The sequence below is a fragment of the Paenibacillus sp. GYB003 genome, assembly GCF_036577625.1.
In the GTDB taxonomy this organism is placed as follows: domain Bacteria; phylum Bacillota; class Bacilli; order Paenibacillales; family NBRC-103111; genus Paenibacillus_AB.
The window spans coordinates 57672-115342 of sequence record NZ_JARBDC010000088.1; the positions used below are offsets into that span (position 1 = coordinate 57672).

General features: G+C 60.8%; 46 protein-coding genes (2 of these 46 cut by a window edge). 12 read left to right on the top strand and 34 right to left on the bottom strand.

What is annotated here, in order from left to right; genetic code table 11:
* Positions 1–1706, top strand: the 3' portion of a protein-coding gene (locus PV407_RS27890) for a methyl-accepting chemotaxis protein (protein WP_332093280.1). The gene continues 43 nt to the left of window position 1, outside the view; the window shows 1706 of its 1749 coding nt (coding positions 44–1749); the start codon falls outside the window, past its left edge; the stop codon is at positions 1704–1706.
* 81 nt (positions 1707–1787) lie between these two features.
* Here the strand turns inward: PV407_RS27890 and PV407_RS27895 are convergent, their stop codons facing one another.
* Together PV407_RS27895 and PV407_RS27900 are read right to left on the bottom strand one after the other, a co-directional pair.
* On the bottom strand, positions 1788–2618 hold the full coding sequence (locus tag PV407_RS27895; protein ID WP_332093281.1) for an AraC family transcriptional regulator: 831 nt from the start codon (positions 2616–2618) through the stop codon (positions 1788–1790).
* Between the two features lie 246 nt (positions 2619–2864).
* Positions 2865–4208, bottom strand: coding sequence for an ABC transporter substrate-binding protein (locus tag PV407_RS27900; RefSeq protein ID WP_332093282.1), 1344 nt, complete (start codon positions 4206–4208; stop codon positions 2865–2867).
* Between the two features lie 284 nt (positions 4209–4492).
* On the opposite strand from PV407_RS27900, the gene PV407_RS27905 reads away from it, so the two are divergent.
* On the top strand, positions 4493–5389 hold the full coding sequence (locus PV407_RS27905; RefSeq protein WP_332093283.1) for a helix-turn-helix transcriptional regulator: 897 nt from the start codon (positions 4493–4495) through the stop codon (positions 5387–5389).
* Between the two features lie 15 nt (positions 5390–5404).
* On the opposite strand, the gene PV407_RS27910 is transcribed toward PV407_RS27905, so the two are convergent.
* On the bottom strand, positions 5405–8170 hold the full coding sequence (locus PV407_RS27910) for a glycoside hydrolase family 2 protein (RefSeq protein WP_332093284.1): 2766 nt from the start codon (positions 8168–8170) through the stop codon (positions 5405–5407).
* Between the two features lie 175 nt (positions 8171–8345).
* Between PV407_RS27910 and PV407_RS27915 the strand changes: the two genes are divergently transcribed.
* Both PV407_RS27915 and PV407_RS27920 read left to right on the top strand, forming a co-directional pair.
* Positions 8346–9278 carry an ArsR/SmtB family transcription factor gene (locus PV407_RS27915; RefSeq protein ID WP_332093285.1) on the top strand — a complete coding sequence of 311 codons (933 nt, stop codon included), beginning with the start codon at positions 8346–8348 and terminating at the stop codon, positions 9276–9278.
* Positions 9279–9556: 278 nt separating this feature from the next.
* Entirely contained in the window at positions 9557–9721 is a 165-nt protein-coding gene (locus tag PV407_RS27920) for a hypothetical protein (RefSeq protein WP_332093286.1), read from the top strand.
* Between the two features lie 192 nt (positions 9722–9913).
* Here PV407_RS27920 and PV407_RS27925 read toward each other — a convergent pair whose 3' ends face one another.
* The 10 genes from PV407_RS27925 to PV407_RS27970 form a co-directional block, all read right to left on the bottom strand.
* Positions 9914–11011, bottom strand: coding sequence for a hypothetical protein (locus PV407_RS27925; RefSeq protein ID WP_332093287.1), 1098 nt, complete (start codon positions 11009–11011; stop codon positions 9914–9916).
* Positions 11012–11124: 113 nt separating this feature from the next.
* The gene (locus PV407_RS27930) at positions 11125–12150 is read right to left on the bottom strand and encodes an alpha/beta hydrolase family protein (RefSeq protein ID WP_332093288.1); all 1026 of its coding nucleotides are present in this window, start codon (positions 12148–12150) and stop codon (positions 11125–11127) included.
* 380 nt (positions 12151–12530) lie between these two features.
* Positions 12531–13436, bottom strand: coding sequence for a Gfo/Idh/MocA family protein (locus tag PV407_RS27935; protein ID WP_332093289.1), 906 nt, complete (start codon positions 13434–13436; stop codon positions 12531–12533).
* A 161-nt stretch (positions 13437–13597) separates the two neighbouring features.
* Entirely contained in the window at positions 13598–14944 is a 1347-nt protein-coding gene (locus tag PV407_RS27940) for a hypothetical protein (RefSeq protein ID WP_332093290.1), read from the bottom strand.
* A gap of 91 nt (positions 14945–15035) precedes the next feature.
* A complete protein-coding gene (locus tag PV407_RS27945; RefSeq protein ID WP_332093291.1) occupies positions 15036–16223 on the bottom strand; it encodes a M20 metallopeptidase family protein in 1188 nt (395 codons plus the stop codon).
* 155 nt (positions 16224–16378) lie between these two features.
* Complete coding sequence (sdaAA, locus tag PV407_RS27950; protein ID WP_332093292.1) at positions 16379–17326, bottom strand: L-serine ammonia-lyase, iron-sulfur-dependent, subunit alpha; 948 nt, start codon at positions 17324–17326, stop codon at positions 16379–16381.
* Positions 17323–18012: an L-serine ammonia-lyase, iron-sulfur-dependent subunit beta gene (sdaAB, locus tag PV407_RS27955; protein ID WP_332093293.1), complete on the bottom strand. Its 690-nt coding sequence runs from the start codon at positions 18010–18012 to the stop codon at positions 17323–17325. Before sdaAB ends, sdaAA begins: the two co-directional genes overlap by 4 nt.
* 164 nt (positions 18013–18176) lie before the next feature.
* Positions 18177–19244, bottom strand: a complete 1068-nt coding sequence (locus PV407_RS27960) for a dihydrodipicolinate synthase family protein (RefSeq protein WP_332093294.1) — start codon at positions 19242–19244, stop codon at positions 18177–18179.
* Between the two features lie 3 nt (positions 19245–19247).
* The gene (locus PV407_RS27965) at positions 19248–20264 is read right to left on the bottom strand and encodes an NAD-dependent epimerase/dehydratase family protein (protein WP_332093295.1); all 1017 of its coding nucleotides are present in this window, start codon (positions 20262–20264) and stop codon (positions 19248–19250) included.
* 230 nt (positions 20265–20494) lie between these two features.
* The gene (locus PV407_RS27970; protein WP_332093296.1) at positions 20495–21085 is read right to left on the bottom strand and encodes a TetR/AcrR family transcriptional regulator; all 591 of its coding nucleotides are present in this window, start codon (positions 21083–21085) and stop codon (positions 20495–20497) included.
* 93 nt (positions 21086–21178) lie between these two features.
* Here PV407_RS27970 and PV407_RS27975 point away from each other — a divergent pair, with 93 nt between their 5' ends.
* On the top strand, positions 21179–21736 hold the full coding sequence (locus PV407_RS27975) for a hypothetical protein (RefSeq protein WP_332093297.1): 558 nt from the start codon (positions 21179–21181) through the stop codon (positions 21734–21736).
* Between the two features lie 60 nt (positions 21737–21796).
* Here PV407_RS27975 and PV407_RS27980 read toward each other — a convergent pair whose 3' ends face one another.
* Both PV407_RS27980 and PV407_RS27985 read right to left on the bottom strand, forming a co-directional pair.
* Positions 21797–22219: a MarR family transcriptional regulator gene (locus PV407_RS27980; RefSeq protein WP_332093298.1), complete on the bottom strand. Its 423-nt coding sequence runs from the start codon at positions 22217–22219 to the stop codon at positions 21797–21799.
* Between the two features lie 39 nt (positions 22220–22258).
* Complete coding sequence (locus PV407_RS27985) at positions 22259–23047, bottom strand: alpha/beta hydrolase family protein (protein ID WP_332093443.1); 789 nt, start codon at positions 23045–23047, stop codon at positions 22259–22261.
* A 122-nt stretch (positions 23048–23169) separates the two neighbouring features.
* Between PV407_RS27985 and PV407_RS27990 the strand changes: the two genes are divergently transcribed.
* Entirely contained in the window at positions 23170–23442 is a 273-nt protein-coding gene (locus tag PV407_RS27990) for a YusU family protein (RefSeq protein ID WP_332093299.1), read from the top strand.
* 92 nt (positions 23443–23534) lie between these two features.
* The gene (locus PV407_RS27995) at positions 23535–23708 is read left to right on the top strand and encodes a hypothetical protein (RefSeq protein ID WP_332093300.1); all 174 of its coding nucleotides are present in this window, start codon (positions 23535–23537) and stop codon (positions 23706–23708) included.
* Here PV407_RS27995 and PV407_RS28000 read toward each other — a convergent pair.
* The 3 genes from PV407_RS28000 to PV407_RS28010 all read right to left on the bottom strand — a co-directional run bounded on the left by PV407_RS28000 (position 23695) and on the right by PV407_RS28010 (position 25858).
* Positions 23695–24474: an SDR family NAD(P)-dependent oxidoreductase gene (locus tag PV407_RS28000; protein ID WP_332093301.1), complete on the bottom strand. Its 780-nt coding sequence runs from the start codon at positions 24472–24474 to the stop codon at positions 23695–23697. The two genes, PV407_RS27995 and PV407_RS28000, sit on opposite strands and share 14 nt — an antisense overlap.
* A gap of 95 nt (positions 24475–24569) precedes the next feature.
* Positions 24570–25028: a chemotaxis protein CheX gene (locus PV407_RS28005; protein WP_332093302.1), complete on the bottom strand. Its 459-nt coding sequence runs from the start codon at positions 25026–25028 to the stop codon at positions 24570–24572.
* A gap of 224 nt (positions 25029–25252) precedes the next feature.
* On the bottom strand, positions 25253–25858 hold the full coding sequence (locus tag PV407_RS28010) for a YitT family protein (RefSeq protein ID WP_332093303.1): 606 nt from the start codon (positions 25856–25858) through the stop codon (positions 25253–25255).
* Positions 25859–26034: 176 nt separating this feature from the next.
* Between PV407_RS28010 and PV407_RS28015 the strand changes: the two genes are divergently transcribed.
* Positions 26035–26730, top strand: a complete 696-nt coding sequence (locus PV407_RS28015) for a response regulator transcription factor (protein WP_332093304.1) — start codon at positions 26035–26037, stop codon at positions 26728–26730.
* The gene (locus PV407_RS28020; RefSeq protein ID WP_332093305.1) at positions 26720–28264 is read left to right on the top strand and encodes a sensor histidine kinase; all 1545 of its coding nucleotides are present in this window, start codon (positions 26720–26722) and stop codon (positions 28262–28264) included. Before PV407_RS28015 ends, PV407_RS28020 begins: the two co-directional genes overlap by 11 nt.
* 382 nt (positions 28265–28646) lie before the next feature.
* Here PV407_RS28020 and PV407_RS28025 read toward each other — a convergent pair whose 3' ends face one another.
* The 3 genes from PV407_RS28025 to PV407_RS28035 form a co-directional block, all read right to left on the bottom strand.
* On the bottom strand, positions 28647–30653 hold the full coding sequence (locus tag PV407_RS28025) for a methyl-accepting chemotaxis protein (RefSeq protein WP_332093306.1): 2007 nt from the start codon (positions 30651–30653) through the stop codon (positions 28647–28649).
* Positions 30654–30788: 135 nt separating this feature from the next.
* The gene (locus PV407_RS28030) at positions 30789–31403 is read right to left on the bottom strand and encodes a PadR family transcriptional regulator (RefSeq protein WP_332093307.1); all 615 of its coding nucleotides are present in this window, start codon (positions 31401–31403) and stop codon (positions 30789–30791) included.
* A gap of 79 nt (positions 31404–31482) precedes the next feature.
* Entirely contained in the window at positions 31483–33009 is a 1527-nt protein-coding gene (locus tag PV407_RS28035) for an MDR family MFS transporter (RefSeq protein ID WP_332093308.1), read from the bottom strand.
* 195 nt (positions 33010–33204) lie between these two features.
* Between PV407_RS28035 and PV407_RS28040 the strand changes: the two genes are divergently transcribed.
* From PV407_RS28040 to PV407_RS28050, 3 genes are all read left to right on the top strand, one after another.
* Complete coding sequence (locus PV407_RS28040; RefSeq protein ID WP_332093309.1) at positions 33205–33591, top strand: VOC family protein; 387 nt, start codon at positions 33205–33207, stop codon at positions 33589–33591.
* Positions 33592–33639: 48 nt separating this feature from the next.
* Complete coding sequence (locus PV407_RS28045) at positions 33640–34542, top strand: LysR family transcriptional regulator (protein ID WP_332093310.1); 903 nt, start codon at positions 33640–33642, stop codon at positions 34540–34542.
* A gap of 236 nt (positions 34543–34778) precedes the next feature.
* Entirely contained in the window at positions 34779–35585 is an 807-nt protein-coding gene (locus PV407_RS28050; protein ID WP_332093311.1) for a histidinol-phosphatase, read from the top strand.
* A gap of 135 nt (positions 35586–35720) precedes the next feature.
* Here the strand turns inward: PV407_RS28050 and PV407_RS28055 are convergent, their stop codons facing one another.
* The 13 genes from PV407_RS28055 to PV407_RS28115 all read right to left on the bottom strand — a co-directional run.
* Positions 35721–36812: an NTTRR-F1 domain gene (locus PV407_RS28055; protein ID WP_332093312.1), complete on the bottom strand. Its 1092-nt coding sequence runs from the start codon at positions 36810–36812 to the stop codon at positions 35721–35723.
* Positions 36813–37219: 407 nt separating this feature from the next.
* Complete coding sequence (locus tag PV407_RS28060) at positions 37220–38479, bottom strand: DegT/DnrJ/EryC1/StrS family aminotransferase (protein WP_332093313.1); 1260 nt, start codon at positions 38477–38479, stop codon at positions 37220–37222.
* Positions 38480–38836: 357 nt separating this feature from the next.
* Positions 38837–39970, bottom strand: a complete 1134-nt coding sequence (locus PV407_RS28065) for an ROK family transcriptional regulator (RefSeq protein WP_332093314.1) — start codon at positions 39968–39970, stop codon at positions 38837–38839.
* Between the two features lie 127 nt (positions 39971–40097).
* Positions 40098–43298: an alpha-amylase family protein gene (locus tag PV407_RS28070; RefSeq protein WP_332093315.1), complete on the bottom strand. Its 3201-nt coding sequence runs from the start codon at positions 43296–43298 to the stop codon at positions 40098–40100.
* A gap of 116 nt (positions 43299–43414) precedes the next feature.
* On the bottom strand, positions 43415–44923 hold the full coding sequence (locus PV407_RS28075) for a sulfatase-like hydrolase/transferase (protein WP_332093316.1): 1509 nt from the start codon (positions 44921–44923) through the stop codon (positions 43415–43417).
* Positions 44924–45338: 415 nt separating this feature from the next.
* Entirely contained in the window at positions 45339–45473 is a 135-nt protein-coding gene (locus PV407_RS28080; protein WP_332093317.1) for a hypothetical protein, read from the bottom strand.
* A gap of 59 nt (positions 45474–45532) precedes the next feature.
* Positions 45533–46807, bottom strand: coding sequence for a glycoside hydrolase family 125 protein (locus PV407_RS28085; RefSeq protein ID WP_332093318.1), 1275 nt, complete (start codon positions 46805–46807; stop codon positions 45533–45535).
* A gap of 597 nt (positions 46808–47404) precedes the next feature.
* A complete protein-coding gene (locus PV407_RS28090; protein ID WP_332093319.1) occupies positions 47405–50191 on the bottom strand; it encodes an alpha-mannosidase in 2787 nt (928 codons plus the stop codon).
* Between the two features lie 87 nt (positions 50192–50278).
* Positions 50279–51595 (bottom strand): sulfatase family protein, encoded by a 1317-nt coding sequence (locus tag PV407_RS28095; RefSeq protein WP_332093320.1) that lies wholly within the window; start codon positions 51593–51595, stop codon positions 50279–50281.
* Positions 51596–51615: 20 nt separating this feature from the next.
* Positions 51616–53211, bottom strand: a complete 1596-nt coding sequence (locus tag PV407_RS28100; protein WP_332093321.1) for an extracellular solute-binding protein — start codon at positions 53209–53211, stop codon at positions 51616–51618.
* 69 nt (positions 53212–53280) lie between these two features.
* Positions 53281–54174, bottom strand: a complete 894-nt coding sequence (locus PV407_RS28105) for a carbohydrate ABC transporter permease (protein ID WP_332093322.1) — start codon at positions 54172–54174, stop codon at positions 53281–53283.
* Positions 54175–54190: 16 nt separating this feature from the next.
* Positions 54191–55147 (bottom strand): ABC transporter permease, encoded by a 957-nt coding sequence (locus tag PV407_RS28110; protein ID WP_332093323.1) that lies wholly within the window; start codon positions 55145–55147, stop codon positions 54191–54193.
* 358 nt (positions 55148–55505) lie between these two features.
* A protein-coding gene (locus PV407_RS28115) for a helix-turn-helix domain-containing protein (RefSeq protein WP_332093324.1) crosses the window boundary here: on the bottom strand, positions 55506–57671 show its 3' portion. 93 nt of this gene lie beyond the right edge of the window; 2166 of the gene's 2259 nt are visible here — the last part of the coding sequence; its start codon lies beyond the right edge, outside the window; the stop codon is at positions 55506–55508.

Here is a 57671-nt window from a genome sequence, read left to right on the forward strand (position 1 = left end):
TCGTATCCGGCTGCATGGCGCTCCTGTGCGCCGCCATCATCGCGTTCGCGTCGAACGCGCAGCAAAACCAATATTTCGAGGAATTGAAGGAACTGGGGAAAATCGTAAACGATTCGCTTTCCGCCGATCCGGCTCTCATCGCCCGGGCGAAGGAGCAGATCAAGTCGCAGCCTGCGGCCTATCAATCGGCTCCCGAAGCGAAAGCGCTTCAGCAAAGGCTCGACGGCTTTATCGGCTCCGGAAAGCTGTCCAACGCTTATTTGTTTTATCCGGATTCGAAAACGGCCGACGGCAAAACGTACCTGGTCATGATGCTGGCGAACAAGAAGCTGTACGACGGCGGTCTGAAGCCGATGACCGATTACGAGCTGACGCCGGAATTCATGGAAGCTTACGACGAGGCGCTTCGATCCGGCGTCGGGATCACGGACGCCTACCGGGATCAAACCGGAACCTGGGTGAGCGTGCTTTTTCCGGTAGCGGGCGAAGGAAACGGGACGATCGCCTACGCGGGCGTCGATTTCGAATACGGAAGCGTTCAGGCCGAGCTGAGGCGGGAAATTTGGATCAACATATCGATCGGCCTCGTTCTCGGCGCGCTGTTCATCGCGATCGTCGGACTCGCGATCCGGTTCATGCTGAAGCCGGTCCGGCAGCTGACGCAATTGTCGCAGCAGGCGGCCAAAGGGGATTTGACCGTATCGATCCCGGTTCGGCAGCGGGACGAAATCGGTCAGCTGGCCGACCACTTCAACGCGATGATCGCCGGCATCCGCGAGTTGATCGGCGGCGTTCGGGAGCTCGGCGTTCAGGTCGGCCAATCGGCGGAAACGCTTCAGGCGAACGCGGACCAAACCGCAAAAGCGGCGGAGCAAGCGGCCGCCGCCGTTCAGGAGGTAGCCGCCGGGGCGGAGCAGCAAATGCAGAGCGCCGGGGAAAGCTCGCGGGCGATGGCGGAAATGGCCGCCGGCATTCAGCGGATCGCGGAATCGGCCGGAGAAGCCGCCGAAGCGTCGTCGCAGGCGTACAAGCAGGCGGAGCAAGGAAACGAGGAAATTCGCGCCAATGCGTCGCGGATGGATTCGATCCGGCAAACGGTCGAACGGTCTTCGGCCGCGATCGCGGAGCTCGGCGAGCTGTCCCGGCAAATCGGGCACATTACGGAGGCGATCGCGGATATCGCCGGACAAACCCATCTGCTCGCGCTGAACGCCGCCATCGAGGCGGCCCGGGCCGGGGAGCACGGACGCGGCTTCTCCGTCGTCTCCGACTCGATCCGCAAGCTGGCCGAGCAGTCGAGGCAGTCTTCCGAGCAGATCGGCGGACTCGTGCGGACGATTCGCGAGCAGACGGAGCGGGCGGCCCTGGATATGCGGGACGGCACCCGGGAAGTGCAGGGGCTGGCCGTAATCGTCGAGCGGATCGGGGACACTTTCGGACAAATCGTCCGCTCCGTCGAATCGGTCAACCGCCAAATGCACGAGGTGTCCGCATCCACGGAGCAAATGTCGGCCGGCAGCGAGCAGGTGACGGCGTCCATCGCGGAGCTTTCCGCCATATCGCAGCGGTCAGCGGCGGCTTCCCAGAGCGTGGCCGCCCAATCGGAGGAGCAGCTCGCTTCGATGGAGGAAATTACGGCTTCGGCGGCTTCCATGCGGGAGCTGGCCGGCCGGCTGCGGCAAACGGTCGAGCGCTTCAGGCTGTAGGCTCGCTCCCGCTGCCAAAAAGCGCCCCGGTCCGGACGGACGGGGCGCTCTTTCGCATTCGCGGACTTGGACGGCGGACGGCTATTCCAGCTGCGCCGGCTTGTTCAGCTCGCGGTACGATTTCGGCGACAGCTTGGCCACCGCTTTGAACGAACGGTAAAACGTCGACACGGAGTCGTAGCCGACCTCGAAGCAGATCGAAATAATGTCTTTGCCCGTCTCGGCGAGCAGCTTCTGGGCGAGCCGGATCCGCACCTCGGTCAAATATTGCATCGGCGTCAGCTCGTACCGTTCCTTGAAAATGGTGTTGACGTGCCTCGTGCTGATGCCCAGCTTGGAGGCGATGTCGACCGCGGTCAGCGGCTCGAAATAATGCGAGTCGATGTAGCCGCGAATTTTTTCCGCCCGCAGCCGGTTCGAGTCGCTTCCCGCCGTTCGGGATTGCGTCGAGCGGGCGAGCGTCAGCAGCAGCTGCGACAAGTGGATTTTGAGCGACAGGCGGCCGAGCATCGACGCGTCCTTGGACTGCTCGAACAGCATTTTGCGCAGCAGCTGGCGCAGCTCGCTGCCGACGAACAAGTTCGGCTTCATCAGCACGGAAGCCGGGAATCGGCCGCGCAGCAGCAGCTCGGCCATCTCCGGGTCGAGCGCCGACTCGTCGAACGCGAGGACGAGCAGCGTCAGCCGCGAATCGGACATGACGGCATGGACGGAGTACGGGACGATCAGCGCGGTGTCGTTGGCCTCGAGCCGGCTTGTGTCTCCGTCCAGCCTGATCGTGCCTTCGCCTTCGAGCACGAACAGCAGCTGGTAGCTCTGATGGTGGTGCTCGGCGACGAGATGGCCGCCCATATGCTTTTGCTCGTATATATCGATCGGATTCCGGGACAAGTCGATCCATTTGATCGTCATGGCGTGGCGAAGCCTCCGTTGCGTATGCCGAAGCGTTGCATTCAATGCCATTTTATCGCGACGGGCCCGTCGTTACAACACCGTTCTCGAAACGGGGGCTCTGTGGTAAGATGGGGGGTGACGCCCTCCGTGCGGCCGATTTTGCCGCGGCACAAACAAAACAAACATGCGCCCGCTCCAAAATGAAAGCGGATGCATGTTTGCCGTTGCCAACGGTCTAGCCGCGCGGCCGATGCGGTTCGCCGCCTATTTTCGTTTTTGCAGCTGCTCCTGGATATGCTTGTTCAGCTCTTCGTCCGCGGTGCGGAGCGCGGTGTTGATGTCCGCCGTTTTATCGACGACGGCTTGGAACGCTTTGTTCGTAATCGAATCGACGGTCCCTTCGTTCAAAAATTGGACGGCCACCATCGGCGCCATTTTCGGCTTCGTCATCGCCGCCACGTTTTTGCCCTGAAATTCCGGAATGCCTTTGCCGAACTGGTCTTTGACCGTCTGCGAATTCAATACGGTCATGCGGCCGTTCCGCACGATCTCGGTCTGCACCTCGTCCGACAGCAGCGCCTCCAGCACCTGCAGCGCGGCGTCCTTCGCTTTGCTCTGCGCCGTGACGGAAAGCACGGGACTGTCGAGCCGGTGGCCGACGCCCGGCGCCTTTTTGTTCGACGGGTACGTGACGACGTCCCATTGCATATTCGGCGTTTTGCGCAGCGCGGCGAGCGTATTGCTGTAGCCGGCCAGCATCGCCAGCTCGCCCTTCAGAAACGACTGCTCGTTCGCGCTGTAGCCCAGCGTCTTGTAGCTGCCGTCCATCAGGCCGGGAATCGCGTACAAGCTTTCCCACAGTTTCATGAGCTCCTGCCAGTCGTCCGTATTCAACGTCGCTTTGTTCGTTTTGAAATCGGCATAGGGCAAGCTGAGCTGACGGGCGCCGCGGTACAGAAAATCGGCGTACAGGCCGCGGAACTGCACCCCTCCGTCTTTGCGCGTCAGCTTCAGGGAAAGATCGCGCACTTCGTCCCACGTCATGCCGTCCTTCGGATACGGAACGCCGAATTTATCGAACAAGTCTTTGTTGTAGAACAGCCCGAACGGGTTGTGGTACGACGGCAATCCCGTCAAATAAGGCTGGTTGCTGGCCATTTTGACGGCGTCCAGCGCTTCGGGGACGATGCGGGTCAAATCGAACTTGTGCTTTTTGATCAGCTCCTCGATATTGGTCGTCAAGCCGAGGTCGTTCACGGTCGCCAAATTGCCGGGATAAAAGCCGACCAAATCCGGAATGTTGCCCGCCGCGATCAGATCGGTCAGGCTGTTTCCTTTTTCCGACGTGTTGATTCGTTCGACCGTAATATGGGGGTACTTCTTCTTCACCGGTTCCGCCAAATAACGGTTGAAGTCCTCTTCCGAAAATTGGATGTTGCTGGCCGCCACCTTGACCGTAGCGGGCTCGTTCGCCGGCGCCGGCGTCTTCGAGTCCGGTTCCTTCGCGCCGCCTTCGCCTCCGCCGCCCGAGCCCGCGCAAGCGGACAGCAGAACGGCTATGCATCCGGCGACCGCAGCGGTCCTCGATCCTTTCGTCCGTCCATCCATTTGGTTGCCGCCCCCTTCTCGATCGAATCCGTTGAAGCAAGCGCTTTCCTTTCGATGTCTGACCGTCGATACACCCCATTGTAAGGGAGAGCGAACCGCATAAGCTATGCCGAAAACCGTACATTTATAGTACAAAACCGTTCTTTTCGGGACGTTTTTCGCGAGCCCGGCCCGACAAAAAAAAGGCGCGTTCGCCGTCCCTGCGCCGGTCGAACATGCCTTCGTCGTCCGCTTCGTTTTCGCCGCGTTCCTCCAGCGAAATGGCCCGGGAAAGGAGCCTCGACATGCATTGTCTCGAACTGCAGTTTCCTCCGCTGCCGCAGCTGCTGACGGTCAACCAAACGACTTTCCGCAAGCAGGCGGTTCATTTCGAGCGGACGTTTCCGCTGTACGATGTCATTATCGTGCGACGCGGCCGCTTTTACATTACGGAGGAGGACACCGCCTACGAGCTTCGCGATCATCAGATGATCGTGCTGGAGCCGGGGAAGCGCCATTACGGACATAAGCCGTGCCCCGAAGATTCCTTGCTGTATTATTTGCACTTTCGGCACGCCCCTCCGATCCGGACGGTGCGCGCCGATCATATTCCGTGGAACGCCGTCTTTCCCGTCACGACCTATCGCGATATGGAGCCGCGGCCGCACAGCATGTACATTCCCAAATTCGCCGAGCTGAACGTGCACCGGTACGAGCCGCTGGTGACCGAGATGGTCAAGCTGCGGGATCGTCCCATACTCGAGCATATGCTGCCGCTGCAGGCGATGCTCGGCCAATTTCTCGTCATGCTTCAGCAGGCGGCGCGGAGCCGGTCGTTTTCCCGCAGCGAGCAAGTATGCGACATGATCATCCAATATTTGCACGCCCGCCTGGACCGGCCGTTCCGTCTCGACGACATGGCCGCGCACCTCAATTTCTCGCCCGACTACTTGTCGAAATGTTTGAAAAAGCATACCGGCCTGACGCCGCTTCATTATTTGAACCATATCCGCATCGAGCGCGCCGCCGCCCTGCTCGCCGATCCGAACTTGACGCTGCAGCAGATCGGCGAGTCGGTCGGAATCGCCGACTACAATTACTTTTTCCGGCTGTTCCGCCGCTACGCCGGCATGCCGCCGGCCCAATACCGGAGCGCGCTGTTCGCCGCGGGCGGAGGCGAGGACGGGCGGCGCGGACGATAGCCGGCACGGCGCCGGTTATTCGCAGCGAACGAGCAGGTCGATCGGGTAACGGCCGCCGTTTCGGCCGTACAGCGCGAGGCCGCCTTCGTCCGCCTGCAGCGACAGCGTCAGCCTGCGGCTGGCGTCCAGCTTCGCGGCCATGCGGCCGGGCACGCCGACCCGGCATAAGTAGCCGTAGGAGCCCGCTTCGTCCAGCTTGTTCGAAACCGGCTGATAATGCCACGACAGCACGCCGCGGCTGTCGGCCGGATCGTCCGGCAGGACAAATGATTCGACCGTCTCGCCGTCTATGGCGACCGTCAGGCGGGATTCGTGCCGCTTTTCGTCGGTCATATAGTACGTGTTCGGATTGCGCTCCGTATCCGCGTCGGCGCCGTGCATGAACGAAATATCCGGCTTGACGTACTCCTTGCCTTCGACGTTTCGCGTAAGCAGCCGTTTCGCCCCGGCTTCGAATACGATCTCGACGCCCTTGAGCAAAGGAAGCTCCTCGCGGCTCGGCAGCTCGATCTCGTAAACGAAAGCCCCGGCCGGGCCGCCGTTCGCTTTATGCCCCTGCAGCGCATTCCATTGATACGCGAACGTATGGCTCGCGAAGTCCGCGACCGGAACGCGGACCGTTCGGCCGGACGCGCCGCGCGGCCATGCGTCGCCGGCATCCGCGCCCCGCACGTCGAACGTCGTGAAGTTGCGGGAGACGACTTCGCCTTCCGGCGTCGTCAGCCGGACGGCGAGAACGGCCACGGCGTCGCAATCCGGCAGACGGACCGTCAGCGGCGCGAGCGGCGATACGCCGTACCCGTTCCAATCGAGCTCGGCGCTCCCTTCGTCCGCCACCGTCCGCACGCCGAGACGGTCGTACCAGAGCTCCCACCGGAGAACGAGCCGTTTTCCGAAATGGCGGTCCGAGAAGCTGGAGCGCGCAAGCGCCACCTCCCGTACGCCGCCCGCCTCCGCCGTCGCGCAAGGCGGCGCGTCGATGACGATAAAATCGGGCGAATGCAGGTCGGCGATCGTCATCCCCGGCACGAACCAGTCGTAGCCGAATCGCTTTTCCTCGCCGTTCAGCCGGTAGTAGCCGTTAAATTCGTTGATGACGTCGCGGAACTCGGTGAAGACGAAGCCGCAGAGTTTGTCGTGCCGGCGGAATTCGTTCAGCATATACCGGTAATGCCAGGCGAGGTCGCTGTCGCCCGCCCCCCCTTCAATGCCCCATACGTTGCCGCATTCGCTGTTCAGCAACGGCGCGTCGTTCTGCGCGAAGCCTTCGCAATAATTGTACGGGGAGCCGGGATACGTACGGTCGACGACGTCGCTCACATGCTCCCGCACCTGCTCGTAGCCGTTGATATAAAAATGCCACGTGTTCAAGTCCGTTTCGACATGGTCCCGGTTGCAGGGCGAATTGTCTTCCACGAGCCGGGTCGGATCGAGCCGTTTGGCCAGCCGGTACATGTCGCGGACCCACGCCTGCGTCTCGGGCAAATACCGTTTCGCGGGAATCCAGTCCCGCGCCCGGTCCGGCGCTTCGTCGTCGGTTTTCAGTCCCCACGTCTCGTTGAATAGGACCCACGAAAAGATCGACGGATGGTTGAAATCGCGCGCGATCAGCTCGCGGACTTCGCTTTCGTACGCCGCCCGGGCCGTTTCGTCGGGGTTGCCCCAGAAGCACGGCATATCCTCCATGACGAGAATGCCGAGCTTGTCGGCCCAATACAGCTTGCGCGGCTCCTCCGGCTTGATGTGGATGCGGACGAAATTGAGGCCGAGCCGCTTCATTAAGTAAATTTCGTCCCGCATGTCCGCGTCGGTCGGATACGTGAAGTAACCGGCGGGATTGTACGACTGGTCGAGCGTGCCGTTCAAATAAACCGGCTTGCCGTTCAGCGTAATCCGGCGGTAGCTGCGGCCGTCGACCAAGGCGGTGCCGATTTCGCGAATGCCGAAATAGGTGGAGACGACGTCCTCCTCCTCGCCGGTATCGCGCGCGAGACGCACTTCCCCTTCGTACAAATGGGGCGTCTCCGGGCTCCACAGGCGCGGCTCGTCGACCGTAAACGAGACTTTCGCCTCGTTCGCGCCCTGCCGCAGCTCCAGTTCGAAGCGATGCGCGACCGCGCCGCCGTCGAAGCGGAACGAAAGCTCCGCCTTGCCGGGCCGCTTCGCCTCGATTTCGGCCGTCACGTCGATGCGGCCGTCGATATGCGTAACGAACCGGGCCGCTTGGATATAGCTGTTCCCGCGCGCCTCCAGCCAAACCGGCTGCCAAATGCCGCGTATTTCGCCGTAGCCTTGCTTGCCGCGGGTTTGATAGCCGTTGTCGCGGTCTTCCGCCCTCACGACGATCGTATTGCCGCCTTCGCGTTTCCATAGAGGCGTCACGTCGAACTCGAACGAGCCGTAGCAGCCCGCATGCGAGCCGGCATGCACGCCGTTGACCCAAACGTCGCAGTCGTAATCGACCGCGCCGAAGCACAGAAACAGCGTCGCATCGGCTTTGGCCGGCGACCAGTCGACGACGCGCCGGTACCAGCCGGCCCCTTTCCGGTTTTCGCCGACGCCGGACAGCGGGCTGGCCCACGAAAACGGAACCTCGATGCGCAGGTCGTACCCGGCTTCTTCCTCGGCCGGCCGTCGCGGCTCGCCTCCGCCTTCGTCCGAATCGAACCGGAACGACCAGGTGCCGTTTAAACTGAACCAATCCGCTCTCTCCCGGTCGGGACGCGGAAATTCCGGGCGAGGGACGCCCGTCCCGGTTGCCGCTTGCATCGGAGTAATCATGAATGAACACGACCTTTCCTCGGTTTCATCCCCATTCTACCCCATGTATATATGCTTTTCAATGTATATTACATTTTTATAATATTTGATTCAGGCAATAAGCATGACTTTTTTACAATGATTTCGTCATGGTGTAAACTGATACTAGTCCAAGCACCCGATAAGGAAGAGGTTCATGAGCGACTTTAAACAAGAACAGATCCGGTATCCCGCTTCCCGCATTACCGAAGTCGCCAAGGCGCTGTCCGGCGACTTGCGCGTGCGCATTTTGGAGGCGCTCGGCGAAAAGCCGATGAGCGTCTCGCAGCTGGCGGAAGCGCTCGGCGCCGCCCAGCCGACGATGACGATCAACATTCAAATGCTGGAGCAGGCCGGCCTCATCGTCTCCGCTCCCGGCGCCAACCGGGAAAAAATTTGCTCCGTCCCGTGCAAAACGATTCTGCTCGAGCTGCCCGTCAGACCCGGAGACGGCTTGCACCGGATGGAAGAAATCCATATGCCGATCGGCATGTACTCGTTTTGCCGGATCGAGCCCACATGCGGCATGGCCGGCAAGGACGGCGCCCCGATCGGATCGATCGACGATCCGCGCGTCTTCTATATGCCGGAGCGGACGGACGCTTCGCTGCTTTGGTTTTCCGGCACCGGCAGCGTCGAATATTATTTTCCGAACCCGATCCCGCCCGGCGTGCCGCTCGACGAGCTGCGCATCGCCGCCGAAGTATGCTCGGAGGCGCCGAGCTTCGATATGAACTTCCCCTCCGACATCTCGCTGTTCGTGAACGACCGGCTCGTCGGAACGTGGCGCAGCCCGGGCGACTTCGGCGACCGCAAAGGAAAGCTGACGCCGGACCGCTGGTTTAACGGCACCGAATACGGCATGCTGACGGAATGGAAGGTGACGAAGGACGGCGGCTATGCGGGAGGCGCGCGCACGTCCGGGACGACGCTGGCCGATCTCGCCCTGCACTACCGCGAGCCGATCCGCGTCCGCTTCGAAGTGAGCGAAGACGCCGAATGCAAGGGCGGCCTCAACTTGTTCGGCTCGGGCTTCGGCGACTACCCGCAAGATATCGTCATGTCGTTCGTCCGTACGGGCGAACGGTGACGAGGCGATGCCGGCAGGCGGATGTCGAAATGGCGGTCCTTCGGGACCGCTAATTTGCGTCTTCTAAAGCTGCGCACGGAATAACGGGCTTTGGGGCGTTTGATTTCGCCGGTTTCCCCCCATTCAGCCTCGTTCGGCATCGCTTTCCGCGCAATAAGGGGCCCGAACATCCGCTATTCCGGGCTGTGCCCCGCTTATGCCTTCGCCCGAGCCGTATAAAATCGAACCCACGGTGGAAAATTAAACCTTGTTGTTACGGCAAGGGAGGAGGTGTCAGCGTGGCCAATCCGAAAAACCGGCCGTCCAAAGCGGACGTGCAGTCGACCGACCTGAACAAGCTGCCCGTTCCGGGCGAAAACGATACGGAGTTTTCCGCGGAGGAAGCGGCCGAAGCTTTCGAACAAAACGAAGCGGCGGGTCGCACGACCGGAAACGAAGAATAATGCGGTCGCCTGACCTATAAAAAATCCGATCGAGCATCGGGATCGGGATGCAACTCGCTTCGCCGAAAACGAAAACCCGCCTCCTCCCGGGGGCGGGTTTGCTTCTGCCTGACTTTTATTCACGCGCCGACGTTCGGCCTTCTCGATCTTGAGCCGGTGACCGATTCTCGCGCCGTGCCGAATGAGTCCGCGCTATTCGAACAGGCCGAGCTCGCTCAAAAAGGCGGGCTCGTATCCGTTGTCCGCCGCCCATTTGACGGCGGCTTCGATTTTGTCCCGATAGTCCGGCTGATACGCGCCGTAATGCGGGTAAAAATATTGCTCGTGAATGAGCAGCTCGACGAAGCCGGATTCGTTCGGCGCCTCCTTCAAGCGCTCCAGCGCGGGGACGACTTCGTCCAGACGAAGCTTGTCCAGCACGGCGTCGATTTTGACGAACGCGATGTCTTCGCCGTTGTCTTTCCAAAAGTCGCGCTTTTCCAAATGCGCCGTCCGCTTTTCGTCCAAATAATACGACACGATCGGCTTCCCGTCCGCGAATCGGAAATAGCCGGCCAACGCGCGGAAGCCGTACCGGCGCAGCGCCCGGCAGCCTTCGAGCGTCGCCTCGCCCCAATGAATCGTCGTCGTCCGGTCGAGCAGCTCCTCGCCGGCGAAGCGGACGATTTCGTTCGTCACGAGCTCGCAGTCCCGCATGATTTGTTCGGCCGAAGCTTGGATATACGGCTTGTCCGGGTCGTTTTGCAGCGCATGGAACGTCAGCCGCATCCAGTGCGCGTTCGCCTTCCATTCGTCCTTGAACGTGTCCGGCATTTGCGAAAGGTCGAAGCCGTCGGTTCGATAATAAATGTTAAAGTGCACTTTCGTTCCGTACGTATCGTGAATGCGCTTATACATGCCGAGGTACGGATTGTCGAAAATCGAGCGGTACGACTGCGCGTTCGCCGCAATATCCCGCAGCCACCAAATGTTGTCGTCCACGGACAGCCGGTATTTGTTCGCGGCGTTCCTCAGCCAATAGACGGTGCGGCTTTCGCGGCGCCCGGACGCCGCATCGGCGATTTCGATCGCGTTGCGGCCGGCGTCCAAAGCGATTTCGGCCGCATACGTTTCGCCCCGCCTCTCGGCCGCCACTCCGTTTACGCGCGGCCGGCTGCCATCGGGCGCCGCCACCAGCACGCGTATGTACAAACGCCCGTCGCGAACGTCCCCGTCGCGATCGTGCAGCATATCGCCGTCAATCGGAAACAACAGCTCCCATCGTTCGTTCGAGTCCGCCTGCTGCGCCATGCCCCGTCCCTCCCGGTTTCATCGGCTCCGACCGGATTCGCGATCGCGGTGAACGTTCATACGGGTGTATCGATCCCGATCGCGCCGGTTCGCCATGTCGTTGTCGGCCGGCGTCATGCTTCGCCGAGCCATGCGTCCAAAAATTCGTAAGCGGCCGCCCGGATCGGGCCGGGAAAATCGTGGCCGCACGTTCCGTCGACGGACAGCATCCGCTCCGGCACGCCGAGCCAGTCGTACAGCCCGTGCAAGTCGCGCATCGCCTCGATAATCGGCCCCGCGTGCGGGAATATCGCGTCGGCTTGGCCGCTCCAGTTGAAAAACGGCGTCGGCGCGGCAAGCGCGGCGATCTCGTGCCATTCGAACGGCACGGAGCCGTTCTCCAGCGCGTCGCTGATCGCCGGGATGTGCGAAAACCAGTCGCGCCGTCCCCACCGGTTCGGGTTCGGATCGCCGGCGAACGTGGCGAAGCCGCAGCTCGAGACGACCGCCCGGATCCGCTCGTCGATTCCGGCGAGGAAAAAGGCGTTATAGCCTCCGAGCGAATGGCCGATCGCGCCGATTCGGTCCGCGGCCACCTCGTCCAGCGAGACGAGCAGGTCGACACCCTGGCGATGATCGGCGATCATTTTGGCGACCGCCGTCCATGCCGGATAGCGCTCGTAGAAGGGCGCCGTCTGGAACGGCGAAGCTCCCTCGTACACGCGTTCGCCGGCCGCGATCGTATCCGGCGCGAGCACGACGTACCCGCGGTTCGCGAGCTCGTAGGCGTACCGCCGGTTCGGCTTGCCGCCCGCCGTCGCGATTTCGGCTTTGCCTTCGGGCGCCGTCTGGTGCAGCGCCATGACGGCCGGCGTCTTCCCGTTCGCGTCCCGCAGCCTTTCCTTCGGCATCAGCAGAAATGCGGTTACGGTATCGCCGTAAACCGTATCGTAGCGGAGGTGAATACGGGTATGCCGCTCCTCGTCCGTTTCCGACAGCACGTCGTACCGCAGCGGCACCGGCTCGGGCAACCCGCCGATGCAGGCCAGCCACCGATTCCTGATATCCTCGCGCTTCGTCTCCCAGCCGTTCCGGTCGGAGACGCCGTCGAGCAGCTTCGGCACGCCGCTTCGTTTCAATTGTTCCAAAGAGTAGCTCATGGGACCTCCTATCATTTTCATGCCGGGGAGTTAGTGAACGAAAAATCGGTATTAGTGAACCGTATGCCGTTCATATTGACCGTAATCGCCATTCAAGCCTAATAATGAACCTCGGGTCGCTATATGCAGACCGAAGTTCATTATTAAACAAGTCAGGTTCGCTGTCCGCCCGAAATTCGCGGAATCGGCCGAATTAGCGCATCCAAGTTCATGTTGCAGATACATAGGTTCATTATGTAAAAATAGCGCAGTTGTTCACATCCAGGGACATGAGGGTCCGCTTTGAGCCGCATATCGGGCCGCAGCCTCCTTGTCGCCCCGGTGCAACAAGGACGGGCGCCGCCGCTTTCGCTTCGCCCGTCCTCGCCATGGAGCCTGTATTACAGCGCAACCGTCTTGCCGTTGATTCGGCTTTCGTTGGCCGCTTCGATAAAGCGGATCACCGCGATCGTTTCCGCGAAGTCGATCGCCGCGCCTTCGCCTTTGAACATCGGCACGATTCGTTCCAGCAAGCTCGCGTAATACGGCTTCGGATGCGAATAAACGTCGACGAACTGGCTTCCTTTCTCGCGGTGGACGACCGCGCCGAACGAGTTGTTCCCCTTCCGGTTGCCGCGAACCGTCGCGATTCGACCGTCCGCCCATCGGCCGACGATGACGTCGTGATCGTCGTTCGTCGTGACCGTAACGTCGACGCAGTCTTTGCCCAATACCGCGAACACCATCTCGACGCTGTGAATGCCGTACCAGAAGTAGCCCGGCTGCGTCGGCTGAATCGCCATCGGCCCGTAAGCGTCCGCGCCGATGATCGCGCCCTTCTCGCCGCTGGCGAGCACTTCGGTGAGCCCTTCGGCGAAGCGGAGCGCGGACGTGCTCATGACCGCGACGCCGTGCTTCGCCGCAAGCTCGGCGATTTGCTTCGCATGCTCGGACGTGACGGCCAGCGGCTTGTCGATGAACACCGGCTTGCCGTACGGCGCGATTTTCGCGAATTGCTCCAGATGCACCCGGCCGTCGACGGATTCGAGCAAAATCGCGTCGCTTTGCTGCGCCACCTGCTCGACCGAATCGACGATTTGCACCCCGTACTCGTCGCGCAGCTTATCCGTAAAGCCTTGCACGCGGGAAATGCTCAGCTCGAAATCCGGCGATCCGCCGGGATACGCGACGACGACTTTGCCGCCCGGCACGTGGTACGTATGGGCGGAATCGTTCAGCAGCTGGGTGAAAGCGGTGACGTGAGACGTATCCAATCCGATAATTCCGATTTTCAATGCGTTCGACAAAGGAACGCACCTCCTTCGTTTCGCGTTTTGAAAGGCTTCGCGCGAAGCCCGTTCCCTTAAGTAACTATATCAAGAGCGGCGGCGAAAATATTGCCTTTTCTTTCGATTCGAAGTGCCTTTTTTTTCGAAATTCCGCTGCTTCGCGCTTGCCTCCGCCCCCGTCATCGGACGAGCTCGCTCAAAAACGACAGCCGGTATATTTGCTTCGGGCGTCCTTTCGACTTGCCCTTCTCCTCGCCGATAATTTCGATCAGGCCGGAATCGAGCCAGGCGAGCAAAAAGCGGTGCGTGCTGCGCACGGTGACGTCGAGCACGTTCGCCAGCTCCTGCGCCGTATAATCGGTTTTGCCGAAGCGGGTCACGTGGGCGACGAGCTTGCTCAAATAGCCGGACGTCAGCCCCGCCTCCTCGGCCCGCTTCAGCAAGTTCGCGTCGATCAGCGACAAATCGTACTCGTGCGGCTGCGTCATTTCGAGCGGACCGATGACGCTTTTGTCTTCGCGGACGATAAAGCAGATGTCGCCGCCGCTTTCCTTCGAGTTGCGCAGCGCCAGCCGCGCGTGCGTCCCGGCCTCGTTCGCCGAACGGCCGAAGCCGATGCCGATGCTGAGCGACAAGCCGTAATATTTTTCCACGACGCGGGCGAGCGGAATCGATTTGTATCCGCCGGTCTCCCGTTCGAATATGCCGCGGGTCGTAATGAACAAATATTCGTTGCCGCCCAGATGGGTCAAATGGCCGTCGAGCGATTCCGCATAACCGAGCAGCATCCGGTGGATGTCGAGCTTCAGCCGCTGCACCTCGTGCTCGGACGACTTCTTTTTGGCCAGACGGTCGAACTCGTCCACGTGAATAAACCCGACGACGATTTGCGATTCGTTGCTGCGCCGCGTTTCCGTCGACAGCAGCGCCCGCTCCAGCGAGACGATAATATCTTGGTCCGTCGGCAGCACCCATTCGTTCGGAATGCCGAGCTCCGTCAGCGCAGCGGCTACCGATCCGACGCTCGTCAACGCCGCTTTCGCATTGCCGCTCCGGTACTGCTCCGCATGGAAATCGATTAACGCTTCCTTGGAGACGAATTCGGAGCCGGGAAAATGGACCGTTCCCCGATACGGCTCGCCGAGCTCGCGGAACGCCTGCTCCAGCGATTGCTTGGACAGCGAATCGACGGACATTTCCGCGATTCCTTCGCGCCGCCCGAGCCGGTATAGCGCCCGGTACAATCCGGTGCCCGACAGCCGGACGTAATGGACCGGCGTCTTGAAGTTCATCTTCTGCACGGCCAGCCGGTACGGAACCGGTCCGGAAAACAGGATCACCTCCACGTGATCCATCAGCTCGCGCGCCAGCTCGGGCGCTTCGTCCTCGCGGCTGTACGTGCGGGCGATCGGATCGAACGACGGAAAGCCTTTCAGGCAATGGTTCATTTTCTCGACAAGCGGCTCGGGACCGATAATCCCGATGGCGATACCTTTGGCGATCGGAGCTATGTTCGTTTCGGCCATGGTTCAGCCTCCAGATGTGACGTTTTATCGCGGGCCGCGGCGGAAGGCGCGCTCCGCCGCCGGCCGCACGGGCGAAGCCGGACAGCCGCCCTTACTGCAAACGGTTCAAGGCGATGGCCGCGAGCAATGACGCGCCCAGCGGCAAACAGGTTTCCTCGATGCGGAATTTCGGATGGTGGAGCCCGTAAGCGCGTTCCGCGCCTTCGCGCGGCCCGGAGCCTAGCCAGAAAAAGCAGCCCGGCACCTGCTGCAAGTAGAGCGAAAAGTCTTCGCCGGCCAGCGTCGGCGCCGCTTCGACGCGGTTGTCCGCGCCGATCGCCTGCTCGACGGTGCGCACGACGTGCGCGACGCATTCGTCGGCGCTGACGAGCACGGGGGTCATCTCCGTGTAATCGACCGAGGCGGTGCAGCGGTACGCCTCCGCGATTTTGCCGGCGAGGCGGGTGACCCGCTCCTTCATCGACGCCTGCACGGCCGGCGAGAACGTCCGGATCGTCCCGACGAGCGAGGCGCGGTGCGGGATCACGTTGTACGTATCGCCGGCCTGCAGGCTGCCGATCGTCACGACGACCGGATCGAACGGGGATATTTCCCGGCTGACCGCGGATTGCAGCCCCATGACGATCGCCGACGCCGCGACGACGGGGTCGATGCTTTGATCCGGAATCGCGCCGTGGCCGCCTTTGCCCGTCAGCGATATTTCGATGCGGTCGACGGAGCCCATGAGCGAGCCGTACCGCGTAGCCACTTTGCCCGCCGCGAGCGTCGGCAAATTGTGCAGCCCGTATATTTCGTCGACGCCGTCCAAAACGCCCTGCTCGATCATGAGGCGGGCGCCGCGGTTGATTTCTTCGGCGGATTGGAACAGGAAGCGGACGCTGCCGGCGATCCGCTCCCGCTGCTGCGCCAGCAGCGCGGCGGCGCCGAGCAACATCGCCGTATGCGCGTCGTGGCCGCAAGCGTGCATGACGCCCGGCCGCTTCGACGAAAACGGCTCGCCGCTTTCCTCCGCGATCGGAAGCGCATCCATATCGGCGCGCAGCGCGATCGTCCGTCCCGGCTTCGCGCCGACGAGCTCGGCTACGACGCCGTGGCCGCCGACGCCGGTTTTCGGCTCGTAGCCGAGCGCGCGCAGCCGTTCGGCGACCTTCGCCGCCGTCTCCGACTCCTCCATGCTCAGCTCGGGATTTTCGTGCAAATCGCGCCGGAACCGGACGAGCTCGTCCTCCAGCTTTTTGCCCGCATCCAGAAGCGGCTGAAACGCGGTAGCTTGCGACATCGTATCATCCCTTTCCCATTATCCCCTAAAATGGTCGTATCGTGTGCAAAAGAACGCTATACGCCCCGCTTTCCGGCACGCGCCTCGCGTATAGCGCTCTAAAGCGCGCTATTCGCCCGGTTCGGCAGCGCCGGCTTGCGCGCATGCGCCGCGCCTTAATTGCGCTTGTCCGCTTCCGCGGACGCATCCGCGGCGTCCGACGCGGCGGCGGCCGATTTTTTCGGCGAGCCGCTCCGGTACAGCCGGTCCATTATTTTTTTCCCCGTCGGCGTCTGGGCGAGGCCCCCTTTGGCCGTCTCCCGGTGCTTCTCCGGCATGCTCGTGCCGACCTCGAGCATGACCTGGATCACCTCGTCCGACGGAATGACGCTGCGCACGCCGGCGAGCGCCATATCCGCGGCCGCCAGCGCGTTGACCGCCCCGAAGCCGTTGCGGACGATGCACGGAATTTCGACCAGACCGCCGACCGGGTCGCAGATGAGGCCGAGCGTGTTTTTGAGCGCGAGGCCGACGCCGTGCGCCGCCTGCGCCGGCGTTCCGCCGCGCAGCTCGACCATCGCTCCGGCCGCCATGCCGATCGCCGATCCGACCTCCGCCTGGCAGCCGCCCTCGGCGCCGGAGACGAACGAATTGTTGGCGATGACGTAGCCGATCGCGCCTGCGGCGAACAGCCCGTACGTCATCTTCTCGTCGTCCCAGCCGAACCGTTTCTGGCTGCTGACGAACACGCCGGGGATGATGCCGCACGAGCCGGCCGTCGGCGTCGCGATAATGCGCCCCATCGACGCGTTCACTTCCGACACGGCCAGCGCGTTCGCCATCGCCTCGGCGGCGACGTTCCCGAGCGACGTCTCGCCCGTCTCCATATATCGCGCGACGCGCTGCGCGTCGCGGCCGGTCAGACCGCTGCGGGACGTCGTGTCCTCGGTCAACCCTTTCCGGACCGCTTCCTTCATAATATCGTAATAAGCGGCCATTTTGGCGAATTCCTCGCGCTCGTCCTTGCCGGATTCCTTCGCCTGCTCCTCCAGCATGAGACGGCCGATCGATTTGTTCTCCTTCTCGCACAGCTCGACCAGCTGCTGCAGCGTACGAAACCTCATGGTGCGTTACCTCCCCGGGCCGCCGTCAAATCGACCAACCGGACGTCGCGTACCGTCGCCAGCGCCGCGATTTCCCGGATGACGTCCTCCGTCAGCGAATTGTCCGTGTCGATGACGGTGAGCGCTTCGCCGCTGCGCCCTTTCCGGTCGACCGACATATGTCCGATATTTATGTTTTCGCGGCTGAGCACCCGGGTCACGTCGGCGATCATGCCCGGTCGGTCGTTATGGAACAGGACCAACGTCGGATACATGGCGGTAAACTTGACGTCGAATTCGTTAATCCCGAGCATTTCGACATTGCCTCCGCCGATCGAAGCGCCGACGACGGAAATTTCCCGGTCGCCGCGCCGCGCGACGATTTTCGCCGTATTCGGATGCGGAAACTGTCCTTTCCCTTCGATAAAACGGATGTCCATTTCGAGCCTTTCGGCGATGGCGAGCGAAGAGGGGATGCGCGGATCGTCGGTATCGAAATCGAGCAAGCCGCCAACGACGGCCAAATCCGTGCCGTGGCCGCGATACGTATCCGCGAAAGATCCGTAAAACAAAATGTCCGCCTTCTCCGGCAAATCGCCGAGAATATGACGCGCGACCCGTCCGATCCGGACGGCGCCGGCCGTGTGCGAGCTCGACGGTCCGACCATGGCCGGACCGATAATCGAAAAAACGTCTTTGAATCGCATGTTCGTTAACCCCTCGTTTACGCTCTGTCGCGCTTTTGCTTCTATTGTATTCGAAACGGACAAAAACGGACAGCGCGCTCACTGTCCGCTATCCTGAACCGATCCCACCCGCGGGACCGGCATGCCGCCTATCGCTTGGGCGGACATGCCGTTCGTCCGTTTATTTAATCGGCGAGCCATTCGTCCAAATGGGCGCGAACGAAGTCGTCGTCGTTCAAATGCGGATATTCGCGGTACATCCGGTCGATCTCCTCCGATTGGCCCGGCGACAGCACCTCGTGCGGATTGAGGCACCACGTGCCTTTCATCAGCCCTTGGCGGCGCAGCACCTCGTGGATGCCCGGAATGCAGCCGGCGAAATTATGCGCCGGGTCGAAGAAAGCCGCGTTCGTTTCCGTCACCTCGATGTTGCGCGTCAGCCATTCCGCGGACAACGTCGCGTCGTTCCGCACCCGCTTCACTTCCTCCAGCAGCTCGACCGCTTTTTTCGTCCATACGCACCAATGGCCGAGCAGGCCGCCGACGATTTTTTTCTCGATCTTGCTGCCGTCGACCGTAAACCGGTACGTCGTCAGCAAATCGTTCACGATGTTGTCGTCGTTGCCGGTATACAGCGCGATTTCGTCCCTGCGGGAGGACGATACGACCGCGCGTACGACGTCGATCGTCTGGTACCGGTTGAAAGGCGCGATTTTGATCGCCACGACGCCGTCGATCTCGGCAAGCTGCCGCCAGAAGCCGTAGCTGAAAATGCGTCCGCCGACCGAAGGCTGCAAGTAAAAGCCGATGACCGGAATTTTTTCCGCAACCGCGCGAATGCGCTCCAAATGCTGCTCCTCGGTCCATTCCTTCAGGCCGCCCATGCTGACGAGACCGGCATCGTAGCCCAGGCCGACGGCGATATCCGCTTCCTTCAGCGCTTGCCCGGTCGGGCCGCAAATGCCGGCGACCTTGATGAACGGGCGGTCCAGCTTCGCCCGCTCGACTTCCTCGGCGGCGAGGCGGAGCACCGGCTCGTACAAGTTATGCTGCGGCTCGCGGATTTCGAACTGCGTCGAGTGGACGCCGACGGCGACGCCGCCCGCGCCCGCCGCGATATAGTAACGGGTCAGCGCCCGCTGATGCCTCTCGTCCAGCTTCCGCTCCTCGGTCAGCGCAAGCGGCTGGGCGGGGATGACGAGACCGTCGTGCAATGCCTTCACTTGCTCGGTGCTTAAAGGTTTGCGGCTCATCGCTTAATATTTCCCCTCTCTTTCCTGGAAGTGGGTCGGCTTGTTCCACGTTTTGCCGCCTTGTTCGACCCATTCGGCGATCCAGTCGATCATTTGCATGATGCTGACGCGCGGGTAACCGAACGTTTTATGCGCCTTCGAGCAGTTGCTCAGCAGCGCGGTGTCGGCTTCCGTGCCGACGATGTTCGCTTCCGTGCCGAACCGCTTCGCGAACTCGCGGGCGACCCAGCGCATCGACAGCGTTTCCGGGCCGGACATGTTGAAGACGGCCGGCGGCGTGCTGCACACGTTCAGGCAGCGAAGCGCCCATTCGTTGGCGTCGCCCTGCCATACGACGTTGAAGTGGCCCATCGAGACGTCGACCGGCAAACCGGCTTTGACCGACTTGGCGATTTCGAGCAGGACGCCGTAACGGAGGTCGATCGCGTAGTTGAGCCGGTAAATCGCCATCGGGATGCCGTACCGGTGCGAGAAGCTTTCGAATACGCGCTCGCGTCCGAGACACGACATGCCGTACTCGCCGTTCGCTCCCGGAGGCGTATCCTCCGTCGCGCCGCCGGAAAATACGGGGACGAGCGGGTATACGTTGCCCGTCGAAAAGACGACGATGCGCGAGTTTTTATATTTTTCCGCCACGCGGCCGGGCAAGTACGAATTCATCGCCCACGTAAAATGCTCGTTGCCGGTCGTGCCGAATTTGTTGCCGGCCATGTAAATGACGTTTTTCACGTCGGGCAGCGACTGCAGCTCGTTGTCGTTCAGCAGGTCGACTTTGATCGTCTCGATGCCGTCCGCCTCGAGCTCGGCTTTCAATTCTTTGTCGGAAAAGCGCGACGCGCCGTATATTTTTTTGCTGACGCCCGCTTGCTTCAGCGCGTTTTGCGCGAGTCTGGCCAAGCTCGGGCCCATTTTGCCGCCGATGCCGAGCAGCATAATGTCTCCGTCGATTGCCGCAATGTCTTTGACGAGCGCCTCGGAAGGCTCCGCCAGCTTCGCTTCTAATTCCGCAATTGTTCTCATAATTGCTCCCTTCGCCTTATCGGAATGGATGATGTCTTACATTTAGCTTAAGCGATACGCGAATTAAAAGACAAGTCTATATAATGTCTATAAGTACCGCTTTCACGAATACGGGTTTCCGGGTACGCTGAAAAGCATCCGTCCGGCCGTCCGCGGCGAAAAGGATGCTTGAAGGTCTTGCCGTTCGGGCGGCGGCGAAACTCCGTTTCCCGAGGCGAAGCCGGCTTACGCTAACGCAGGATGGAGTCGAAATGGTACGCCAGCGTCCGCTCGATCCGCTCGCGGCTCATCCGTTCGGGACAGGCGACCGCATGGACGACGAGCCCGTCGACGAGCGCATGCAGGCGGAACGCTTCGTGCTCCGCATCGATGCCCGGCTTCGTCAACTGCCGTGCGATCAAATCGTCCGTTATTCGGCGGAAAAACGCATGAAGCGCGCCGTCCACTTCCCGCATCAACGCTGCGAGAGACGGATCGGCGATCGCCTTCCCCGCGAAGGCGAACCAAACCTCGCATTCGGCGAGCCGGTCTTCGTCCAGCGGAACGAGCTCGGCGACGATCCGCTCCAGCGCGCTGCGCGGGTCGCCGTCCCAAGTCCCGCTGCGCAGCCGGTTTTCCACGCGCTCCGAAACGAGCCTCATCGAAAACGCGAGAAGCTCCGAATGGGTCGAAAAATAATGGCGCAGCGATCCGAGCGACATGCCCGCCTCCTCCGCGACGTTGCGGACGGACACCTCGTCGATTCCTCTGCTGCGAATAATGCGCCAGGCCGCTTCCGCGAGCTGCACCCGGCGGCTGTCGTGATCTACGATTTTCGGCATAGTCCGATTATAGCACCGTTGTTTTTCTAATACAATCGTGCTAAAATAGCAGCATCTTTTTAATACATCCGTGCTGAAAAAAGGGGTGCGACGATGATCACCGCATTCATTATCGGCTGCGAAATCGCCTTTTGGCTGTTCGTCCTCGCCGGTCTGTTTTGCCGGTACATGCTGAAGCAAAAAACGGCCGGCGCCGTCCTGCTCCTGTGCACGCCGCTCGTCGACCTCGCGCTCGTCGTCGCGACCGTCATCGACCTGCGCGGCGGCGCGGCGGCGAACTTCGCGCACGGCCTTGCCGCCGTCTATATCGGCGTATCGATCGCGTACGGGCACCGGATGATCAAATGGGCGGACGAGCGGTTCGCGCACCGGTTCGCCGGCGGTCCGGCGCCCGCGCCTTTGCCGAAGCACGGCCGCGCCCACGCCGTCCGCGAAATCAAGCTGTGGCTGCACCATCTGGCCGCTTGGGCGATCGGCTGTCTCGTTTTGTACGGCATGATCGCGTACGTCGGAGACGGCGACCGGACGGCGGCTCTGCTCGGCGTCATACGGGTTTGGTCGATTGCGCTCGCCGTCGATTTCGTATGGAGCTTCAGCTATCTCCTCTGGCCCAAAAAAGACAAGTCCGCGTCCCCGCTTCAATCCGGGTAACCGCCCGCATCTGCGGGCCGTGCGGCGCCGCCGACGCCGCCTCTTGCCCGGGCGGCACGTTTATTCCGCCAGCTTTTCCAATAGGAGAAGCAGCCGATTCGCTTCGTCGGCGTCGATTTTACCGAACAGCCGTGCGAGCGACCGCTTCCGGATCGTTTCCATCTGGCCGAGCGCTTGCAGGCCCAGTCCGGTCAAATGAATGAGAACGGACCGCCGATCCTTCTCGTCGCGGCGGCGTTCGACGAAACCGCGGCTCGCGAGCCGGTCGATCATGACCGCGATCGCGCTCGGCTTCACTTCCATCAGATCGGCCAAGGCGGCGGCCTTGCTCGGTCCGCGTTCCCGGATCAGCGTCAGCGTGACGAACTGCGGAGGCGTCAGCCCGTACCGCATATTCCCGGAAAAGTCCTGCATCATTTTGCGCCGGACCGTCTCCATCGCCGTGTAAAAACGTTCGATAAATTGCTCCGACTCGGCGTTCACCGACGCAGCCCCCTTATTCCCGGATCGTCAATGTCCCCGTTAACGGGAAATCCAGTCGAAAATCGAATCGAGAACCGATTCGTCCTCCTCGCGCGGAAACACGTGAGCCCGTCCGCGATAAATGTCCATTTTATACGGCTTGCCGGCCGCTTCCAGCGCTTTCGCCAGCCGGTACGCATGCTCGACGCCGACATGCTCGTCGATCGAACCGTGAATGATCAGCACCGGCGAGCCGATCCGGTCGGCCCAGCATACCGGGGAACGCTCCTTGTACCGCTTCTCGTCCTTGCGCGGATGCCCGACGACCCGCTTCAGCATGCGCCGCAAATCGATCCGCTCCTCGTACGTCAGCAGCAGGTCGCTGACGCCGCCCCAGACGACGACCGGCCCGACGCCTTCGCACTCCTTGGCGGCGAGCAGCGCCATCATCGCGCCGCGGGAAAAGCCGATCAGCGGCACCGGCCCTTCCGTCACGCCGGGAAGCCGCCGCAGCAGCCGTATGCCGCCGTACAAGTCGTGCCGGTCTTCTCCGCCGAAATCTTCGCGGCCTTCGCCGCCCTCGTTGCCTCTGTAAAACGGTGCGAACACCGCGTACCCGCGCCTGGCCAGCGTCACGAGACGGGCGACGCGCACCATGCCGACGCTTCGAATGCCTCCCCGGCAATAGACGAGCCCCGGCAGCGGCTCCGCCGATTCGGGCGCGCAAAAATACCCTTTCACCCGCAGTCCCTGGCTCCAGTACGTCATTCGTTCCAGCCGAATGCCCGGCGCCGGGTCGGGAAGCCGCTCCCGATCGATAAGCGTTCCGTCCGCTTCGGCTTTTTGCATCATGAGCCGGAACCTTCCTTCCTGCGATCGTTTTCGTTATATGTTACCCCGTTTTTGACAACTCGGGGCCGGTTTCGTAGACTGTTAGTAAATCATTGAGAATGGGAAGGTTGTCAACCGACATGAACCCTGCATTCGACCGCGAATTCGAAGCGCTCGTCGAGAAGTTCGCCGAGCTGCTCATCGGCAAATCGTCGCCCGATGCGATAGAGAAAGTGAAAAAGTGGGCGATTTACAACCATATTCACAAAACGATGCCCGCCCTCGCCAGCCATTGGAATCAAAGCCATCCCGAAGCGAAGCGGGAGGTGCGCAAGCTGTTCGAGGACATTAAAGCCTGGAACGAAGCACACCGGGCGGCGCAAACCGATCCCGGCAAGCCGTCCTCCGAATAAGAAGCTCCATCGGAAATCGATGTTTCAAAACGGCCATATCCGCCCATACTGACAGTATCTCCATGACTTGTAAGGAACGGGGTGCTGTCCGTATGCGCGTCGACGAACGCAATCGATACGATCGATTCGAGCCGACCGATGAAGGCGATGAAACTATCCGCGACGGAAACGCGATCCGCGGGCTGCTTTGGGGCGTCTTGTTCAGCGTCCCGGTTTGGGCCGTCATCGTTTTGGCCGTCTTCGGCCTGCCTGCTATTTTAAATTGAGAAACTTCCGGCTCACCCGCTCGAACGTCCGCGGGAACAAATAAAACAGCTTGGCGCCGAAGCCGGCGATGCCCGGCAAATCGATTTCCGCCCGCTTCCGTTCGATCGCCCGGACGATTGCGGACGCGACCTTGTCCGGCGTCAGCATAAGCCGTTTCACGTTCGCGACGTAGCTGCCGGAAGGATCGGCCAATTCGAAAAATGGCGTGTCGACGGGTCCCGGATTGATCGTCGTCACCGTTACGCCCGTCCCGGCAAGCTCCTGCCGCAGGCTGTTCGTCAGCCCGAGCACCGCATGCTTCGTCGCCGAATAGCCGGTCGATTTGGCGGTGGCGATTTTACCGGCGATCGACGCGACGTTCACGACATGGCCCGAGCCCGCGGCGAGCATGCGCGGCAGCACCGCTTTCGTGCAGCGGACGACACCCATGTAATTGACGTCCATCATCCGCTCGAAGTCGGCCAACGGCGTGTTCTCGAACTTCTCGAAAATGCCGAAGCCGGCGTTGTTGACGAGCACATCCACCCGGCCGTGCCGCTCGTAGGCGAGCCGGAACGCCGTCTCGACCGACTCGGCGGACGATACGTCGAGCTCATACGTTTCCGCGGCGGCGCCGAGCCGTCCGGCGATCGCATCCAGCCTGCCGCGGCTCCGCGCCATCAGCAGCGGCTTCGCGCCCCGCTGCGCGACCAGCTCCGCCGTCTTGGCGCCGATGCCGCTCGACGCGCCGGTAATGGCGACGATTTTCCCTTCCCAGCTTTCCATTTCCTTTCGCCCCCTCCGAAACACGGAATCATCCGTTTACAACCGCAAAAAGAGGCTGCCCGAAGCACCCTCTTTCTAGTATGTACCTATTCCGGTTATGTAAGCAACACTTGAATGTCCAGCTCGCCGATTTGATCCATCATGAGCGGAATCGTAAGCGCCTTCGACGGCGTGAAGCCGGCGGCGGTCGCCGATTGGATCAGCTTCGGCGGCGTAATGTCGACGCGGACGCCCTGGTTGAACAGTATCGTGCTCGCGTTGCCGCTGATCATGTTGCCGAGCTCCGAAATCGCGCTCTGCGACATCTCGTCCATCTGTGTGACCGAATAGCCGCCCATCATCGCCGAGACGAGCTTCAGCGCCACGTCCTCGTGAAGGCCGAACACGATGTCGCCCTTCATCTGTCCGGTCATCCCGATCTGAATCCAAATATAGTTTTCGACGAATTTGACGTCCTTGATTCCGAGCTGTCCGGTCGTCGGACGAACGTTGATCAACTGCTCCAATACGATTCTGGCTGACTCCAAAAATGGATTGATATACTCGGCCTTCATTACCCAGAGTCCCCTTTTCGACAAAATTCCCGAAGATTTCGCTATTTCCCGCCTGCCTGCGGCCGATTCCGCATGCGAAGGACTTGATTGTTTTTTCATTATACTCGAGTTTCCTGAACCTGTATATAGGATGCTGTCGATCGAATAGGACTCGGGAATGGAACGATCGGCGAAAATCCTCGAAATATGACGCTTCGGACATAATCCATAAGTCCTCTTTGTCTTCATCTTCTCCAATAAAAGTGGATACTTCGCCCTAGCGGCTTTCGCGCGGCGTACCGCAGCGTCGCAACGAAGACGACCGTTATCGTCAGCAGCGAAAAAACGGTGCGGGCGACGCCGATCACCGGCAGCCCCGCCGACAGCACCGCGAAGTCGAACGCCAGGATGAAGACGGCGGCCGGCACCCCGGTCCGGTCGGCGAGCATTTGCCCGATCAGATCCGTACCCCCGGAATTGGTCCGGTACGCCAGCATGATGCCGACGCCCATGCCGATCAGCCAACCGCCGATGACGGCGTGCAGCAGGATGCCGAGCCGGAACCAGCCGGCCGCCGGCGCGAACGCGTCGATCAGCAGCGACGATACGAGGAGGCCGTTGATTCCGCCCCAAAACAGCGCTTTATCGTAAAAAAACACGCCGATAAACACGGGCGCGCTGATCCAAAAAACGGCGAGCCCCGGCAATGCTCCGAAATAATAATGGAGCAAAAGGCCGACTCCGATAAAACCGCCGTCGATAAGCCGGTACGGGCTTAAAAAGGCGTCGACTCCGAACGCGAGCAGCGAGCTGCCGACCCATATGGCGGCGAACTGCAAAACGAACTGCATGTTCCATCCTCCTCGCCTTGTCCGTAGTAATGTATGGGGTTAAGAATTACTTAAGAACATCGGCCTGACTTTCTTAAGAAATACGCTTTATAATGGGGGTCATTCCGCTTTTTGCATCGGCCGGGGGCTATGGTATTCTGAAAAGGCGACCGATAACGAATGGAGACGATGGTAGCATGGCGCAGGAAACTTTGCTGCTTGTTGACGACGAGAAAGAAATTCTCGACCTGCTGGAAATTTATTTGAAAAACGAAGGCTACCGGCTGCTGCGCGCCTCGAGCGGCGTCGAAGCGCTCGATGTGCTGCGGCACACGGAGGTGGACCTGATCATCCTCGACATCATGATGCCGAAGATGGACGGCATCGAAGCGTGCATGCGCATCCGCGAAGAAAAAAACATGCCGATCATCATGCTGTCCGCGAAAAGCCAGGACATGGACAAAATTATGGGGCTCAGCACCGGCGCCGACGATTACATGACGAAGCCGTTCAATCCGCTCGAGCTCGTGGCGCGGGTGAAATCGCAGCTGCGCCGCTACAAGCGGCTCAACGTGACCGCGCCGCGCCTCGAAGAAGAAATCGAGATCGACGATCTCGTCATCAATACGGCGACGCACGAGGTTCGCGTCGAAGGCCGCGAGGTGAGGCTGACGCCGCGCGAATTCGCCATTCTCGAGCTGCTGGCGCGCAATCGCGGCCTCGTGTTCAGCATCCAGAAAATATATGAATCGGTTTGGAACGAAACGTTTTACGAATCGGACAACACGGTCATGGTCCACATTCGCAAAATACGCGAAAAGCTGGAAGCTGTTCCCCGGCAGCCGAAGTATATCAAGACCGTATGGGGGGTCGGCTACAAAATTGAAAAATAGGTCGTTTTGGAGCCCCATCCATTGGTTTCACGTAGCGCTCGGATTCATCAAAGACATTTATACGTTCGTCCGCCGCCATTTCGAGTCGAGCGTCCGGCTGCAGCTGATCATGACGTTCGTCTTTTGCCTGTTCGTCTCCGTGCTGGTCCGAAGCTTGACGACCCCGCTGTTCGAAGGGGCGAACCAATATCCGACGATCGACTATACGGCCGGCGTTCACGCGATCGACATGCGGGCCCGTTCGATTTTGAACGACCTTACGTCTGATGATCGCGAGAAAACGGCCCCGAGCCGCAACGGCGCCGCCGTCGCCGTGCCGACCGCCGAAAACGAAATCGCCGCCGTCATCGAGCGGTACAACGGGTACGACCCGAGCTTGAAAATTTTGCTGCTCGACCTTGACGGCAAAGTGCTGTACAAGTCGGCGAACGCGACCGAAAATCAGGTCGACCTGCACGGCATTATCCGCAACGCGATGGACGCCCGGATTAACGACAGGCGGTATCAAAACCAGGAATATGCCAGCTTTTACCCGATCGACCTGCAGGACCGGAAGGCGTATCTGGTCGTATCCGGCATGCCTTCCCCGAACATCGTTTATATGAAGGGAGGCGCAAGCCCGCTGCCGATGCTGCTCGCCTCCGTCACGTTCATCCTATTGTTTTTTTGGATTACGAAACGGAAAACGAAATATATCGAGGAGCTGGCCCAAGGCCTCCTGGAAATTTCGAAAGGCAGGCTGCATTACCGGGTCCCGCAGCGAAGCCGCGACGAGCTCGGAACGCTCGCCGACAACATTAACCGGATGACGGCCGAGCTGGAGCGGACGATCGAGGAAGAGCGGCGGGCGGAAGCGACGAAAAACGAGCTGATCACGAACGTTTCCCACGACCTGCGCACGCCGCTGACGCTCATTATGGGGTATTTGCGGCTGCTCAAGGATAAAAACTACGAATCCGAGGCGCAGGCCGATTCGTATATCAGCATCGCCTACGGCAAATCGGAAAAGCTGAAGCATTTGATCGACGATTTGTTCGAGTATACGAAGCTTTCCAACAAGGGCGACACGCTGAAGCTGGACACCGTCTGCATCAACGAGCTGCTCGAGCAGCTGATCGAAGAGATGGTCAGCTACGCGGAGGATAACGAGCTGAACATCGTCCGCGCGTTTCCGCCCGAGAAGCTGAAGGTGAGCGTCGACGCCGACAAAATGATCCGGGTGTTCGACAACCTGCTCACGAACGCGGTCAAATACAGCCGCAAGCCGGGGACGATCCGCGTCCTCATGTTCCGCGAGGCGGACTACGTCACCGTGCGCATCAGCAACAACGGGACGCCGCTGTCCAAGCAGGACGTCGAACGGCTGTTCGACCGCTTTTACCGCGTCGATCCGTCCCGCTCGTCCGAAACGGGCGGCTCCGGACTCGGCCTCGCGATCGCCAAAAGCATTATCGATTACCACGGCGGCGACATTTGGGCGGAGAGCGAAGGCGACGAAATCCGCTTCTGGGTCCGGCTGAAGCTGGCCGTCTGACGCGAAAGCGCGGAACTGGCTCGGACCGCCGCGGCACCGTCGGCTTCGCCGGCCCTGATACCCTGTAAACGGAAACAACCTCCGAACCGCCCGATCGGGCGTCCGGAGGTTGCTGTTGTTTGCCGAACCGATTCGGGGACGGCGAACGGAACCGATTTCCGTTATTTCGCAATGGTTGAACGATTCCCCGGCCATAGAGGAACCGGATTCCGCTAATCCCGCGTTTTGTCGTCCGAAGCCGGCCATTTGGCCCGAATAACGGAACGCGATTAAACGCGATTCCGCAATCCCGGTCCCGGTCTCTCCGACCGTTTTCCTTGCGACTGGCGTACCGCCGTTCCGTTACGACTGCGATTCGTTTCGTCGGGCCGTTCCGCGGCGGCTACACGTTGAACAAATTCACCTCGGCCTGCAGCTGGCCCATATGGCGGTTCAGCAGCCGGGCTTTTCCGCTCATTTCCTCGATCTGGCGCAGCTGCGACTCGACGCCCGCCAAAACTTCCTCGGAGCTAGCCGCCGTCTCCTCGGACGCCGCGGATATCGCCTCGATCATGTCCACGATGCCGTTTTTTTGGCGCTCCATCTGCGCCATGCCGCCCGACAGCTCCGCGATGAGCCCGTCCATCCGCTCCAGCGCCAGCTTCATCGCGCCGAACGTGTTTTTCGTCGCGCCGGCGAATTTCTCCTGGCTGTCCGTACGGCTGACGACTTCTTCCATCGCCGCAACGGTCTCGTTCGTCGACCGGTCCACTTGAGCAAGCAGCTCGCGGATCGTTTCGGCCGATTCGTTCGCCTGGTCGGCCAGCTTGCGCACCTCCGACGCCACGACGGCGAACCCTTTGCCGTGCTCGCCGGCTCTGGCGGCCTCGATCGAGGCGTTGAGCGCCAGCAAGCCGGTTTGCTGGGAAATCGCGGTGATCGCCGCGGCCATTTGGCCGACCGCTTCGAGCTCGCCGCGCAGCTTGTCCAGGCTGAGACCGGCATTGCGGACGACGGCTGCGTTTGCTCCGATCGAATCGAGCAGGTCGCCTACCGCCTCGCCGCCCCGCTCCCCGTTATGCCGCAGCTCGCGATTGCTTTCCTCCAGCGCGGCCGTTTGCGTCCGGTAGGCGTCGATGACCGCGGCCAGCTCGTGCGCGCTGTTCATTCCGCGCTCCATCTCCTCCGCCTGGCGGGAGGCCGCTGCCGCGACCTGTCCCATCGCACGGTTCATTTCCCGGGATATGTCCATCGTACGGGCCGACAGCCGGTCGATATCGTCGGCTTCCCGCGTGCTGCTCGCCGTCGTTCCTTTCACTTCGGTCACGATCGAACGGATCTTCTCGATAAACCGGTTCATCGCCGCCGACAGCTCGCCGATCTCGTCGCGCGCTCCCGCCGGGAGCCGCCGCGTCAAATCGCCCTCGCCCCGGCTCAGCTCGTTCATGGCGTTCTTCAGTCCGTCCAGGCGGCGGAATTGGCGTCCGACGACGAAAACGAGCACCGCCGCGCTGACGAGGATGGCGAGGGCGATGCAGACGACGGTTTCCCAAAAAATCCGGTTCAGCACGTCGATCGATGCCGCCAGCACGAGACCTTGCCCGTTGCTGAGCGGAGAGACGTAATACATCGCATGATGGGACGCATACGATCCGTTCGCCGTCAGGACGCTTTTCGACTGCAGGCTCGTCTTGGCCAGCTCCGCGACGGCCGCGTCCGGCAGCGCCGCCGAATCGTCGCTCGAAACGACCAAGCCGCCTTCGCCATCGACGATGCCCGCGAACAGCACCTCGTCGCCCGCCCGCTCCTTGAGCGCACCGATCAGCGCCTTGGCCCCTATCCGGTTCTCCAGCTCCGTCAGCTTCGCGCCGTCCCTGCCGACCTGAACGATGCGGGGAGACGACCAGCCGCCGACCCCGACGTACTTGTACACGTTCGGATCGATCGTACGCTTTTGCGCGGGCTGGACGACCGTCTCCTTCGTTTTCGAAATCAAATCCATGAACTCGTACGCCTGCTGCTTCGGGTCGGCCGCGAAATTGAATTTCACGTCGGGGCCCGCGCTCGTCAGCACCGTTTCCCCTTTGCCGTCCGTCACCCACAGCTCGTCGATGCCGGAACGTTTGGCGAGGCCGGACGCCTGCTCGTACGTCAGCCCTTTGTCCACGAGATACGAAACGAGCACCGCCTGGCCGACCATTTCCTTCTCCATCACTTCTTCCGCCGTTTTCCGGGCGTAAAGCGCGTTTTCGATGCCGATCGCGGCGACTTCGAGCGTGGCGAACCCTTTGCGCTCGACGCTGGCCGCCGTTTCGCGATAATGGATTGCGCCCGCGGCCGTCGTCACCAGGCAGATGACGATCAATACCGGCCAAATGATCTTGTATTGGATCGAGCTTGCGATTGTCATGGCTCCAGCTCCCGTCTCTATGTATTGGCCCCCATTATAGCACGGCCCGATATAGGACAAAAGTCCTGAAAAAGACGGATTATGGCAAAAAAAAGAACGATCCGACTAGTCGAATCGTCCCGTTCCGTATATTGTTCATTCCGTCTTCGATGCGTCCCGGTTCGGCTCCGGCGTTTCCGGAACGCCTTCCGGCGGATATTCCTCGAGCGGGCTGCCGCGCTCGGGCAGCCGTCCGTCCTCCGCGTCGCGGATCAGTCTTTTCAGCCAGGCGGACGTGGTCATTCCGTGCTCGTATCCGCTGATCATCAGATGCAGCACGCCGCGCGGAACGATCGGGATATGCTCCTCGTACACCTGCTTCATGTGCTCGGTTCGGCGTTCGACCAGCTCCAGCTTGCGGCGCAGCACATCCGCGATTTTGCTCTTGTCGCCGTAATGGACGAACGGAAGCGCCGTATGCATCGGGTGATGATACGGCGCGTCCGCCTCCATCTGCTCGAGCAGCAGCTTCTGGAAGTTGTCTTTCCCCGCCTCGGTGATCCGGTAAATCGTCTTCTCGGGACGGTTCGCGTCGCGCACCACCTCGACCGGCTCGATCAGCGCGTCTTTTTTCAGCTGGTCGATCGCATAATAAAGCGAGCCTTCTTTCATTTTCATGAAACGGTGCATCTCGCGCTCGATCATTTTATGGCGTAATTCGTACGGGTGGCTGTCGCCCTCCATCAACAAACCGAGAATTACGAGTCTCATCGACACTTCACATCACCTGCGGCAAGTTTCTAAGGCTGACGGGCGTCCTCTCCCACGAAAAGGATGTCCATATTCTTAGTTATACGTGCGAAGGCGATGCCGGTTCCATTTTCGATTCGCGCTTGGCCGCCTCCATTTTCGCCCGGCCCATCAGCAGGATGAGGACGACGGCGATGACGACGAACAAGGTCGACCATTGGAACACGTAAGCGATCGAATCGGCCAGCGCGGCGATCAGCTTGTCGAGCACGGGGCCGGGGATGTTTTTCTTCACTTCGGGCTGCAGCAGCACTTGCGCGTTCGGAATTCGGTCCGCGAATGCCGGGTCGGCGATCGCCTTCATTCGATCGCGCAGCGCGTCGTTTTGCAGCGACCCGAATACGGTCACGCCGATCGCCGAGCCGATCGTCCGGAAAAAGCCGACCAGCGAGCTGACGACGCCTCTCCGGTTCGCCTCCACGCCGTGCAGCGAAGAGATCGACGTAATCGGGAACGCCACCCCGATCCCGAGACCCATCAGCACCATATACGACGTAATCACCCAGCGGGGCGTCGCGATATCGATCGTCCCGAGCAGCAGGACGGCGGTCAAAATGAGGACGGCCGAGCCGATCATAATGCTGCGGTACGACAGCTTGCCGATAAAACGGCCGCCGATGGCGCTGGAAGCGACGACGCCGAGCATCATCGGGGTCATGACCGTCCCCGAATTGGTCGCCGAGCCGCCGAACACGCCCTGGATGAACAGCGGGATATAGGAAGCGCCCGCGATCATGATGGCCCCGTACAGGAAGCTGATCCCCATGCTGGACGAAAACAGCCGTTTCCGGAACAGGCCGAGCGGAACGATCGGATCGGGAACCTTCGTCTCCGCGTACAGAAACAGCGCGAAAAAAACGGCGAAGGCGGCGAACAGCGAGACGATTTGCCACGAGCCCCAGCCATACTCTTTGCCGCCCAGCTCGAGCGCGAACATGACGGCGAGAACGGCGGCCGCCAGCGTGATCGTACCGATCCAGTCGATCCGCTGCTTGCGGTGGGCGAGCGATTCGTGATAGGCGCGAAGCAGCAGGAAAAACGAAACGACGCCGAGCGGCAGGTTGATGTAAAAGCACCAGCGCCAGTTTATATAATCGGTGAAATACGCCCCGGCCAGCGGCCCGAACACGCTCGATATGCCGAAGACAGCGCCGAACAAGCCCTGCATTTTGCCCCGCTTCTCCGGCGGGAAAATATCGAACACGATCGTGAACGTAATCGGCATGAGGGCGCCTCCGCCGATGCCCTGAATCGCCCGGTAGACGATGAGCTGCACCATCGAATCGGCCGTGCCGCACAGGGCGGAGCCGATCATGAAGACGGTCAGGCCGAGCAGGTAAAACAGTTTGCGTCCGTACATGTCGGACAGCTTGCCGAATATCGGCATCGCCGTAACGCTGGCGATCAAGTAGGCGGAATACACCCAGACGAATTTGTCGAGGCCGCCCAGCTCGCCCATGATCGTCGGCATCGCCGTCGAGACGATCGTCTGGTCGAGCGAAGCGAGCAAGAGGCCCAGCATCAGCCCGACGACGGTGAGCTTCATATTCGATTTGTGTACGTTCATCCGGTTTCATCCCTCATTTTTTGAACGAGAATGGAAATACACAAATTATTATATTCAAATTTGAGTAATTCGCAAGGAAATGTTTGCGCCGGGACTTTTCCTGCCGACATGATAAAGGTACAATAGATGAGACGATACGCGGAACAGTCTGCAGACTGATATCGGGCTCGACATTTCGGAAGGAGACGAGAAAAGATGGCCGTACGCAAAATCGAACACGTAGGCATCATGGTCACGAATATGGAACGATCGATCGCATTTTATCGGGATGTGATCGGCTTGGAGCTGATCGGCACGCTGGACCACGGCAACGGAACGGTCAAGCTTGCTTTTCTGGGCAGCCCGGACGCGAAGGAAACTCAGGTCGAGCTGATCGAGGGCTATGACGGAAAGCTGGCGGAGGAAGGGAAAGTGCATCATATCGCCTTCACCGTCGACGACTTGGACGCCGAGCTCGACCGCATCGGGAAGCAGGGCGTTACCTTTATCGACCCGGACGTCACGACGCTCCCGAACGGAGCGCGCTACCGGTTCTTTTACGGGCCGGACGGCGAATGGATCGAGTTTTTCCAGCCGGCGTGACGCCTTTCGCCGCCGCCGGCATCGACATGAATCGGAAAGGAGAATGCCGTGAACATCAATCAGTTGGAGACGCTGATCGCCATATCGAAAACGATGAGCTTCCGCAAGGCGGGCGAGCTGCTTAACTTGACGCAGCCGGCCGTCTCGGCGCAAATCAAAAGCCTCGAGGAAGAATTTCGGACCGTGCTGGTCGATCGGAATCAGCCGGTGACGCTCACGGACAGCGGCGTCATCTTTCTCGAGCACGCGGAACGCATTCTGCAAACCGTCGAAGATTTGAAGCAGAAGCTGGACGATTTGAACCATACGCCGCAAGGCCATATTCATCTCGGCACGACGACGTCGATCGCGATGCAAATATTGCCGCGCGTGCTTTCCTATTTTCAAAACCAATACCCGATGATCAAAACGACGATCCACTCGATGACGTCGTCGCAAATTATGACGAGCGTCGAAAACGGCTCGCTCGATATCGGAATCGGCTATTTGTTCGAAAAGCATCCCGGGTTGGAGACGTCGATTTTGTACTACGATACGTTCGAGCTGGTCGTATCGCCGGACCATCCGCTCGGCAGCCAGCGCCATACGACGGTCGAAGCGCTCAAGGACATCCCGTTCATCATGCTGTCGCCGGATACGGCCGGACGGCGGTTCGCCGATCAAGTGTTTCAAAAATTTAAAATCGAGCCGAGAGTCGTCATGGAGCTGTCGAGCAGCGAGGAAGTGAAGCGGATGGTCGAGCTCAACCTGGGCGCCGCGATCATCTCGAAGCTTTCGATCGCGAACGAAATCCGGCTCGGCACGCTCAAAATGATCCAGGTAAACGAGCTGGAGCTGACGCATCCGATCGGCGTCATTACGAAGGCGGGCAAATATATGAGCTCCGCCATGCAGCAGTTTTTGCGCGATTTGAAAGGGATGCCCGAATCGAACTTCATCGGCTCGGAATAACGTTTTTCGCCTTGCCGCGAGTGAACGCCGGGCCGCCTGGATACAATGAAAAACGGGAAGCTTCGGCTTATGCTTTCGAAGCTGGTTTGCCTTCGGCAAAACTCGGCTTATACTTTCGAAGCCGGCTTTGCTCCGCAAAGCTCAGCTTATGCTTTCGAAGCCAGCTTTGCTCCGCAAAGCTCAGCTTATGCTTTCGAAGCCAGCTTTGCTCCGCAAAGCTCTTAGGAGGACCCCCAATGAAATTCGACCTGCACACCCATCATTTTCGCTGCGGACACGCGGACGGCAATATCCGCGACTATATCGAGGCGGGGATCGCCCACGGGCTTCAAGTGATCGGCATTTCCGACCACTCGCCTTACTTCGCCGAGTCCGACGATCATCCGTGGCCGGGCATTGCGATGGCCAAAAGCGATTTCGGGCATTACGTCGACGAAGTGCTCAAGCTGAAGGACGAATATAAAGACCGGATCGAAGTGCTGCTCGGCATCGAATCGGATTTTTTCCCGGAGCATGCGGACGTCTACCGGAGCGTGTACGAGCAGTACCCGTTCGATTACATTATCGGCTCGGTCCACAAGTCGGACGGCATCAGCATTTTTAACAAAAAGCGCTGGAAAGGGATGCCGGACGCCGAAAAGGTGCGGCAAAAGGAAATGTATTACGATTTGATCCGGCAATCCGCCCGCAGCGGCATGTTTCAAATTCTCGGCCATATCGACGCGATGAAAGGCTATTTTCCGGCGTTTACGGACATTCCGACCGAGGCCGTCGAAGTCACGCTGCGCGTCATCGCGGAATGCGACATCGCCATCGAAATCAACACGTCCGGCAAAATGAAAGATTGCGGCGGCTGGTATCCGTCCGACGACATTCTCGAGCGAGCGCTTTATCACGGCGTCGCGGTAACGTTCGGCTCGGATTCCCACGTTCCGGACCGGGTGGGCGACGAATTCGATCAGGTTAGCCGGAGACTGAAGGAAATCGGCTTCAAGGAATGGGTCTTTTTCCGCCAAAAGCAGCGGTTCGCGGTGCCGCTGTAATATGTAACACAAATGAAATATCGCCGATACGCCGCCTTAACGTATTCGGGGTATGATAGCTGTCAAGACCCCCTTTTTCATATACATGTTGAAAGCCCCGCGTCCCGTTGACGCGGGGCCCTTTTTTTGGGGTACTCAGCTGATCAGGTTCAGCGTTAAAGTTGCATCGAAATAAAACATAGCTTCTTCTTCGAATTCGGGGATGACCTGGATATAATCGCCCGATGCCAGAGAAGCCAAAATCGTTTTCCCGGCCATCATGGTCGTAAAACCGATATCGGCATTCAAGTTTACATTGATTCTGGAACCGTCAAGAATGGTGTCGCCGTTTTTAACGATATTTATGACAACGGCTCCCGGATCCTCGTTTGCAATCGCGAGCTCTGCCGAAATTTCATAGACGCCGGGGATTGAAACGGTGATCCTTTCCATGCCTGTCGACGCATCCGGGACCGTATGAAGGAACGGACCTTCATCGGAAAATTCTATCGGGGTTCCTGCGACAATCGCTCTAGGAATCGAGTCCCCGTATAATGCCCCGTACGCCCGGGTCCCCCCGGAGCCTGTCGGTCCGGTTGCGCCGGTCGCTCCCGTGGCGCCGGTCGCTCCCGTGGCTCCCGCGCTGCCTGCCGTCCCCGTCGCACCCGTCGCTCCCGTTACACCTGTCGCTCCCGTCGCACCTGCCGCACCGGGCGCCCCCGTTGCTCCGGTAGCGCCTGTGCTGCCCGTCGCGCCTGTCGCTCCCGGCGTACCCGCGGCTTCCAGAAGCTGGACATCGTCCACGAACAGATCGGCCGAGCCTGCCGCCGGCTGCTTGCCGATAAACAGCTGCGCTTGCGTCGCGGCCGCCGGTACGGCCGTTGTCGTCAGCTGATAGGAGGTAAGCCAGTTCGAATTCGTGCTGTCCGGCAGCCGATTCGCGTAAAACGAATCGGTCAAGCCGAAGCCGAGAAAATGGAAGGAGGCGTCATAATAAGCGAGCGACACCGAAACGAGCGGACTCGGCGCCGCTCCGGAATCGGATAACGAAAGCAGCAGCTCGTACGTCGACCCGGGCGTCACCGGCACGAATTGCGAAATATAAGCGTTGACCGCCCCACCCTGCAGTCGGGCGCTGAAAAGACCGCTGTGGCTTGTTGCAGATACCGCACCGGCATTTAGCGCTGACCACGGTGCCAGCATCCCCGACTCGAAACCGCCGTTGACTACAAGGTTGTTGAAGGACATCACGGCTCACCTATCCTTTTAACCGATTTGCTTCTCCGGTATGATAGAATAGATTGTAAACATGGACAAAGCATATACCAGTATATGTCGCATCCATATTCTCGTGCGGGTGTTTCCCGAGGCGCAGCGTACCCAAATCGCCATACATGCAGCGCGCGTCGTCGCTTCCGCAGAAACCGCCAGGCGAAAGCTTGCCGGAGCAACTCTATCATTCAGCGGGGTGTCCTTCCTATGCCGGAGCCGACCGGCATCATAGCCGAGCGATCCCCAAGCAAAGTCCGCCGGAACTTTTGATGGCAAGCACCTCGTCTCTTGTTTTTGGTCTCGATGCGGCAACGGCGCTGTTCGTATGTACGTCGTTCGAGCGGCCGAACCCGAAGCGCCGCGATCCGGCCGCCGCAACGGCCTCAAAAAGCCGCGGCCGTTTTGCGAATCGCGTTGACGACGTCGTCGCGGTCTTGTTCCGTCATATGCTGGTGCAGCCCGATCGCGACGGCCCGTCCGAGCCAATCGAGCGTATTCGGGCACATATCCGGCGAGTATTGGACGTTTCCTTTGTAGCTCGCGCAGTTCCACGGCGTATCGCGCTCGGACGCTCCCCGCTTTTCCAGCACGTACGTCCAGTTTTTGTAAATGTGGCGGTCGGCGAAGCCGTTATTGCCGATCGTTCCGTTCGGAATGCCTTCGCGGGCCAACCGCTGCGAAAACCGCCGCGCCTGCTCGGACGTCGGCAAGTAAAAGACAAGGCTGTACGACACGTCGCCCTGCGGATCGGGAATCGACTGCAGCTTGAACTGCGGCAGGTCGGCGATGGCCGAAACGATCCACGACTTGATGCGCCGCAGCTTCGCAACGAGCGCCTCGATCCGCTTCGACTGGGCCAGCGCCAGCGCCGCGTTGATTTCGCTCAGCCGGTAATTTTCCCCCGGGAACGGCGGCTGCCGGATGTCGGCGTTCATGTCCCAGTACACGAAAGCGGAGTCGTGGTAAATGTTCGCGCGCGCGTAGAGCGTGTCGTCGTTCGTCACGAGCATGCCGCCCTCCCCCGCCGTCACCAGCTTATACTGCTGGAAGCTGAAGCAGCCGGCCCGGCCGAACGAGCCGAGCGGCCGTCCTTTGTACGAGCCTCCGTTCGCCTGCGCCACGTCTTCGATGACGATAATGCCGCGGCGGTCCGCGATCTCTATGATTTCGTCCATGCGGCAAGGCACGCCGCGCATATGGACGGGAATGACCGCCTTCGTGTACGGCGTTATCGCCGCCTCGAACGCCTTCGGGTCCATCGTCAGCGAATCGTCCGCCTCGACGATGACCGGCACCGCCCGGGCGATCAGCACGGCGGCCGCCGTGGCGATATACGTATAGGCCGGCACGATCACCTCGTCCCCCGGACCGACGCCCGCTCCGATCAGCGCCGAAACGAGCGCGGACGTTCCGGCATTGACGGCCAGCGCATGCTTCGCGCCGGTCCGTTCCCGGTACAGCCGCTCCAGCTTGAACGCCTCGGACTGCTCCTTGTCGGAGCCGAGGAAGCGGAACACTCTTTTTTTGTCCAGCACGGCGAGTACGAGCTCCTTCTCCGCTTCCCCGAACTCCTCGCTGCTGAGCAGGCCGAAATTCCACGGCTTCGTGCGTACGGGCGTATGATCGGTTTCGTGTTGCGTCATGGATAAGTCCCCTTTCCGTAACGGTTCGGCTAAGGGCCGATGCCGGATCGATTTCGCAAATTAAATAATAAGTGAAATTATATCGAAGTTAATCTTTCTATATAATTCACTAAGTAAAATATATTACGAAACCAACCGATTGTAAACCGGTTTTTTGCCCCCCGCGCACAAATTCAAGAACGATCCGAAATCCATGATTTCGCCGAAAAAAGAAGTCGAACCCGCCGGTTCGGGTCCAACGTCCAGTCCAATCTCCCGCTCTCCGCGGAACTCGGCTTGCCCGAAAAAATACGAAGACGCCCCCACTTCCGCCCGTAAGGCGGATTTGGAGACGTCTTTGCCCGGGATGAGAATCGCTTATGTTTCCAGCGAAGCGACGAACGAGGTGCCGGCCAGCGTCAACGCGCCCAGCAAGCCTTGCCGGTCGCCGAACGTCGTCCTGTCCAGCGCCATCGCGACGGTCGCGAACCGGTTCGCCCGCAGCAGCACGGTCCGCCGCACTTCCTCGAAAACGATCGGGAACCGGTCGAAGACGGGACCGCCCAAATAAATCGTTTGCGGATTGAACAAATTGACGACGTTGCTGAGCGCGATGCCGATCGCCTTGCCCGCTTCGATCAGGACGTCCAACGCGATTTTGTCGTTGATTCCGTACGCCTCCGCCAACGATGCCGCGCCGCCGCCCCGGCGCCGGTATTCGCCTTCGAGCATCGGATACGTGACGATATTTTCCAGGCAGCCGTAGTTGCCGCACCGGCATCTCGTCCCTTTCTCGTCGGCCGTAATGTGGCCGAGCAGACCGCCGACGTTGCCGGCCCCCCGCAGCGGCCGGCCGCTCGTGTAAATGCCCGCGACGACGCCGTATGCGACGTGGACGACGATAAAATCGGACTCGTCCTTCGCTTTGCCGGCCAGCTTTTCCGCGAACGCCATCGTTCGGCCGCTTTCCTCCAAATAGACGGGGCAGCCGAAACGGTCCGACAATGCGCCGACGATGTTCACGTCGTTCCACCGGTCCAAGTTCGGGATGTTCAAAATCGTTTGTCTCCCGATATCGACGATACCGGTTACGCCGACTCCGATCGCGTCGACGCTCGTCTCGCCGCACGCCTCCAGAAACGACCGGAGCTTGTCCGCCAGCTCCCGCAGCACGTCGTCTTTCCGTTCCAGCTCCTCCATCAAATATTGTTCGACGCGGATCAGCTCGTACCGGTAATCGGCCAGCGCGATTCGAAGCCGGTGTCCGCCGATGTCGACGCCGAGAAACTTGAATTTGCCCGGGTTCGGGTACAACAGCACTTCTTTGCGGCCCATGCCGGTGCCGACCCGCTCCCCTTCGCGAATGTAATCGTCCCGCCCCAGCCTGTGCGTTATTTTCGTAATCGAAGCTTGGGACAAGCCGGTTTTTTCCGCCAATGCTTTGCGGGATATGCCCCCGCTCTGCTGAATCGATGTCAGCACGACGATTTCCGAGGCGTTAAGCTGCGTCACAATACGTGCAATCCTTTCCCGTCATTTGTAGTATTGTAACACGATTAATTCACTTTGTTAAATAATTGGCCGGCAAAAAGCTCCCGCCGAACGATTCGACGGGAGCTTCGCTGCAAGCGGTATGTCGTTACTGCGTTTCGATCGTCACTTCGCCGGGCCGGTAAACGGCGACCGTCGCGCCTTCCCGGTCGGTCGCGAACAGCACCGAGCGTTCGCTGGCCAGCGTAAAGGCGTAGACACGCCCCGTCGCCGGATCTTTCACGCGGACGGCCGCGTTTCCGGAATACTCCGACACGAAAACGAACAGCGCGCCTTCGCGGAACGTCAGCTTGCGTCCGTAGACGCCGGGCAGATCGCCGCCGCGCTCCCACTCCAGCTCGGGCGCTATGCCGCACTCCGCCAGAACGTGTCCGTACAGCTCCCGCAGCGACTCGGTTCTGTCGTTCAGCTCGACGGGCAGTCCGGTCCACAGCAGCCGCCCGCGGCCGAGCTTCGCTTCCGTCAGTCCGGCCGGCTCGCCGTCGCCGGTCGGGGCCCCTTCCGGCGACAGCCGCACTTCTTTGCACAGCTCCGCGATTTTGCGCGCGCCGAACGACAGCGGGATCGTTTTGCCTCCGACGGCGATCGCTTCTTCGCGCAGCACGTTCGCCAGCCGGCGCGGGCCGAGCGGCTCCGTCAGCCGCGGCGTCGGCCGCCAATGCTCGTCCAGTCCCGCCGGGCCGGTCAGCAGCAGCGTTCCGCCCTTTTCGCGCACATGGCGGACCAGCTGCTCGAGCGCCCGATCGCTGAAATTATGCGCGCTCGGCACGACGATCAGCTTGGGCGGCCGATCGGCAAGCGCGCTCAGCTCATACTCGCCCACGGCGCGGAAGTGAGCGTTCAGCTCGTAGCAAAGCGTTCGCGTCAGGCGGCTCGTCGCCTCTACGGCCAGCCTCCGGTTCGACAAATCGTTGGAATACGGGTAGACGACGACGATCTCCTCCAGCTCGCGGCCTTCGAACAAATGGGCGACGGCGCCCATAAACCGGCCGAAATCGTAAGAAACGTTCGCCTCCGGCTTTTGCGTGCCGTCCGCGCGGAGCGCCCCGATGTTCGACTCGTTGACGTTGTTCATGTACATGTTCGTATGCCAAAGCCACTGAACGGCGCCCGCTCCGCCCGTCGAGAACGCGTACGCGTATTTGCGCTCCAATATGTTGCGCAGCTCCGTTTCCGTCCGCTTCGCCCGTCCGTCCGGCGTTTCCACGTACATGATGCCCGTTTCCTGGATCAAGTTCGGCTTGCCGGGCGTTTTGGCGAAAATGCCGTCCCATGCGAGCTGATCCATCAGCCACCACGAATGGTTCGTCGTATAGTCGACCGCGCTTTCGTACAGGAAAGGAGACGGCCGCTGCGCCCCGAGCGCTTCGTCCTGTCCGATCGTGACGAGCCGCCCCGGCGCGAGCGACCGGATCGTCCCGCCGAGCTCGTTCGCCCACCGGTTCAGCATGTCCATGCCGAACATCGAGTAGTCGAGCCAGCGCGTCCCTTTTTTGCCCGAATGCATGTCCTGAATGTCGAAATTGATCTCGGACGGCTCGGGCGGCTCAACCGCTTCGAAGTCCGGCAGCTGCGCCGGCGTGTACCCCCACCGCTCCTGCAGCTCGCGGATCGAGCCGTAACGGGCTTTCAGCCAGTCGGCAAACGCCTTCCTCTCGAAGCCGTCCCGGCTGCTCCGCGGCCCCTCGAAAATGCGCTTCGGATCGAACATCGAAGGCTCGTTGATCAAGTCCCAATGCACGTTCGTCGTCTCGCGGTGCCGCGAAACGATCGCCGCGACGAACCGCTTCTGCGCTTCCACGCTGCGCGGATCGAGATACGGGTTGACGCCTTCCCACGGCTCCGGCGTGAACGCGAAAAACGTAAACGTCACCTCGAGCCCGTGCCGCTTCGCCGTCAGCAGGAAGGCGTCGATCGCCCGCAGCGCCTCCTCCGACGGATGGCCGTCCTCGTACATGACGTTCCGGTAGCCGGTCCAAATGCCGGTGCGGATCAGGTTGATGCCCGCCCGCTTCATCTCCGCCATATCCCGGTTCCAGACGGCGACGTTCGGCAGGAAAACGAATTTCCGCGCCACGTCGGACGTCATGTACGTCATGCCGACGATCGGCAGCGGCTTGCCGTTTTTGCGGAAATAGTCGCGGTCGCACGTCAGCGGCTCGCCTTCGGCCAGCAGCCGGCGATCGAAGCCCCACAGCCCTTGGCGCAACAAACGCGCCTCGCCCTTGTCCGAGACGGCGGTCAGCTCGGCCAAGTAAAGCCCGGCTTCCGCCTCGAGCGGCACGTTGATCGGCATAACGGTAAGCTCGCGGGACCCGGTCAGCCCGAACGTATGCGTCCATCCTTCTTCGAACGCTTCGGCCGTCTGCCTGCCGATCCGGAACGTGCAGCTCCAGACTGCGTCTCGGTTCGGGTCCGCCGCTTCCGCTTCCTCTTCGCTCCGGCGCAAGCCGAAGGGCGCCTCGCCCCCGCTCCGCCGTACACCGCCGATATGCTGAAGCTGGAACTTGAACTTCGGCCGGTCCCCCGGATCGACGGACGCATGAACCGGCAGCAGCCACATCTCGGTGACGCCTCGCGAGCAAAAGTCCGCCCAGTCCAGGACGGCTTCCGCGCCCGCCCTCGCCCAGAAACGGGACGTCAGCCGCTGGTTGACGAGCAGCCAGCGCGCCCCGGCGAACGTCCCTTTCGCATGTTCGAGCAAAACGACGGGGGCCGCCGTTTCCCGACCGTCCGCGGACAAGCTTTTGACCAGCGGGTACAGACGCGCGTCCATCGGCCCCGCCGACCCGCTTTCGTGCGGAATGTCGCTGGATCGGGTGACGTGCATGATCAAGCCGTACGTCGGCTCCGCGGTCAGCGCCTCGACGTGCGCGGCGAACAACGGGATCTCGTCCGAATGGACGAGCCGCTTCGCCGGGGACGGATCGACCGGCAGCGCCTCGTGGATGAGCAGTTCGCGATGGTACGCCGTCTGCTCCGTCTCCGCGGCCCATTCGCCGTCGCCGTTCCGGTATACCGGAATGCGAAACGGGGCGCCTCCGGCGCTGACAAGCGCTCCGCCCCGCCGCAAATAGCCGACGATGGCGGGCCACGCCTCTTTCGGAAAATACGGTGCGTGCAAAGTCACGAAGCAGCCGCCGTCCGCCTCCCTCAGCGCTTCGGCCAACCGGCCCGCGTCCGCCACGGTCGCCGCCTCGGCCAGCCGCCCGAGCTGCGCCGCATCCGGGGCGTCCGAAGCGGTCGGAAATTGCGGGTCGAAAAATACGATCGTGCGGTTCAGGTTCATAAACCGTCTCCTTTCTTCCGGTCGTGCCGGCTGCGCTTCCCGCGCATCAAAGTTCGGGGGCTCCCCCATAAGAACCCGGAATACGCTTCGAAGCTTCTTGTCGCCTTCGGCGCCCTCTACATTCTCAGCCGCTTATACTGTCTGAGCAAGCCGTCGTCGTGCACGACCATCCAGTCGGCAAGCGACTGCCTCATGTCGGCCAGCGTTTCCCGGTACCGCCCGTCGTCGACCAAATTGACCATTTCGTGCGGATCCGCCGCCAAATCGTACAGCTCGTCTTTATCGCCGCAGTTGAACACATACTTGTAATGCGACTTGCGAAGCATGCGCTGGGTGAACATCGCCGCCTCGAGGCCGGCCCCTTCCGTTACGACGCAGTCCGGCCAGTTTTCGACCGGCTCGCCCGCCAGCATCGGCGCGAACGACCGTCCGTCCGTTCCTTCGGGGAGCGTGCCGACGCCGGCCAAATCGAGGATCGTCGCATGGATGTCGCACGTTCCGACGAAGCTCGTTTCCCTGCGCGCCTCCTGCATGCCGGCCGCCGGCTTGACGATCAGCGGAATGCGGCACGTTTCCTCGTACATGAAAAACGACTTGTCGCACAGCCCGCCGTGGATGCCGAGCGATTCCCCGTGATCGGCGGTGAAAATGATGACCGTATCGTCATACAAATCGTGCCGCTTCAAATAGTCCAGCAGCCTGCCGATCTGCTCGTCGATGCTGCTCATAAACGCGTAATAATGCTTGATATACGGTACGAAGTCGTCCCACTGCCGCGTATTGCCTTGTTTGATCCGATGAATGGACGGCTTGCCTTCGTTGTCGTCGTAAAAATTCGGCCACGGCTCGAGCTTTGCGTCCCGGTACAAGTCCAGGAAGCGCGTCGGCGCAATGTACGGCTCATGCGGCCCCCAGAAGTTGAGCGAGAAAAAGAACGGCTTGTCCCGCCGGCGAAACTCGTCGATATAATGAATGGCGCGCTCGGTCAAAAAGTATTCGACGGTCGATTCGACCGGCGACGTAAGCTCGGCGGCGTAATGCCATTCGAAATGGCCGGTCACCTTGTTTTCTTCCCGCCACGTCAAGCCGTTGTCCTGCAAATATTGCCTGAACTGCGGATACGTCATCCCTCCGCCGCCGTGTCCGGCGAAATCGTCGCCCTCGTAGCCGACGTCCGTAGGCAGCGAGCGGAAGCCGCCGGCGATATCGGGAAAGCGGATGTGGGCGAGATTGCCGCGCAGCCACTTGTCCATCTCCGGCCCGAAGCCGAGATGCCATTTGCCGGTATAGCCGATGCTGTACCGCTGGCGCTCCAGCTGACGGCTGAGCAGGCGGGGCGTGTCGGGCAGCTCCTGCACCATGCTGCCCATCCCGTAGCTGTTCGTCTGCATCCCGTGCTTGAACGGGTACAGCCCCGTCTGCATCGAAGCCCGGGCCGGGGTGCAAACCGGACAGCTCGCATACGCGTTTTCGAAAACGACGCTTTCCTCCGCGAGCCGATTCAAATGCGGAGTTTGGCAGACGGTCCCCCCGTAGCTTCGGAGCGTATCGACCCGCTGCTGGTCGGTCTGGATAAACAAAATGTTCGGACGGCGTTTCGTTTGCTCGGCTTGCTTCTGTGACATAGGTCGCTTCCTCCCCAATGGATTTCTAAAAATGCGTCCTCGAGTTCCCGCGATATTAGCGGACGTTCGGGACTCTTAATCGGGCAGCGCGGGTCGGAAGTCGAAAATAGAAGCCGTTGGGGGCTTCTATTTCGCTCCTTTTTCGGGCAGACGCTCGTTTTGCGCAGGAATAGCGGGCCCAAAAGACTGCTAACGTCCGGCTCCCGGCCAATCCGGCCGGCTCAAGGCGGGGATGTTTGCCCCCATGTGCGCCGAAGCAAGTTGGCCGCATCTTTTTGCGGCCGCCTCTCGGAACCGCGCCGACCGTCCCCGCGGAAAGCGGGCGTTCCCGGGCCGCTCCCGGCAGCAAGTACCGTTTTCGGGCCGCCCCCACACGCACCGTTTCTCTGCGCTGGCCGGCACCGTACGGACCGGGTCACGACTCCGCCTCCCCGCTATAGCCGACTTCTTCGCACCCCGCCACGCGCCGATCACCTTCGACGAGCGGAGCGTCTCCGGGACGCTCCCGCGCGGTCCCGGGCCACTCCCGATCGTGTCCGTCCCGCTTCACAGCGCTGGTCCGCCTCGGCACCGGCACGCTCCAGACCCCGCCCGCGCGGCCCCGACGGCTTATTGCCGCTTCATCCAATCGTACACGCATTCGGCGAACAAGCTGTTCGCCCACGCGAACCACGACCGGGTGAACCGGCCCGGATCGTCGACGTGGAACCCTTCGTGCATATAGCCCGTATCCGCGTCGGTATTGACGCACGTTTCGATCAGCGTCCGCGCCTCGTCCGGATCTTCCGACGTCAGCGCCTGCATCGCCAAGGCGATATGCCAAACGTACCGGTCCGGCGTATGCGGACTGCCGATGCCTCGAGCCGCCCTGCCCTCATAGAAATACGGATTGTCGCGGCTCAGCACGAACCGCCGCGTATTCCGCACGACTTCGTCGTCCTTGGGCTTGTATCCGATATACGGAATGGACAGCAGGCTCGGCACATTGGCGTCGTCCATCAAGTTGTGGTTGCCGAAGCCGTCCGTTTCGTAGGCGTATATTTTGCCGTACTTCGGGTGCAGCACCGTGCCGTACGTTTCGATCCCGTATTCGATTTCCTCCTTGAGCGCCAGGGCGTCTTTCGCCAAGTAGACGTCCTTCAGCACTCGCTCGGCGATTTCGGCCACATGGCCGAGCGCGACCGCCGCGAACATGTTGGACGGAATCAAATACCCGAACGTGCACGCGTCGTCGCTAGGGCGAAAACCGGACCACGTCATGCCCGTATACTGCACCGGCATGCCCATGCCGCCGTTTCGCAGCGTATCCGACTTCGGTCCCGTCAGCCGGGAGAACCGGTACGTCGACCGTTCGAAATGCCGCTGCTCGGTCGCCCACAGCCGCATGATCGCGCGAACCGCCGAGCGGAACGTATCGTCCAGCGCTTCCGTCCTTCCCGTCGCTTTCCAGTACGCATAGGCGAGCTCGATCGGGTAGCAGAGCGAATCGATCTCGTACTTGCGCTCCCATACCCATGGGCTCAGCTCGGTCAAATCGTTCTCGTACCGCTGGTCGTTCGCTTCTTCGTTGAACGCGTTGGCGTACGGATCGATGCCGATGTAAAAAAATTGGCGGCGCAGCAGTCCTTCGATCAAGCTTTGCAGCTCCTCGTCCTCGGCCGCCAGCGGCACGTAGTGGCGAACCTGCGCGCTGGAATCGCGCAGCCACATGGCCGGAATGTCGCCGGTAAAGACGAACGTCGTGCCGTCCGGCAGCCGCTTTGTCGTCGTTTCCAGCGTATTGACATAGCATTGCTTGAACATGCGCAGCAGCTTCGGGCTGTGCGCCAGCTTGCGGTCGGCTTCGTCCAGCAGCTCCCGGACCGCGCGAGGCAAAGGCATCATTTGGTTCGTTCTCCTTCGATGGTTGTTTCCGCATGTATCGCAAGCGTCGCCGCCGCCCGCTCCATTCGGCGTTTTGCAGGTCGGCGAGGCAGCGTCAGCGGCGAGTAGCGACTTTTTACCGGAAAAAGTCACGCTAATCATCGTCTATCCAAACTCCCCCGACCTATTAGCAGGAAAAGCTGGCGTTAATTCCGGCAAACCCGGTAGATTTAGGGGGATCGGGCCATTTTAACGGGAACATTTCCAGTTCGTATCGCGTTCCTTTGCGATCTGCGAAAAATAGATGGAGCAATTCCATTTATGAGCTCGGTCGATTCGCATGACGGCTCGAGGTCAGCCCGTTTGACCGATTCGCTTAGCAGCTCGCGACCGATTCGCTCCGCAGCCCGCGACCGATTCGCTCCGCAGCCCGCGACCGATTCGCTCCGCAGCCCGCGACCGATTCGCTCCGCAGCTCGCGACCGATTCGCTCGGCAGCCCGCGACCGATTCGCTCCGCAGCTCGCGACCGATTCGCTCCGCAGCTCGCGACCGATTCGCTCCGCAGCTCGCGACCGATTCGCTCGGCGGCTCGCTACTGGCCGCCTGCAGCGGCGGCTTACGGCCGCGCCGCGCCGCCCTCCGGCCGCACGCCGAGCGTGACGATCTCGCAGCCGCGGACGCCGACCGCCGCCGACCGGCCGTCCGTCCCGACCGGCTCGCCGCGCTCCTCGAGCACCCCGCTGCGGTAAACCGCCGCCGCGCCGCCGGCAATCTCGCACCGCAAGCTCGCCGGGCGATCCGACATATTGAACCAGCGCGCCATCCAATCCCCGGTACGCTCGCAACCTTTCAAGCTGGAAAACGCCAGCCGTTCGCCGCTCCAGCGCAAAAACGAATGCGTCGCCGGCAGCGTCCCGGAGGACGGCACCGTCTGGACCGTTTGCCACGGCACCTGGTACCGGTACGCCTCCTCGTACGCCGCATAGGCGTGCGCTTCCCCGCCTCCGGCATGGGGAATCAGGCACAGCTCCGCCTCGCCCGGCCCGATGCACTGCGCCTCGGGCGTCGGGAACACGCCCCAGTCGCCGAGCTCCCCCGTCGACCGCAGCAGCGTCACGGCGATCGTCGACCGCCCGTCGCGGAGCACTTCGTACTCCTGCAGGCCGCGATTCGCCACCGTCAAGCCGCCTTCTTCGTCGCGCACGCTGACGAACGCGTGCTGATGCTGGCAGTTGCTCGGATTTTGCCACTCCGGCGCCGGAATCGTATCCCGCCGCGCCACCTCGAAAATCGAGTCGGCGTAATGGACGTCCGACTTCGCGTCCGTCGGCACGAGCAGCCGCAGGCGGTGGTCGCCCGACTTGTTGTCGAAGGCGACGCGCAGCCGAACGGCGCGGCTTTCCGCCTCGAGCCGGACGGAGACGCGAATGTCCGTCGCGACCGTTTCCTTGCTGCGTCCGGCCTCGCGCTTCGGGATCGGCGTCATGTCGGCCATCTCCGCGGCGAGCCGCTCGTCCGCCGACACCGGAATGTCGAGCCGGTGCACGATCTCGAACGCGGCCCGATACCCCGCATCCTCGACGAGGCGAATGTCCGCCGCGCGCCCCGCCGTCGTAATCGCTTCGCCGTCGGCGGACTGCTTGTACACATACTCGTTGCCGATGTCGCCCGTATCCTCGAGAACGCCGAGTCCCGCGTAGACGCGGCCGCTCGTTTTCTCCGTCACGGTCAACGTTCCGTCGTCTTCGATCGCCACTTTCACGAAGCGATTTTCCAGCGTGCGCCCGTCGACCGCAACCGGCTCGTACAAGGCGGCCGCAGACGACGGCTCCGCACGACGGCCGGAAATCCACGCAAACGACTTGTACCCGATCGACGGCACGCGGCCGCTATGAAACGTCAGCCGGATTTGCCGCCCCATGTAAGGCTGGCGGAACCGGTCGTCCGGCAAATCGTAGCCGAACCGGACGCCCAAATCTTCGAGCGTATGCGGAATGTCCCGCCCGCGCTCGTCGACCAGCGTCCCGGCCGGAAGCTGCAGCTCCCTCATGTCGCGGGCGAGCTTGTCCGGCGCGCCTTCGCTGAAATAGCGTCGCTGCACGGTAAGCACGACACTAACGGTCCCTTCCCGATCCCAGCCGGACGCGTTGAACACGACGAACGGAAACGCCGCCGAACCTTCGCCGTCTTCGCCGAAAGCCGCGAACGCCGACGTATCGATATGCGCCGCGATCGCCCGCAGGCAGTCGCCGACGATATTTTCCGCCACCTGGCCGCTCTTCTCGAAACGGGTGACCATCTCGCGATGAACGGCGTCGACGCTGCAGCCGCATATGCTGTCGTGCGGATGGTTTTGCATGAGCGTTTTCCAGCCGTACTCGAGCAGGTGGGCCGGATACGGATGTCCGAGCGAGGACGCGACGGCGGCCAGCGGCTCCGCCACTTTTTCCAGCATCGTCTGCACCCGGTGGTTCATCCGCTTCAAATACAGGCGCGACGACGCCGTATTGACGAGCGTATACCAGCCCGCCGTGCGCTGGCTGCGCAGCTCGCCGCGAACGACGGCGAGGTCGTCCGGCACGGTCGCCTTCACCGCATCGACATACTCCGCGAAGCTCGAATGGACGAACTCGACGTCCGGATACAGCCGCCGCGCCGTGCGGATCGCTTCGGACAAGTCGGTTTGCACCGGCTGGTGGTCGCAGCCGTTCATAAACAGCAGATGCGGCGTCGAGGCGTATTTGTCCGCATTCCGCAGCCTCGCGTCCCAGTACGCCTTCGCCTCGTCCGGATCGACCGGCGCTTCCATCCCGTTGCAGTACCAGTTGGCGAACAAAATGCCGAGCACCTTCGACCCGTCCGGCGACTGCCACATCATTTCCGAATACGGCGATTCGAACGCCCCCGGCTCGCCTACCGTATTGTTGAACCCGGTCGGCGTCACGCCGCGCCCGAATACGGCCGTATCGATCCCGGCCTGCAGCAGCAGCTGCGGAGCTTGCCCCATATTGCCGAACGAGTCGGGAAAATAGCCGATTTTGCACACGGCGCCGAACTTGGCGGCGTCGCGGTGTCCGTACTGCAAATTGCGGACGTTCGCCTCGCTGCTCGTCAAAAACTCGTCCTGCAGCACGTACCACGGCCCGACGACGAGGCGGCCTTCGCGGACAAGCCGCTCCAGCCGTTCTTTCCGGTCCGGGCGGATCGCCAAATAATCGTCCAGCATGATCGTCTGGCCGTCGAGATGAAAGGTGCGGAATTCCGGATCGCGCTCCAGCGTGTCGAGCAGCGTGTCCATCAAGCGGACGAGCAGATGGCGGTGCGTTTCGAAAGGCAAATACCATTCCCGGTCCCAATGCGTATGCGATATCAGATGGGCCGTCTTCTTCGTTGTCGGTTTCACTTCGAGTCGTTCCTCCTAAACAGAAAAGAGAGGGGCCGCCTCTCTTTTCCTTCATGTCGGCCGGATCAGCGCCGGGCCGCGCCGGCGTCAAGCTCCGGACTGCTCTTTGAGCCGCGCGTACCAGTCGCGGACGTCGCGTTCGAGACGGGCGGCGATTTCGGGATGCCGGTCTTTCAGGTTGACCCGCTCGCCCGGGTCCGTCTCCAAGTCGGACAAATGCACGTCGTCCGGCTGCGTCCGGTTGAAGTCCAGCTTGCCGCCGAGCACGAGCTTCCAGTTGCCTTCGCGGACGGCGAGCTGGCTGCCGTATTCCCAAAAAATTTGCTTATGCGGCGTCGGCGCCCCTTCCGTCACCATCTTGACGACGCTGCTGCCGTCGATTTCGCCCGGCGCGGGCGCGGCCAGTCCGGCGAATTCGAGCACGGTCGGCACGATGTCGGCCATCATGCCGGCTTCGCCGCACACTTGGCCGGCCGGAATCGCGCCGGGATAGACGAGAATCGCCGGCTCGCGAATGCCGCCCTCGAACAGGCTCGCCTTATGGCCGCGGAAAACGCCGGCGCTGCCGCCGTAATACACGTCCTCCGTGCCGTCCAAAAAGTTGCGCGACTCCGACGAAGGCCCGTTGTCGCTGGAGAAAAATACGATCGTGTTGTCGTAGACGCCGGCCCGCTTCAGCGCGGCGACGATCTCGCCGACGCCGTCGTCGACGGCAGAAATCATCGCCGCCATCAGCCGGCGGTCGGTCGGCAAATGGCCGTACCGCTTCATGTATTTGTCCGGCGCGTGCATCGGGTAATGCGGCGCGTTATAGGCCGCGTACAGGAAAAACGGCTCCTCGCTCCCGCGGCGCTGCTCGATGAAATTGACCGATTTGTCCGTTATGAGGTGAGTCATATATTCGCCGTCGCGCCAAACCTCTTCTTCGTTGCTCCACAAGTCGTGCACCGGATTGACGTTTTGCAGGCCCCAGTAAAAAATGTGCGAGTAATAGTCGATGCAGCCGGCGTGGAAGCCGAAATAGTCGTCGAACCCGCGCGCGTTCGGCCTTGCGTCCGCCGCCGAGCCGAGATGCCATTTGCCGTACAGGGCGGTCCGGTAGCCGTTTTCCTTCAGCCGCTCGGCCAGCGTCTTCGCCTCCCGCTTCAGTCCCCCGGTTCCGCGCTTGCCGCCCAAAATATGGCTGACTCCCGCCTTCGCCGGGTACAGGCCGGTCAAAAGCGCCGCCCGCGAAGGCGAGCATACGGGCGAGTTGGAATACCAGTCGGTAAACCGCACCCCGTCCCGCGCCAGCGCATCCAGATGGGGGGTCCGAATGACGTCGGACCCGTAGCACCCCAAATCGCCGTATCCCAAATCGTCGCAATAAATGACGACGATGTTCGGTTTTGTCGCAGCCGACACCGCGATCCCTCCTTATGCCGTTACTTGGTTTTGCTCCAGCGGTCGTAGGCGTCTTGATAAATTTTCAGCATTTCGTCGAGACCCATCTTTTTGATCGTGTTCACGTAGTCGTCCCATTTCGCGAAAGGCTCCTGGCCGACGACGAATTTCGCCTCCATCTGGTCGACGTACGTCTTGATGTCGGTTTTGACGACGTTCAGCCGTTTTTGCTCCTCGCTCGTGAAATAGACGTCCGGGAAATCGCGCTTCGCGTACGGATCGAGCTTCTCGAGAACCATTTTGTTGTAGTCTGGCGCTTTGCCGTTGTCGCGCTTCGAGTCGAACTCCCGTTCCTTGATCAGCGGGAGCTGCCCGCCGACGTCCGGAGTCAGCTTGCCGCGGTATTCCTCCGCGTTCATCCCTTCCGGGGAAACGAACGTCCATTTCGTCTTGGCGTCGTCGATCCATTTGTAGCTGTTGCCGAGAAAACCGAGCCGGCTTCCTTCGTCCGAGTACAAATAATCGACCCAGCGGATCGTCGCCTCCGGATGCTTGTTCTGGTTCGTGATCGCGAACGTTCCGCGGCGAATGTTCGACGCGCGCAGCGCCAGCTTTTCGCCGCTTACCGGACTCGTCAGCGGACCGAGCATCGGGTGCTTCAGATTGTCTTCCGGCTTCGCCACCTTCAGCACGAGGTCCGGAGCCGAGCCGGCGAACACGCCGATCATGTTGGAGTTGCCTTTGGCGTTCATCTGCTGCGACGTTTGCACGAACATTTCGTTGTCGAGCAGCTTTTCCGAAAACAGCTTGTTCAAATAAGCCAAATATTCTTTATATTGCGGCTGAACCGGGTTGAAGCGGACTTTGCCGTCCTTCACCTCGACCTCGCGGCCGAGCAGGCCGAACGCCGGAAGGAGCACGCCGTCGAGGTTGTTCAGCTTGACGTTCGACATCGGAATTTCGTCGGCTTTGCCGTTTTTGTTCGGGTCGCCGTTTTTGAACTGCTTGAGCAGCTCGTACAGCTCGTCGGTCGTCGCCGGCACCTTCGTAATGCCGAGCGCTTCCATCCAGTCGCCGTTGATCCAGAACCGGTTCGGCACGAAGGCGCGCGGCTGGTCGATGATGAGCGGCAGCGAGTAAATATGCCCGTCCATCGCCGTGATCGACCTTTTGATGTCCGGATTCGCCTCCATCCGCTTTTTGAAGTTCGGGGCGTATTTGTCGATCAGCCCCTCGAGCGGGATCAAATAGCCTTGGCTGCCGTACGTCACTTCGTCGTCGGGCGTGAGTCCCGCGTTGAAAAACACGTCGGGCAGCTGGCGGCTCGCGAACGCCAAATTTTTCGCTTCCTGGTAATTCGCGGCCGGCGGCGTGTTGAACTCGAAGCGGATGTTCGTCATTTTTTCCATTTCCTTGAACAGCGCCATTTCGTTCCAGGGGCCGTGAATCGCCGCCTTCGCGCCCATCATGGTGAGGGTAATTTTCTCGTTCACGATCGGGTAGTTTTCGGCGTTGAAGTTTTTCGGCTGCCCGCCTCCTTCCGTTTTCGGCGCGTCGGCCGATTTGCCGGAACAACCCGCCAGCAGAACGGCGCCGCTTACCGCGGTGACCATGCTTGCTCGAAGCCATCTCTTCATGCTGCTGTTTCCCCTTCCCTCTTTGAAATTCATATGTGCGGTGCAGTGCCTATATGAAGTCGGCCGCCGTCACCCTTTGACGGAACCGATCAGCACGCCTTTCATGAAGAAGCGCTGCATGAACGGGTACACGATAATGATCGGCAGGCTCGATACGATCATGACCGCGTATTTGATAATGTCGGCGATTCTCGCCTGCTTCGCCATCGCTTCCATGTCGTCCCCGGTCATCAGCATCGTGTCGCTCATCTGGTTTTGCACGAGAATTTCCCGCAAAATGAGCTGCAGCGGGTACAGGCTGCGGTCTTTCAAATAAATGATCGCGTTGAAGTAGCTGTTCCAATGGGCGACGCCGTAATACAGCGCCATGACCGCGATAATCGGCGCGGACAGCGGCAGCACGATTTTCAGAAACAGCATCGTGTTCGAGCAGCCGTCGATTTCGGCCGACTCCTGCAGCTCCCGCGGAATGTTCGTCTGGAAAAACGTGCGGCAAATGATCAGGTTGTAAACGGCGACCGCGTTCGGGATGAGCAGCGCCCACACCGTGTTCAGCATGCCGAGGCCGCTGACGAGCAAAAACGTCGGAATGAGCCCGCCGCCGAAAAACATCGTGAACACGATCAGCCCCATCATGACGCCGCGGCCTTTTAAATCTTTGCGGGAAAGCGCATAAGCGCCCGGAATCGTAAACAGCAAGTTGATCGACGTGCCGGCGACCGTATACAAAATCGTGTTGCGGTATCCCGTCCATATTTCCGGATTTTGGAAGACGCGCTGGTAGCCTTCGAACGTAATGCCTTGCGGCAGCAGCCACATTTTGCCTTGGTTTACGTAGACCGGATCGCTGATGGAGGCGCTGACGACGTAAACGAGCGGATACAGGACGACGATCAGGACGACCAGCAGAAACAGCTTGTTGACGGCGTCGAAAACCCGGTCCGACCATGCTTCCCTATTCATTGTTGTCCACCTTCCCTTACCATAAGCTCGTTTCGTTCACCCTTCTGGCGATCCGGTTGACGGCAACCAGCAGGATGAAATTGATGACCGAGTTGAACAGGCCGATCGCCGCGGAAAAGCTGAACTGCCCCTGCACGAGACCGCTCCGGTACACGTACGTGGAGATGACGTCGGACGACTCGAGATTGAGCGGATTTTGCAGCAAAAACACTTTCTCGAAGCCGACGGACATGAAGCTGCCTACGTTCAGGATGAGCAAAATGACCATCGTCGGCACGATGCTCGGCAAATTGATGTGCCATACGCGCTGCAGCCGGGTCGCGCCGTCGATCATCGCCGCCTCGTGCTGCTGCGGATCGACTCCGGCGAGCGCCGCCAAATAGATGATCGTTCCCCAGCCCATGCTCTGCCAGACGCCGGACAAGACGAACACCGTCTTGAACCAGCCCGGTTCGGTCAAAAACGGAATCGGCTCGCCGCCGAACGCCTTGATCGCCAAATTGATGAGACCGGTCCCGGGGGACGTGAAGGCGATGATCATCCCGGCCATGACGACGACGGAGATGAAGTGCGGGGCGTACGTGACCGTTTGCACCCACTTTTTGAAAGCGCCGTTACGCAGCTCGTTCAGCGCCAGCGCCAGCACGATCGGGACGGGAAACCCGACGATCAGCTCGTACAGGCTGATGCCGATCGTATTTTTGATCAGCGTCCAAAAATAGTACGAATCGAAAAAGCGCTGCAAATGGTCGAGGCCGACCCACGGGCTGCTCCAAATGCCCTGGCTGGGCGAATAGTCCCGGAAGGCGATCTGCACGCCGTACATCGGAACATAATGAAACACGATAAAATACGCCATCGTAGGCAGGACGAACAAATACAGCTCCCAATTTTTGCGGACCGATTTCCACCCGCTTCGCCGGGCGGTCCGATTCGGCCGGTTCGGGGCCGCAGACTCCGTCTTCGCTGTCATGGGCTTTTACTCCCCCTCGCTGCTCGCGGTTTATGCGGATTATGGTACCCCGAGGCGGGCGGTTTCGTAAATTTGTTGTTCGTGCACGGACTTGTCGCATTTGACATCGCTTGCGGCCGTAGGCTTCCCCGCCCGAATATGTCGTTCATGCGGTGCATTGTCGATTCATGCCGGAGACGAAAAAAAGAACCTTTCACCGGCATGCGCGAAAATCGCGGCCGCATTGAAAGGTCCTCCAGTCGTCCGGTCGGAACGGAACCGCTCGTGCCCGAGCGGAAATGCTCCCGACATTTTACCCCGATCATTCCGATATGTCAAATGGGATATACATGGCCCGGCTTCGCATCGGACCGCCCCGCTACGGCGTATGCAGCTTGCGGTATTGCCCGAGCGTAATGCCTTCCGTATTTTTGAACTTGCGCATGAAATTCGGCACATCGGCGTAGCCGACGCTGACGACGATATCTTTGATCGCCATGTCGGTTTGCCGCAGCAGCCGCTTTACTTCCTCCATCCGCAAATACGTGACGTATTCGGTGAACGTGTAGCCGGTCTGGTCTTTCATGAAACGGCTGAAGTACGACAGCGACATTTGGAAATGGTCCGAAATTTTTTCCAGGTTCAGGTCGTACTGCCTGAAGTTTTCCCCGATATACGCCAAAATATCGCGGCCGAGCGCGCTGTTTTTGCTTTCCTTGCTCGCGTTCACGTGGGCGCATATATCGTCGATCAAGCTTTCCATCGCTTTGCCTAGCTGCTCGGGCGTCGTAAATTCGGTGAGCGACTGCCGCTGCTCCGGCCGGATCGTCAAGCTCAGCTCGTTCATCGTACGCAAAAACGTATTGATCAGATCGAAGCACATGCAGCGCAAGTAAAACAGCGACACCTCTTTGCCGCGCAAATCGCCGAGCAGCGTATGCAGCGCCGTTTTCGCCGCCTCCTCGTTGCCCTGCTTCAAGCTTTGCACCATCCGGATCTGCTCGTCGACGGCGTACCATTCGCTGTTTTCCTGCAGCTGCGAAATGCGGTCGAAGAAGACGATGCCGCCTTTCCCGCCCCGGACGCCGTATTCGATCGCCGCCGACGCCTCGATGTACGACCGGTTGACGCGAAACAGCTCCTCGACCGGATTGCCGACGCCGATCGTCGGACGGACGCCGTACGGCTCGAACAGCCGTTCCGCTTCCTCCACCGCCCTTCTCGCGCTTTCGCGCATGTCGTCCGACACGCGTTCGAACCCGATCACGATGACGATCGCGCTGTCCTGCATCATCTCGACGCCGTAGCCGACGGCGCCCGGCAGCGAAACGTCGGACAGCAGCCGAAGCAGCTCCTCCCGATGCTGCGTGGAAATGTATTCGTTTGCATCGATCGACGCTACGGCGGCGAGCCACGCTTTTCCGGCGAACGCGAACTTTTCCCGGGCAATAAATGCGTCCAGCTCGTCCCGCGTTTTGAACGCGCCGGCCAGCAGCTTGACGAAAAACTGCTCGCGTATGATCGGACGCTGCTGATCGATCTGCTCCATCAAATGCTCCGTCGCCCGCACCGTTTCGCGGATCAGATCGAGCTCGCTGCCGGCGCGCTCCCCTTCGGGTGCGATTCGGCCTTGCAGCGAACGGACGTGGTCGGCGATGCTGCGGATCGGCCGATACTGCCGGCTCGAGAGCAGAACGGCGGTGGCGATGCCGAAGGCGACGACGGCGAAGCAGACGAGAAGGACGAACGTCCGCATCTCCAGCACGCGGCCGAGAAATTGGTTCGTCGGCATGGCGGCGACGTACGACCACCCGGTCGCGCCGGATTTCGCTTTCATCAGCGAATACCGCTCGCCCTGCAGATCGATGTCGTGAATGCCCTCGGCGACGTCCTGCGCCAGAAGCGGCTTCGCATCCCGCTCGGTCAGCTTCGATTCGCTGCTCCGCGAAGCGAGGATGTTGCCCTGGGAGTCGGCGATGTAAACGGCTCCGTGAAAATCGCCCAAAATCGGGCCGACGAGCTCCGTCAGCACCGACTCGCGCACGAAAAAGACGACCGTGCCGTACGGCGACTGACTGTTGCGCGGAATGGGAAACATGAACGTAAGCACCGACTGCTTCCCGTCGGTTCCGGTTATCCGCACCTCGTTGCGTTCGACCTTCGGTACCGCCAGCTCGTTCAACTGCTTCGCCAGCCCGTCTCCGTCCAGCTCCGTAAACGGATACACCCGGCTCGTAAACGTATCGAGCGAATTCAAGCCCGCGGACGAATACAGCTGCCGGTCGCCGCGAAAATAAAGCGCGAGCTCTTCGACGATCGCGTTGTTCGCTTTATACTTGCTCAGCTCCTCGATCGCTTCGATTTCTTTGAAGATGCCGTTTTTCACCATGAACGGCGTCAGCTTCGGGTCGATCGAGATGCGCGAAGCCGTATGGTCCAGCCCTTTGGCGAGCAAATCGAACGAGTTCATAACCTGGTTCAGCTTGTACAGGTTCGACGATTCGATTTCGCTTTTGAATCGGACAACGGCGTTATAATAGACGAC

Coding starts and splice junctions, on each gene's coding strand:
- PV407_RS27895 (WP_332093281.1), bottom strand. CDS start 2,618: ATGACGATCAAATGGATCGACTTGTCCCGGAATCCGATCGATATATAC.
- PV407_RS27900 (WP_332093282.1), bottom strand. CDS start 4,208: ATGGATGGACGGACGAAAGGATCGAGGACCGCTGCGGTCGCCGGATGC.
- PV407_RS27905 (WP_332093283.1), top strand. CDS start 4,493: ATGCATTGTCTCGAACTGCAGTTTCCTCCGCTGCCGCAGCTGCTGACG.
- PV407_RS27910 (WP_332093284.1), bottom strand. CDS start 8,170: ATGATTACTCCGATGCAAGCGGCAACCGGGACGGGCGTCCCTCGCCCG.
- PV407_RS27915 (WP_332093285.1), top strand. CDS start 8,346: ATGAGCGACTTTAAACAAGAACAGATCCGGTATCCCGCTTCCCGCATT.
- PV407_RS27925 (WP_332093287.1), bottom strand. CDS start 11,011: ATGGCGCAGCAGGCGGACTCGAACGAACGATGGGAGCTGTTGTTTCCG.
- PV407_RS27930 (WP_332093288.1), bottom strand. CDS start 12,150: ATGAGCTACTCTTTGGAACAATTGAAACGAAGCGGCGTGCCGAAGCTG.
- PV407_RS27940 (WP_332093290.1), bottom strand. CDS start 14,944: ATGGCCGAAACGAACATAGCTCCGATCGCCAAAGGTATCGCCATCGGG.
- PV407_RS27945 (WP_332093291.1), bottom strand. CDS start 16,223: ATGTCGCAAGCTACCGCGTTTCAGCCGCTTCTGGATGCGGGCAAAAAG.
- sdaAA (WP_332093292.1), bottom strand. CDS start 17,326: ATGAGGTTTCGTACGCTGCAGCAGCTGGTCGAGCTGTGCGAGAAGGAG.
- sdaAB (WP_332093293.1), bottom strand. CDS start 18,012: ATGCGATTCAAAGACGTTTTTTCGATTATCGGTCCGGCCATGGTCGGA.
- PV407_RS27960 (WP_332093294.1), bottom strand. CDS start 19,244: ATGAGCCGCAAACCTTTAAGCACCGAGCAAGTGAAGGCATTGCACGAC.
- PV407_RS27965 (WP_332093295.1), bottom strand. CDS start 20,264: ATGAGAACAATTGCGGAATTAGAAGCGAAGCTGGCGGAGCCTTCCGAG.
- PV407_RS27970 (WP_332093296.1), bottom strand. CDS start 21,085: ATGCCGAAAATCGTAGATCACGACAGCCGCCGGGTGCAGCTCGCGGAA.
- PV407_RS27975 (WP_332093297.1), top strand. CDS start 21,179: ATGATCACCGCATTCATTATCGGCTGCGAAATCGCCTTTTGGCTGTTC.
- PV407_RS27985 (WP_332093443.1), bottom strand. CDS start 23,047: ATGCAAAAAGCCGAAGCGGACGGAACGCTTATCGATCGGGAGCGGCTT.
- PV407_RS27990 (WP_332093299.1), top strand. CDS start 23,170: ATGAACCCTGCATTCGACCGCGAATTCGAAGCGCTCGTCGAGAAGTTC.
- PV407_RS27995 (WP_332093300.1), top strand. CDS start 23,535: ATGCGCGTCGACGAACGCAATCGATACGATCGATTCGAGCCGACCGAT.
- PV407_RS28000 (WP_332093301.1), bottom strand. CDS start 24,474: ATGGAAAGCTGGGAAGGGAAAATCGTCGCCATTACCGGCGCGTCGAGC.
- PV407_RS28005 (WP_332093302.1), bottom strand. CDS start 25,028: ATGAAGGCCGAGTATATCAATCCATTTTTGGAGTCAGCCAGAATCGTA.
- PV407_RS28010 (WP_332093303.1), bottom strand. CDS start 25,858: ATGCAGTTCGTTTTGCAGTTCGCCGCCATATGGGTCGGCAGCTCGCTG.
- PV407_RS28015 (WP_332093304.1), top strand. CDS start 26,035: ATGGCGCAGGAAACTTTGCTGCTTGTTGACGACGAGAAAGAAATTCTC.
- PV407_RS28025 (WP_332093306.1), bottom strand. CDS start 30,653: ATGACAATCGCAAGCTCGATCCAATACAAGATCATTTGGCCGGTATTG.
- PV407_RS28030 (WP_332093307.1), bottom strand. CDS start 31,403: ATGAGACTCGTAATTCTCGGTTTGTTGATGGAGGGCGACAGCCACCCG.
- PV407_RS28035 (WP_332093308.1), bottom strand. CDS start 33,009: ATGAACGTACACAAATCGAATATGAAGCTCACCGTCGTCGGGCTGATG.
- PV407_RS28040 (WP_332093309.1), top strand. CDS start 33,205: ATGGCCGTACGCAAAATCGAACACGTAGGCATCATGGTCACGAATATG.
- PV407_RS28050 (WP_332093311.1), top strand. CDS start 34,779: ATGAAATTCGACCTGCACACCCATCATTTTCGCTGCGGACACGCGGAC.
- PV407_RS28055 (WP_332093312.1), bottom strand. CDS start 36,812: ATGTCCTTCAACAACCTTGTAGTCAACGGCGGTTTCGAGTCGGGGATG.
- PV407_RS28060 (WP_332093313.1), bottom strand. CDS start 38,479: ATGACGCAACACGAAACCGATCATACGCCCGTACGCACGAAGCCGTGG.
- PV407_RS28070 (WP_332093315.1), bottom strand. CDS start 43,298: ATGAACCTGAACCGCACGATCGTATTTTTCGACCCGCAATTTCCGACC.
- PV407_RS28075 (WP_332093316.1), bottom strand. CDS start 44,923: ATGTCACAGAAGCAAGCCGAGCAAACGAAACGCCGTCCGAACATTTTG.
- PV407_RS28085 (WP_332093318.1), bottom strand. CDS start 46,807: ATGATGCCTTTGCCTCGCGCGGTCCGGGAGCTGCTGGACGAAGCCGAC.
- PV407_RS28100 (WP_332093321.1), bottom strand. CDS start 53,211: ATGAAGAGATGGCTTCGAGCAAGCATGGTCACCGCGGTAAGCGGCGCC.
- PV407_RS28105 (WP_332093322.1), bottom strand. CDS start 54,174: ATGAATAGGGAAGCATGGTCGGACCGGGTTTTCGACGCCGTCAACAAG.
- PV407_RS28110 (WP_332093323.1), bottom strand. CDS start 55,147: ATGACAGCGAAGACGGAGTCTGCGGCCCCGAACCGGCCGAATCGGACC.